At 46.1% G+C, this 57,671-nt stretch carries 47 protein-coding genes (1 of these 47 only partly in view); 33 read left to right on the forward strand and 14 right to left on the reverse strand.

Features of this window, described 5'->3' with window-relative positions:
- The 5 genes from ACJJI1_RS17495 to ACJJI1_RS17515 form a co-directional block, all read left to right on the forward strand.
- Nucleotides 1-628, forward strand: the 3' portion of a protein-coding gene (locus ACJJI1_RS17495; RefSeq protein WP_444932962.1) for a serine hydrolase domain-containing protein. 515 nt of this gene lie to the left of the window's left edge; only the last 628 of its 1,143 coding nucleotides appear in the window; its start codon lies beyond the left edge, outside the window; it ends in the stop codon at nucleotides 626-628.
- Entirely contained in the window at nucleotides 628-855 is a 228-nt protein-coding gene (locus ACJJI1_RS17500) for a SlyX family protein (RefSeq protein ID WP_444894132.1), read from the forward strand. The genes ACJJI1_RS17495 and ACJJI1_RS17500 overlap by 1 nt, the downstream gene beginning before the upstream one ends.
- Nucleotides 856-1,471: 616 nt before the next feature.
- On the forward strand, nucleotides 1,472-2,119 hold the full coding sequence (locus tag ACJJI1_RS17505) for a YiaD family glycine zipper/OmpA-like lipoprotein (RefSeq protein WP_413665482.1): 648 nt from the start codon (nucleotides 1,472-1,474) through the stop codon (nucleotides 2,117-2,119).
- 780 nt (nucleotides 2,120-2,899) lie between these two features.
- Entirely contained in the window at nucleotides 2,900-3,142 is a 243-nt protein-coding gene (locus ACJJI1_RS17510; protein WP_444957434.1) for a hypothetical protein, read from the forward strand.
- Nucleotides 3,143-4,622: 1,480 nt separating this feature from the next.
- Nucleotides 4,623-4,835: a hypothetical protein gene (locus tag ACJJI1_RS17515; protein ID WP_444957435.1), complete on the forward strand. Its 213-nt coding sequence runs from the start codon at nucleotides 4,623-4,625 to the stop codon at nucleotides 4,833-4,835.
- A 492-nt stretch (nucleotides 4,836-5,327) separates the two neighbouring features.
- Here the strand turns inward: ACJJI1_RS17515 and ACJJI1_RS17520 are convergent.
- Nucleotides 5,328-6,490, reverse strand: a protein-coding gene (locus ACJJI1_RS17520) for an IS3 family transposase (protein ID WP_444957436.1) whose coding sequence is annotated in 2 segments (ribosomal slippage) — nucleotides 5,328-6,223 and nucleotides 6,223-6,490 — 1,164 coding nt in all. Because the reading frame shifts where the segments join, the coding sequence is not laid out codon by codon here.
- Nucleotides 6,491-6,995: 505 nt separating this feature from the next.
- On the opposite strand from ACJJI1_RS17520, the gene ACJJI1_RS17525 reads away from it, so the two are divergent.
- The 11 genes from ACJJI1_RS17525 (at nucleotide 6,996) to gad (ending at nucleotide 23,569) form a co-directional block, all read left to right on the forward strand.
- A complete protein-coding gene (locus ACJJI1_RS17525; protein WP_444957437.1) occupies nucleotides 6,996-10,811 on the forward strand; it encodes an RHS repeat domain-containing protein in 3,816 nt (1,271 codons plus the stop codon).
- A gap of 10 nt (nucleotides 10,812-10,821) precedes the next feature.
- The gene (locus ACJJI1_RS17530) at nucleotides 10,822-12,084 is read left to right on the forward strand and encodes an RHS repeat-associated core domain-containing protein (RefSeq protein ID WP_444957438.1); all 1,263 of its coding nucleotides are present in this window, start codon (nucleotides 10,822-10,824) and stop codon (nucleotides 12,082-12,084) included.
- Nucleotides 12,084-13,097, forward strand: a complete 1,014-nt coding sequence (locus tag ACJJI1_RS17535; protein ID WP_444957439.1) for an imm11 family protein — start codon at nucleotides 12,084-12,086, stop codon at nucleotides 13,095-13,097. The genes ACJJI1_RS17530 and ACJJI1_RS17535 overlap by 1 nt, the downstream gene beginning before the upstream one ends.
- A 2,263-nt stretch (nucleotides 13,098-15,360) precedes the next feature.
- Nucleotides 15,361-16,374, forward strand: a complete 1,014-nt coding sequence (locus ACJJI1_RS17540) for a GlxA family transcriptional regulator (protein WP_444957440.1) — start codon at nucleotides 15,361-15,363, stop codon at nucleotides 16,372-16,374.
- 150 nt (nucleotides 16,375-16,524) lie between these two features.
- Nucleotides 16,525-17,610: a PQQ-dependent sugar dehydrogenase gene (locus tag ACJJI1_RS17545; RefSeq protein ID WP_444957441.1), complete on the forward strand. Its 1,086-nt coding sequence runs from the start codon at nucleotides 16,525-16,527 to the stop codon at nucleotides 17,608-17,610.
- A gap of 199 nt (nucleotides 17,611-17,809) precedes the next feature.
- Nucleotides 17,810-18,274: a netrin-like domain-containing protein gene (locus ACJJI1_RS17550; protein ID WP_444957442.1), complete on the forward strand. Its 465-nt coding sequence runs from the start codon at nucleotides 17,810-17,812 to the stop codon at nucleotides 18,272-18,274.
- Between the two features lie 309 nt (nucleotides 18,275-18,583).
- Nucleotides 18,584-19,150 (forward strand): hypothetical protein, encoded by a 567-nt coding sequence (locus ACJJI1_RS17555; protein ID WP_444897586.1) that lies wholly within the window; start codon nucleotides 18,584-18,586, stop codon nucleotides 19,148-19,150.
- Between the two features lie 81 nt (nucleotides 19,151-19,231).
- Entirely contained in the window at nucleotides 19,232-19,600 is a 369-nt protein-coding gene (locus ACJJI1_RS17560) for a SpoIIAA family protein (RefSeq protein WP_413665487.1), read from the forward strand.
- Between the two features lie 36 nt (nucleotides 19,601-19,636).
- On the forward strand, nucleotides 19,637-20,440 hold the full coding sequence (locus tag ACJJI1_RS17565) for a class I SAM-dependent methyltransferase (protein WP_444957443.1): 804 nt from the start codon (nucleotides 19,637-19,639) through the stop codon (nucleotides 20,438-20,440).
- A 220-nt stretch (nucleotides 20,441-20,660) separates the two neighbouring features.
- Nucleotides 20,661-22,181, forward strand: coding sequence for an amino acid permease (locus ACJJI1_RS17570; RefSeq protein ID WP_444897584.1), 1,521 nt, complete (start codon nucleotides 20,661-20,663; stop codon nucleotides 22,179-22,181).
- 14 nt (nucleotides 22,182-22,195) lie between these two features.
- A complete protein-coding gene (gad, locus tag ACJJI1_RS17575) occupies nucleotides 22,196-23,569 on the forward strand; it encodes a glutamate decarboxylase (RefSeq protein WP_444957444.1) in 1,374 nt (457 codons plus the stop codon).
- 53 nt (nucleotides 23,570-23,622) lie between these two features.
- Here gad and ACJJI1_RS17580 read toward each other — a convergent pair whose 3' ends face one another.
- Together ACJJI1_RS17580 and ACJJI1_RS17585 are read right to left on the reverse strand one after the other, a co-directional pair.
- Entirely contained in the window at nucleotides 23,623-25,191 is a 1,569-nt protein-coding gene (locus ACJJI1_RS17580; RefSeq protein WP_444957445.1) for a multicopper oxidase family protein, read from the reverse strand.
- Nucleotides 25,192-25,320: 129 nt separating this feature from the next.
- Complete coding sequence (locus tag ACJJI1_RS17585) at nucleotides 25,321-26,007, reverse strand: alpha/beta fold hydrolase (protein WP_444957446.1); 687 nt, start codon at nucleotides 26,005-26,007, stop codon at nucleotides 25,321-25,323.
- A gap of 369 nt (nucleotides 26,008-26,376) precedes the next feature.
- Here ACJJI1_RS17585 and ACJJI1_RS17590 point away from each other — a divergent pair, with 369 nt between their 5' ends.
- Nucleotides 26,377-28,341, forward strand: a complete 1,965-nt coding sequence (locus tag ACJJI1_RS17590) for an aconitate hydratase (protein WP_444957447.1) — start codon at nucleotides 26,377-26,379, stop codon at nucleotides 28,339-28,341.
- A 312-nt stretch (nucleotides 28,342-28,653) separates the two neighbouring features.
- On the opposite strand, the gene ACJJI1_RS17595 is transcribed toward ACJJI1_RS17590, so the two are convergent.
- Complete coding sequence (locus ACJJI1_RS17595) at nucleotides 28,654-29,667, reverse strand: ELM1/GtrOC1 family putative glycosyltransferase (protein ID WP_444957448.1); 1,014 nt, start codon at nucleotides 29,665-29,667, stop codon at nucleotides 28,654-28,656.
- A 648-nt stretch (nucleotides 29,668-30,315) separates the two neighbouring features.
- Between ACJJI1_RS17595 and ACJJI1_RS17600 the strand changes: the two genes are divergently transcribed.
- Nucleotides 30,316-31,065: a sporulation protein gene (locus ACJJI1_RS17600; RefSeq protein ID WP_444957449.1), complete on the forward strand. Its 750-nt coding sequence runs from the start codon at nucleotides 30,316-30,318 to the stop codon at nucleotides 31,063-31,065.
- Nucleotides 31,066-31,358: 293 nt separating this feature from the next.
- On the opposite strand, the gene ACJJI1_RS17605 is transcribed toward ACJJI1_RS17600, so the two are convergent.
- Nucleotides 31,359-31,718: a winged helix-turn-helix transcriptional regulator gene (locus ACJJI1_RS17605; RefSeq protein WP_444957450.1), complete on the reverse strand. Its 360-nt coding sequence runs from the start codon at nucleotides 31,716-31,718 to the stop codon at nucleotides 31,359-31,361.
- Between the two features lie 110 nt (nucleotides 31,719-31,828).
- Here ACJJI1_RS17605 and ACJJI1_RS17610 point away from each other — a divergent pair, with 110 nt between their 5' ends.
- On the forward strand, nucleotides 31,829-32,239 hold the full coding sequence (locus tag ACJJI1_RS17610) for a GFA family protein (RefSeq protein ID WP_413665497.1): 411 nt from the start codon (nucleotides 31,829-31,831) through the stop codon (nucleotides 32,237-32,239).
- A gap of 413 nt (nucleotides 32,240-32,652) precedes the next feature.
- Here ACJJI1_RS17610 and ACJJI1_RS17615 read toward each other — a convergent pair whose 3' ends face one another.
- On the reverse strand, nucleotides 32,653-32,982 hold the full coding sequence (locus tag ACJJI1_RS17615; protein ID WP_444957451.1) for a winged helix-turn-helix transcriptional regulator: 330 nt from the start codon (nucleotides 32,980-32,982) through the stop codon (nucleotides 32,653-32,655).
- A gap of 87 nt (nucleotides 32,983-33,069) precedes the next feature.
- On the opposite strand from ACJJI1_RS17615, the gene ACJJI1_RS17620 reads away from it, so the two are divergent.
- Together ACJJI1_RS17620 and ACJJI1_RS17625 are read left to right on the forward strand one after the other, a co-directional pair.
- Nucleotides 33,070-33,369 (forward strand): YciI family protein, encoded by a 300-nt coding sequence (locus ACJJI1_RS17620; protein ID WP_444957452.1) that lies wholly within the window; start codon nucleotides 33,070-33,072, stop codon nucleotides 33,367-33,369.
- 381 nt (nucleotides 33,370-33,750) lie between these two features.
- Nucleotides 33,751-34,044 (forward strand): YciI family protein, encoded by a 294-nt coding sequence (locus tag ACJJI1_RS17625; protein ID WP_444930831.1) that lies wholly within the window; start codon nucleotides 33,751-33,753, stop codon nucleotides 34,042-34,044.
- 54 nt (nucleotides 34,045-34,098) lie between these two features.
- Here the strand turns inward: ACJJI1_RS17625 and ACJJI1_RS17630 are convergent, their stop codons facing one another.
- On the reverse strand, nucleotides 34,099-34,833 hold the full coding sequence (locus ACJJI1_RS17630; RefSeq protein ID WP_444897575.1) for an SDR family oxidoreductase: 735 nt from the start codon (nucleotides 34,831-34,833) through the stop codon (nucleotides 34,099-34,101).
- A 108-nt stretch (nucleotides 34,834-34,941) separates the two neighbouring features.
- Between ACJJI1_RS17630 and ACJJI1_RS17635 the strand changes: the two genes are divergently transcribed.
- Nucleotides 34,942-35,544, forward strand: a complete 603-nt coding sequence (locus ACJJI1_RS17635) for a TetR/AcrR family transcriptional regulator (protein ID WP_413665502.1) — start codon at nucleotides 34,942-34,944, stop codon at nucleotides 35,542-35,544.
- 49 nt (nucleotides 35,545-35,593) lie between these two features.
- Here ACJJI1_RS17635 and ACJJI1_RS17640 read toward each other — a convergent pair whose 3' ends face one another.
- Both ACJJI1_RS17640 and ACJJI1_RS17645 read right to left on the reverse strand, forming a co-directional pair.
- Nucleotides 35,594-36,142, reverse strand: a complete 549-nt coding sequence (locus ACJJI1_RS17640) for a DUF934 domain-containing protein (RefSeq protein ID WP_444897573.1) — start codon at nucleotides 36,140-36,142, stop codon at nucleotides 35,594-35,596.
- On the reverse strand, nucleotides 36,126-37,787 hold the full coding sequence (locus ACJJI1_RS17645; RefSeq protein ID WP_444905527.1) for a nitrite/sulfite reductase: 1,662 nt from the start codon (nucleotides 37,785-37,787) through the stop codon (nucleotides 36,126-36,128). Before ACJJI1_RS17645 ends, ACJJI1_RS17640 begins: the two co-directional genes overlap by 17 nt.
- Before the next feature lie 430 nt (nucleotides 37,788-38,217).
- On the opposite strand from ACJJI1_RS17645, the gene ACJJI1_RS17650 reads away from it, so the two are divergent.
- The gene (locus ACJJI1_RS17650; protein ID WP_444912854.1) at nucleotides 38,218-39,030 is read left to right on the forward strand and encodes a carbon-nitrogen hydrolase family protein; all 813 of its coding nucleotides are present in this window, start codon (nucleotides 38,218-38,220) and stop codon (nucleotides 39,028-39,030) included.
- A 351-nt stretch (nucleotides 39,031-39,381) separates the two neighbouring features.
- Here ACJJI1_RS17650 and ACJJI1_RS17655 read toward each other — a convergent pair whose 3' ends face one another.
- Complete coding sequence (locus ACJJI1_RS17655) at nucleotides 39,382-39,600, reverse strand: DUF2970 domain-containing protein (protein WP_413665506.1); 219 nt, start codon at nucleotides 39,598-39,600, stop codon at nucleotides 39,382-39,384.
- Nucleotides 39,601-39,604: 4 nt separating this feature from the next.
- Nucleotides 39,605-43,300 carry a methionine synthase gene (gene metH / locus ACJJI1_RS17660; RefSeq protein ID WP_444957453.1) on the reverse strand — a complete coding sequence of 1,232 codons (3,696 nt, stop codon included), beginning with the start codon at nucleotides 43,298-43,300 and terminating at the stop codon, nucleotides 39,605-39,607.
- A gap of 220 nt (nucleotides 43,301-43,520) precedes the next feature.
- On the opposite strand from metH, the gene ACJJI1_RS17665 reads away from it, so the two are divergent.
- The 8 genes from ACJJI1_RS17665 (at nucleotide 43,521) to ACJJI1_RS17700 (ending at nucleotide 50,522) form a co-directional block, all read left to right on the forward strand.
- Nucleotides 43,521-44,111 carry a TetR/AcrR family transcriptional regulator gene (locus tag ACJJI1_RS17665; protein ID WP_444957454.1) on the forward strand — a complete coding sequence of 197 codons (591 nt, stop codon included), beginning with the start codon at nucleotides 43,521-43,523 and terminating at the stop codon, nucleotides 44,109-44,111.
- Between the two features lie 118 nt (nucleotides 44,112-44,229).
- Nucleotides 44,230-45,261 carry an NADPH-dependent curcumin/dihydrocurcumin reductase gene (curA, locus tag ACJJI1_RS17670; protein ID WP_444957455.1) on the forward strand — a complete coding sequence of 344 codons (1,032 nt, stop codon included), beginning with the start codon at nucleotides 44,230-44,232 and terminating at the stop codon, nucleotides 45,259-45,261.
- A gap of 33 nt (nucleotides 45,262-45,294) precedes the next feature.
- The gene (locus ACJJI1_RS17675) at nucleotides 45,295-45,975 is read left to right on the forward strand and encodes a type 1 glutamine amidotransferase domain-containing protein (protein ID WP_282933144.1); all 681 of its coding nucleotides are present in this window, start codon (nucleotides 45,295-45,297) and stop codon (nucleotides 45,973-45,975) included.
- 108 nt (nucleotides 45,976-46,083) lie between these two features.
- Nucleotides 46,084-46,674: a Fe-S biogenesis protein NfuA gene (gene nfuA / locus ACJJI1_RS17680; RefSeq protein ID WP_282933143.1), complete on the forward strand. Its 591-nt coding sequence runs from the start codon at nucleotides 46,084-46,086 to the stop codon at nucleotides 46,672-46,674.
- Between the two features lie 256 nt (nucleotides 46,675-46,930).
- Nucleotides 46,931-47,803 (forward strand): patatin-like phospholipase family protein, encoded by an 873-nt coding sequence (locus ACJJI1_RS17685; RefSeq protein ID WP_444897566.1) that lies wholly within the window; start codon nucleotides 46,931-46,933, stop codon nucleotides 47,801-47,803.
- A 316-nt stretch (nucleotides 47,804-48,119) separates the two neighbouring features.
- Complete coding sequence (locus ACJJI1_RS17690; protein ID WP_413665511.1) at nucleotides 48,120-48,989, forward strand: patatin-like phospholipase family protein; 870 nt, start codon at nucleotides 48,120-48,122, stop codon at nucleotides 48,987-48,989.
- A gap of 239 nt (nucleotides 48,990-49,228) precedes the next feature.
- Nucleotides 49,229-50,104, forward strand: coding sequence for a patatin-like phospholipase family protein (locus tag ACJJI1_RS17695; RefSeq protein WP_444897564.1), 876 nt, complete (start codon nucleotides 49,229-49,231; stop codon nucleotides 50,102-50,104).
- Complete coding sequence (locus ACJJI1_RS17700; RefSeq protein ID WP_413665513.1) at nucleotides 50,088-50,522, forward strand: nuclear transport factor 2 family protein; 435 nt, start codon at nucleotides 50,088-50,090, stop codon at nucleotides 50,520-50,522. Before ACJJI1_RS17695 ends, ACJJI1_RS17700 begins: the two co-directional genes overlap by 17 nt.
- Before the next feature lie 33 nt (nucleotides 50,523-50,555).
- On the opposite strand, the gene ACJJI1_RS17705 is transcribed toward ACJJI1_RS17700, so the two are convergent.
- Both ACJJI1_RS17705 and hrpB read right to left on the reverse strand, forming a co-directional pair.
- A complete protein-coding gene (locus ACJJI1_RS17705; RefSeq protein ID WP_444957456.1) occupies nucleotides 50,556-51,551 on the reverse strand; it encodes an endo alpha-1,4 polygalactosaminidase in 996 nt (331 codons plus the stop codon).
- 202 nt (nucleotides 51,552-51,753) lie between these two features.
- A complete protein-coding gene (gene hrpB, locus ACJJI1_RS17710) occupies nucleotides 51,754-54,318 on the reverse strand; it encodes an ATP-dependent helicase HrpB (protein ID WP_444957457.1) in 2,565 nt (854 codons plus the stop codon).
- Nucleotides 54,319-54,443: 125 nt separating this feature from the next.
- Here hrpB and ACJJI1_RS17715 point away from each other — a divergent pair, with 125 nt between their 5' ends.
- Complete coding sequence (locus ACJJI1_RS17715; protein WP_444957458.1) at nucleotides 54,444-54,908, forward strand: cupin domain-containing protein; 465 nt, start codon at nucleotides 54,444-54,446, stop codon at nucleotides 54,906-54,908.
- A 202-nt stretch (nucleotides 54,909-55,110) separates the two neighbouring features.
- On the forward strand, nucleotides 55,111-56,061 hold the full coding sequence (locus tag ACJJI1_RS17720) for a D-alanine--D-alanine ligase family protein (RefSeq protein WP_444957459.1): 951 nt from the start codon (nucleotides 55,111-55,113) through the stop codon (nucleotides 56,059-56,061).
- Nucleotides 56,062-56,213: 152 nt separating this feature from the next.
- Here the strand turns inward: ACJJI1_RS17720 and ACJJI1_RS17725 are convergent, their stop codons facing one another.
- Nucleotides 56,214-57,332, reverse strand: a complete 1,119-nt coding sequence (locus ACJJI1_RS17725; RefSeq protein WP_444957460.1) for a KamA family radical SAM protein — start codon at nucleotides 57,330-57,332, stop codon at nucleotides 56,214-56,216.
- Nucleotides 57,333-57,671: the final 339 nt, after the last annotated feature.

A 57,671-nucleotide genomic window follows, 5' to 3' on the forward strand; every position in this document is an offset into this window, starting at 1 on the left:
CGAAAAACCCTTGTTGGAACTTTATCGGGAATTGCTAGCCAAACCCCTCAATCTTGATGGGGGCTTTGGGGCAAACGGACACCTCTCGCAGAGAATTGCCGATGTCAGCCCGCTGAAACAACCCTTACCAGAGCTTCGAGAAAATGCCATTGGCCGCGCCATAAAAGAAGACCGCAAAGGGCCTGTTGCTATGGCATTTAGCAACCCGGTGAGCTTGATGATGGGTACCAATAGCTCCGAGTGGCGCGGTGCTTTAATTCCTGCAGCCAATGGCCACTTTAGTGCGAGAGACCTGGCAGCGGTTTACGGTGAACTCACCTGTGACGAGCCGACTATTTTGCCCAAGCGGTTGATAGATGAAGCGGCAAAGGAGCAGAGTCATGGCCGCGATAAAGTATTGCAGGCTGAGGTGAGTTTTGGTTGTGGTTTTATTCGCAGCAGTTCCGCTGCGGACTTGCGCTTTGGGGGTAGCCAGGGCTTTGGACATCCGGGAGCGGGTGGTAGTGTCGGCTTTGCTGATCCGGAAAGAGGGCTGGGTTTCGGATACGTGACAACTCGTTTGGGGCAGAGCTTATTTATGGATCGTCGAGCGGTCGGTCTGGTAGATGTTCTTTACGGGTTGTTGTGATGACTGAAGAAATAAAGGCTCTGGTAGAGCGGGTCGATGAACTGGAGAGCCGTTTGGCTTTCCAGGAGGACACTATAAGCCAATTAAATGATGTGATTGCTCGTCAGGATACGGATATTCGCACTCTACTCGCACATATGCGCGAGTTGGGCGAAAAGTATCGGACGATTGCTTTTGAGATGCAGGGGGCCGGCAAGCCGCTGGATGAAAAACCTCCGCATTACTAATTCAGTGGTTACAAAAGGGTTTTTATAGAAGTCCACAGGGGCTGGCATGAAAATCTTTTTTGTTACTAAGTGACAGACATAGAGGTATTCGCTGCCTCTTGGGGGTGACTTTAAAAACAAAAGCGTCTAAAAAAATTGCCTCAGTGGAGCGTGAGGCTATTGACAAACTTTTCCACATACGCAGTTGGTAAAATTTGCCATCAAACAAGAAGATATCCACCGCTATTTGACGTCAAGGCAGATTTCTAACTTGTTGTTTTTAAAAGGAAAACTGAAGAGTTTAAAAAATGTGCAAAACGCTGTAGGCGAGAGTTTACGCCGGCTGGCGCCATGGATAGCTTATTAGTGCACAGTTTTATCCACAGATTTTGTGGAAGACCGGGAAGCTGATCACTTCTTGCTCGCTACTTTGTCCGTCATTGGTACGTAGTTATGAATAGTTAGTACGTAATGGGGACTAGTCAGTAGAACTGACAATAAATTCGCTTTAGTCTATGGAAAATTTCATTGGGTTGGTTCAGCCGCCAGTCAGATAGTGTGTTGAACAATACAGAGATTGCACAAGACATGTGTAGCTCAATACCCGTTACTTAAAAATGCGTTAGGAGAGCCAATAATGAAATATTGGGTAGCAGCCCTGGCACTGGGTTCGATGGTTGGTTGTTCCACATTGGACCCTTACACAGGTGAAAGTAAGACCAGTAATGCCGCCAAGGGGGCTGGAATTGGAGCTGTAACTGGAGCGATCGTTGGTGTCGCTACTGCCAGTAAGAAAGACCGTGGTAAGGGAGCCTTGACTGGTGCCCTGGGTGGCGCGGCGATCGGTGGTGGCATTGGTTACTATATGGATCGTCAGGAAATGTTGTTGCGTCAGCGCCTGGAAGGTACCGGCGTACGTGTTGAGCGTGAAGGTGATAATATTCGCCTGATCATGCCTGGTAACATTACCTTCGGTACTAACCGCGCAGATATTCGTACAGACTTCTATGACACTCTGGAATCGGTCACTGTTGTATTGCAGGAGTTTGATAAAACTGCAATTCGAGTCAGCGGCCATACCGATAGCACTGGTTCAGATGTGTACAACCAGAGCTTGAGCGAACAGCGTGCTAATTCCGTTGCTGGCTTCTTCAGCGGTCAGGGCGTTTCTGCAGGTCGTGTACAGGCTGTAGGTTACGGTGAGCGTTATCCTATTGCCAGCAATGACTCTGAAGCTGGGCGTCAGGCGAATCGCCGAGTTGAGTTGGAACTACTGCCTTTATAACGATCAGGTCAGATAATTTCTACCTTTAGTCGTTCTTTTGTTGATAGTGCCCAGATTGTTCGGTTTGGGCACTACACCCCTTCATAAATTCCCTTTATCATTCTGCTCAACTTCTTAACTATTCCCTTAATCCGCTATTTGTTTGTCCAGACAAAGATTGTCCGATTAAAATTTCAAGCGGTACATGCGCCATCTCATTCCACCTACTCTGGTGAGTGGCTATGATACGCCCTCTATCAACTTCGAAGTGAAGCACCATGAATTAGCGGCAATGGTGTAGCCATGCCAGGGCTTAAAAGGAAAACTTTTAGATCAAGTTTGTCTATACTCGTAATCACAATCTATCCTAAAATTAGTTCCTTTACTGGTGCCATAAATATTTGAACAATTGTACGTCCTATAATCGAGACTTTGTTCCCCTAGGCATCAATTCTTCTGTGGTTGCCCTTTAGCATTTTACTACCAGCCTAATTACTTTCATAAACAAGTTGACGGTATCGTTCTATTGATGCTGATACATTACACAAAATTTAAGATTCGGCCAGCTTTTTATCTTTCCTGGTAGTTTAGGTGATGCGCTAGAACTATCGGCCTTCTTAAGACTACAGTGGCTGCTTTCCGAAGTGGATTTAATCCGGCAAGAAGAAACAGCAATAATTTAATTTTTAAATTTTTACAAATACGAATGAATCTAGTGAAGTGATTTCTCATGATATAATTTAAGCATAGATTAACACCGGAGTTCCCGGCTAGACAGCCCAAGTGTAAAGTCAAGCTCTAGTGGAAAAAGCAGCTTGTAAAGGCTTGAGGTTAGCTATTTTTCAAATCGAACAAATCAAAGCCATCTCTTCGAGCATCACTCAGAATGATATGAAGTCCCGAATAACTCCAAAGGTGCTATTCGAAAGTGCTGATGCTTATGATGACGGCTCGGCAGAAGAAAATGTTAATCGTGGCGAGAAGGGTCTTAGCTTGAGACCGACCAAGAAAAGAACTGGTAATCCCTGTCTCGAAATAGGATAAATTCTGTGCATGTTGCTACTAAAAGAACTTTGTTTATTACGAATATTATGAGGGCTTGATCTACCTATCCCGGTATCTGAAGTGATTGTCGAGTTACTATAGTAGTTTTTGCTATCTTAAAGGCTGCGCGGGCCAAATAGTTGACCGCTACGTCTCCCACCACGGGTAAGCTTCGCGAGCCTGTTTTAGCTCGCCCATGGTTGGCAAGTAAGATGATTTGCTGCTTATCTATCACCTATAAAACAGTTTGAGACCCATGCCGACTTCAACTTTTCCCTCAAGTCATGGGTCGTATTATTATCAATTGAGTCACTGCCTTACAGTCAAAGGTCAATTTGCTAGAAAATGATACAATTGGCTACAACACTGTGGCTATTGATATCAGATATCTTTAAAGTTTAATAAGCTTGGTCAGTCAGAAATCCGAAAACCTTGTACTTACTTTCTTTTTTAGGGCTCCGGAAAAGGGAGTCACCCTCTATGAAAATATAATGCCTTGGATTAAATTTTTAATGATGGATTTGTTAGCTTTAAAGGTATGCAGAACTGCTGCTTTATTTTGTGAATATTTTAAGACTGTAGTGTTAACTCAGATCACTACAATGTACGTGCTCAGCTATGACTCAAGCCGGTAGCAGGATTGACGCGAAAGAAATGTCTGGAAAAATGGGCAATGTACTCTTAAAAAGCGCTCTATTGGGTTGAGGGGAAGACTAAAGAGAATAAACCAACCAAATAGCAACAACAAGATTTGCGGCAAGAAGAAATCAGGCCGACCATACTTTCCTTTAAGTGCTGGCTAGATGAGTAGTATCCGAAATTGCAATCTAATTCTCAGTTGAGAAAGATAATTAATTTGTGTCTGAAAAATATGGGACGGCTAAATGTATTCCTTGTCGATGGTTGATTAAAAATCGAAAACACTATGACTGAACGGTAAATCAATTTCTTTAGAATGTGCGCAAAAACTTCACTTTTCCACTCTTCTTCAATAGCGTTGGAAAATTATTTCGAAAGTTAAGTTTATATGCGCAGCTAAGAATCATGGCCTTGCCCGCAAAGGTATTATTTGGAGGCACTAAAGCTGATTCCTTGCTACTACTCTGGAGTCTCTAGCTTGAAGAGGTTGACCTAGCAGTAGCCGGATGATCTTTGGTGGTTCCAGCAGGAGGGTTTAAATACAGTTATAATTGCCTATTGTTGACAAAGCTATTAAGCATTGCATGACTTTACATTAAACAAAGCATGCCACAAGAATAAGAGGTTGTTCTCTAGAGTATCCTTGAGCTTTGATTATATCAACTAGTGCAAATTGGTCATCGTACATTAAGTAGGTGCTTAACTATTTCCGGACAGAAAGATTAGTTTTTCTTCCGCTTTCTCGGGCGGTTTTCCGTCATTGTGTTGACGGAGCAGAAAGCATCAGATATTTACTGATGTTTTGTCTTGCCATTCTTGATGGATGTGCAATCGAGAGGTAATGTCTATTTACTTATCAGGCTCTGAAGCAGTCTTTCGATCGGTGCAATTTCCCACAGAATCCTACACTGGGTCATTCGCCAATACCGTATCCGTTAGTGGAACTAACTGGTTGCCTCAATCCGAGTGGAGCACAACTTCATCAGGCATTCATCGCTGCTCCCAGGCCATTTCCAGTGTTTCTATTGCCGATGCGGTATCTAGCACATCTTGAGCAAGCTCTGATATAGGTAATATTGCCGCGCCAGACTTGATTTGATTTCTATATATTAAACTGGTGGCTAAGATCATTTGGTATATCTAAGTGCTTCAGGATTGCTCATCCTGAACTGATGAGTGCAAGGTTACTTGTACAGCAAGCCAGCCATTTTCATTAGTCTTTGGGCTTTAAAGCGTTCGACTGATCCCCCCTGATCACCAAGCAAAGCTATGATTGTACGGTCTTCGGTAGAGCTACGACCGCACTTGGGAAGCTTAAAGGCTTTAGAATGAAGTTGAATTCTGAGTACATTAATAGAGTTCTTTTTCCTATATTCATAGTGGCTTGATCGAGGTATTCTAAACGAATATAGACTAGCTCCAAGATAACTGGTGTATCAAAGCGTACGATCCTTCTCGTTGGGCATTAAGATAGCGGATGCCTTTTTTGGTATCTCATTCTTTCGTTCTAGGCGATTGATCCTACCCATCAACAACGGACACACCACTAAGCGACTAGTTGTTCCTCAAACGCCTCAGGGCTGAGATAGCCATTGGCGCTGTGTAAGCGATTTCGATTGTAGTCTATCTCGATATACTCAAATACGGTTTCTCGCATGAGAGACTTTGTAGGAAAGCGGTTACCATGGATTGCTTCTACCTTAAGTGAGTGGAAGAACGTTTCTGCACAAGCGTTATCATAGCAATTACCTTTGGCGCTCATGCTGCACCGCAGATCATAAGCTGTAATTAAAGATTGATAATCTTTAGAGCAATACTGGCTTCCCCTATCAGTATGCACGATAACATTCGTAGGTTTCTTACGTCGCCATAAAGCCATTTGAAGGGCGTCACAGACCAATGTAGCTGTCATCGTTTCTGACATCGCCCAACCAATAACCAACCGACTATATAGGTCTATCACTACAGCCAGATATAACCAACCTTCTTCCGTTCGTAGGTAGGTAATATCCCCAGCCCATTTCTGATTCGGCGCTTCAGCATTGAAGTTCTGCTCGAGCAGATTTGAAGCTACTGGCAGACCATGTTTTGAATAGGTTGTGGCTTTATATCTCCTGCCTGCTTTAGCCCGTAGGCCCTGTCGACGCATGCTGGCAGCAACTGTTTTTTGATTATATTTACTCCCCTCACTGGCCAACTCCTTCGTCAGCCGAGGGGCGCCACTACGTTCTTTACTGGCTATAAAGCGCTGCTGCACCAAGCTATCGAGCTGCATTCGGTACTGCTGGTGCCTGGATTGGCCGGCTGAGCTTGACACCCAATCGTAAAATCCACTGCGAGATATGCCGAATACCCTGGCCATCGCTTTGATGCTGAATTCATGCCTGTCCTTTTGCATGAAGGCGTACCTCATTTCAGGCACTTTGCAAAGTACGCTGCGGCCTTTTTTAAGATCGCCAGCTCCTCTGCCTGCTCAGCCAGCTGCCGCTTAAGTCGAGCATTCTCTGTGGCCAGTTCTCTCTCGGCATCCCCTCGACCCTGATGTAACTTAGCCTTACTTCGCCATCCGTAAATCTGGGAAGGATGCACCCCAAGCTGTTTAGCAGCAACGCTTACCCCAACCTTGAGCGCCAGTGCTAGGGCATCCTTTCTATACTCCTCTGAGTATTGTTTACGAGTGGTTTTGGTTGGTTTATTTGATCTTGTCATAGAGCACCTCTGCTGCGTAGTTTATCGCTTAAGAGAGTGTCCGTCGTTGGTGGGTAGGATCACTTCAAGTTCCTATATTTTCTGTTGCTTATTGGTGGACGCTGTATTTATTGCAGACATCTCCCCGCCACGATCTGCACTCTGTTGCTCCATTCAGCGTTGGATAGCCACTGTACCAACTTCCAGCGATCGGACCGTTTCTGGGATTGATACAGTTACGTAGGCAGCACCTAACCTTAATTTGAGAGGAAGGGAACGATATTGTCTGTTTGTTGAACACCTCTGCAATCAGCGGCAACTTTACCTAGTAAATTGCTATTAGGGTTTAGTTGACCACTATAAAGATCGCCATTCAATAATATATAATCCATGGAACACTAGTCTTTACTGACACTTTTAGAAAAATTGAGGAAATTTTATGAGGTCAAACTTTCTATTTAGGTATGGTATATCTGCTCTCATGTTATGGCTAACCTTTTATAGCCTAAGTCTACAGGCCCAGCCTGTGGGAAGCTTGCAGCCAGTTTCTCTAGATGAGATTTTCATTCCTGATGAACCTAGTATGGATTCTGCGATATCTCCACTTGATGGAAGTGTAATCTTTGGCGAGAGATATGATCCTTTTACAGGGAGAATATCATTTATACAAACCGATATTGACATCCCTGGCAACTTTGATTTACCTGTGCGGATATCTAGAACAAAACTCCCAATACTTGATGGCGTTGCACCGTATGGAGGTGGTATTCAAGATGCTTCTTTCGTTGATTGGAGGTTAGATATACCTATATTAGCGGTAGCGAACTGGGAAAAGTTCTTTAAGTATCATGATTATCCTGTTGGTGTTTCTGAATATAATTTTTTAGGCAATTTCTGCAGCGAACAAAAAAGCGTTCCTTTCGGATATAATTTCCAAGGGACTATTCCATCTATCTATGTTAATGGTCAGCAGAAAGTTTTAAAAACAATATCTGAAGATAATAAAAGTTTATATCCAGATGGGGCAAACTTTGTTACCGATGATCACTGGGTGGCATTTTGTATTCCTATTGATAATAGCAATATGGGTATGAAAATTTTATCCCCTAACGGTGATACATATAATTTTGACACCCTCGCACCTAATTTTAAGTTTATATATGCATCTTCCATTGTTGATGCGCATGGGAATATAGTTGAATATAATAATATATACAAAAAGGCGGGTTCAATTTCTGCCAGTGATGGAAGAATAATTAATATTACTCGTGAAGCTGAGATGGGGCGTGTTACCAAGGTAAGTGCAAATGGTAAAACATGGAATTATGAATATGCAGGTTCTGATGGCGTTTTTATCCCTATAGGTCAGAAAAGATTAAAAAAAGTTATTCGTCCTGATGGTAAATATTATCAATTTCTTGATGAAGGGATTGATAGTATTGATTCAGCTAATGAACTCCCATATTACTGGTATAAAAATATTGGAAAAGAATTTTCTATTTCTTTGATTCATCCTGATGGAGCAAAAGTAGTTTATGAAATGTTTGTTGGGTTTATCAAGACGGATAATGGGGTTGGCGGCCTCGGAGATTATTCCCTTCCAGAAGATGATATAAAATGTTCTGGAACGATTGATTATCGATCTCCAACGTGTGGAATTGAATATTTTGCACAACTCAAGAAAAAAACTGTAGAGCTGGATTCTGGAGTTGAATACGAATGGGTGTATGACTATTTTAGAGACGATACCCATGATATTGTACAAAGTACAATACATGGCCCATCAAATGTTAAAAAATATGAATACTCTATTAATCAGCCGGGTGTAAACTGGGCTATCTCCCCTAAAGATGACAGTGAGTGGCCAAATTTAAACTCGGAATATCTATATGGCTCTTTAATTGAGGAAGGGATTTATAGCTTAGATGGTCAGGCTTTAATAACTAAAAAATATAGCTATTACTATCTACACAATAAAAACCTCCCCTGTGCCCTTTCTTACTACAAGTCTGCTGGAATTATACCAACAGAGCCTTATTCTCCATATTTGTGCGTGACTAATGTTACATTCAATGCACTTGGTGGGGCCAGGTATGATCTATACAAGTCAAACCTGAAGAAGATTGTCACTAATTTGGATGGGACTAATTATATTGAAGAATATTCTAATTATGATGACTATGGTAATTACAGTCTCGTGGAAAGTTATAATTCGTATCACTCTGATCGAATGTATAGAAAGTATAGTTTTCAAAAAAACCTCTTAGATGGAGCATACTTTGTCGGAGTTCTTCAGTCAGTATTCTTATCCCAAAATGGTTTAGAATGGAAGGAGTACTTAAGGTATATTTTTGATGACAAATATGAAATTCAAGACATATATCAATATGGAGGTTTAGTAAGCTCGATAACTGAGCGACATGATAATGGACTTGTTAAGAAAGTGGTGTACGGTGGTGACTCAGAAAGGTGGAGGGTTTTCAAAGATTTTTTTCGAGGGAAACCTAAAGTTTCTGAATTCCCTAATAGATACGATAGCGGTTCATCTAATTGGTATCAAGAGATAAATGGTAATGGAAATCTAAAAAGTACCACTGATGGAAATGGCAATAAAATTAGCTATGATTATGATCTCATGGATAGATTGTCATTGATAGATAAGCAGGCTTCATTTTGGGATGATGAAAGCGCTATTTACCGTTCATCCAAGGATGCTGACCCTATAGAAAAAGGCGTTTCCTTCGTCCAGGAGGTTTCTCGAGGTAGTTATAAAAGAGAAACATTTTATGATCAACTATACCGACCTGTCCTTATTCGCGAAATTGACACGACTGATGTAAGTGGAACTCAAAAATATGTTAGGAGGGAGTTTAATGCGGAAAACAAGGAGGTTTTTGTTTCGTATCCTTCTAAAGAATATGGTGAGCCAGACGGCGTTAAGTATTCATATGATGGATTGGGCCGGATGTTGAAGCGCATGAATACTGCAGATAGTTCAAAAATTACATATAGTTATGAGCCAAAAAATACTTTAATCCTAACCGATCAAAATGGAAATAAGACTAGCACTCAATTTTTGGCATATGGCACTCCTAATAGTTCTATCCCGTTGAATGTTAGCTCCCCTGAAAACTTAAAGACAAACTTTTCGTATAATCTATTTGGGAAAATTGAGTATATTGATCAGGGAGATAATCAAGAAGTGTACTTTTATGATGACCGACAAAGGCTGTGTAAGTCTTATCGGCCAGAGACAAATTGGAGTTATTTTTCATACAATGCTAATAATGAAGTAATAAGAGAGGCTCATGGTGTCGGAGTTGATTCATTATCATGTGATATTTCAGTTGCTCCTGATGAATTGGTGATAAAGCACAAGTATGATAATAGAGGAGATTTGTGGGTATCTGAGTTTGGGGATGGTACAAGTGATGTAGAATACATAAGGGATGATGTTGGAAATCTAACTAATTTAAAGTTCGATGATAGCAGTTGGGCGTACACTTATAACTCTATAAATAAACTAGAAAGTGAAACCTTAAAGGTTGACAATAAGGAGTATGTTCTGGATCCAGAATACGATTCTATGGGGTATATGATCAGCCTTGCTTATCCTTCGGGGCGAAAAGTTGATTTTACAAAAAATTCTTTTGGGCAAACTACGAGGATTGATAAATTAATCTCAAATGTGTCGTATTACCCTTCAGGCGGGCTGGATACGGTCACCTATGTGAATGGTTTGAAATATACTGCTTCACTAAATGAACTTCGTTTGCCATCAGATATTTATATTAACAATGTTTCCGGAGAGCTGGTTTCGGAATTGGCATTCGTTTGGGATAAAAATTCTAATATTAAGCTGATACAAGACTTGAAAAATTCAAAATATACTATCGACATGGTATATGATGGTTTAAATCGGCTTAGGGAGGCTAATGGATATTGGGGGGAAGGTTCAATTGAATATAGTACTGCAGGAAATATAACGTCTAAGTCATTTGGTGACCAGTCACTTAAATATTATTATGATTCGAAAAATAGGCTTGATAAGGTTTCTGGTTCGGAAGCATATAGTTTTAGTTATGACTCCAGGGGTAATGTAGAAAGTAATGGTAGACGCAAATTTATCTATAACTTATTTGATCAATTAGTAATATCTGATGATGTAGAGTTTTCTTATGATGGTCACGGAAGGCGCACAAAAAAAATAGCGAATGGGATGACTACGTTATCATTGTATGGTTTAGACGGTTTGTTATTTTATCAACAAAAACCCAACGGGGACGAGATAGACTATATATATTTGAATGGTCAGTTGATTTCAAGGATTGAGAGTCGCTAAGAGAAGAGTTATGAACTATATCAAGCAAGTTTCAGTGCGAACTTTTTGTATTTTTATTTTTTTTGCTTTCAGTTTATTTTGCGCGAAAATACTGGCAGCGGATGGAAGGCAGGTTTTTATCCCTATTTCGACAGGAGATATAACAACAATAATCCCTGTGCTACCATCACCGAGCATTTCAAGTATTGAGCAGGTGCCGCAGCATATAGGTAGTGATATTATCAATTTTAGTTGGTATCCAATTAAAAATGCAGCTTATTATCAAATTGAAATTTATGATGAAAATCAAACTCTAAGATTAATTTCAACAACAAATTTAAAGTACTCTCTTTCAGGGCTGCCTTTGGGAGAAGCTAATGTAAGCCTTTTGGCTTGTAATGTGAATGACCAATGCGGTTCTGCTGCTTACTTGGGGAGTTTTCTATCAAAGGAAAGAATAGTATACACGATACCAGATACCCTTGGGTCTCCAATATTGGAGGCGGATCAAGCAGGAAATGTTATACAAGAATTTCATTTTGATCCATTTGGTGCCACTGAGAGTGTAAAAGCTGAAGGTGTAGGTTTTACGGGGCACTTAAATGATACAGATTTAAACTTGGTCTATATGAAGGCCAGATATTACGATTCAAATTTAGGTCGGTTTTATTCTACAGATCCTGTCTCAGCTCAAGAATATCTGACTGATGGGAATTTACAGGGAGTTAACCGATATACTTATGCCAATAATAACCCTTACAAATATAGGGATCCTAATGGAGAGCTGGCGTTTCTAATACCAGTTATTGTCTTCGTGGCTAAAGAGGTGGCCGCAGAAGCTGCAAGTAGGGCAACTGGCGGGGCCACAGATTTTCTTTCTGTTAGGAGAATGGGGACTAAATTTGTTAAATATGGCGGAAAAATTGTAAAGAGTCACAGCGGATCCAGCCCTTCTAAAAGGTTGGGGAGAAGTTTGACTGAATTAGATGGCCCGAGACCACCTGGGGGGCATCAGGCCGCCCACATTATACCTACAGGTGGTTTTTCGAATAGAAGTAAACAAGTCCAAAATGCAATAATATTTGCACAGAAAAAATTTGATCAGCTTCTAGGGGAGGATTTTAGAGATACGGCGTTAAATGGCTTTTGGGCAAAGGCTGGCCACAATGGAACTCATTCCGATAAATTTTTTTTGGAGCTTCGCAGTTCATTATCGAATGTGAAAACTGAAGAGCAAATGGTCCAAGCTCTGCAAGAGTTAGCAAAAAAAATTGATGAAGGTAAATTTCAGTAATGAAGATTATTAAGGATATGGAGTTATTCTGTCTTAGAGTAATTGTGGATGACCCCCGGTTTGAAGGGTTTGGTTTAGAGAATATTGATGAGCCATCTGTACTGGGTCGTAACGACTTATTGGAGGATATAACTCCTGGGTATGAAGTCACTGCAAATGAAAGTGATTGGAACCCTGTCGTATTGAAGGATAAATGGTTGGCTCCAAAGGTTGAGGGGCGAGTAAGTTCTTTCCAGGACTACCCTGGGTTAGATTTTATCTATCCTGCATTTAGCGAGAGAGCATGCACGGTGTTACAAGATTTGCTTGAACCTTATGGAGAGCTACTACCTTTAGATGCAGTAAATGGTAAATATTATTTTTATAATATATTGTCGGTACAGGATGCTCTTAATAGGAATCTTTCTAGATGTAAATATTGGTGTGACCCACCGACATCAGCAATTGACATTGATTACTTTGCGTTCGATAAGGATAGGTTGTTAGATATTCCGATATTTAGAATTTATGATCTTCCTGAAATGGTGATCGTTTCAGGTAAGTTTGTAAATCGCGTTATGGAAAATGACTTAAAAGGGTTTAGTTTTACAAAAATATGGCCATTGAGTCCAAATATTGACTGGCATGATCAAAAACCCATGAATCTAAAAGGTTTAGAAAGTAATGAGCTTTTAAATCTGAAGCGGCAAACATTAATTGTTATGGTAACACTATCGGATGAGATGTTGGACATTGAGAAAAGCGAGATGGTCAGTGCTATCCAGGACGAAATAGATTCTCACTTAATGTTATTAGATGTGGAATCCAATTATTTTGGAAGCTTGGAAGGGGTTGATGTGATAAACTCCCAAGCTCGATTTTTCCTAAGTTGTCCTGATAGCGAAAAGCTGCTACGGAATTTGTTGCCTTTGTTGAAGATGGCTAAGTGGGGGGAGGTAGATGTGGTTTTGAGTCAGGGCTATATGCATGATTCAAATGCTCCTCAAAAACGATTGAGTATGAACGATCTTTAGCCTAATAGGGGTGGTCAATATTTCTTTTGGCTACCTTTTAATTGCTTGATTAAAAGATGCTTGCAGATAATTTTTTATTTCAACTATATTCCTTCGTATAATGAAGGGAATATAGCTTGAGTTTAGGAAGTTTTAATTTTTCTTTGAGGGAGAGTGCAGCTTGTTCTCATGGAAAAATTAGGTAGGTAGTAGTTCAGATTTGAACTGACAGTTACCGATTTTTCAAAAAGGTATTACTTAAGAAAAATTCAGCTTCTGAATTTTTCCTTGCAGGTGCTCCCTCCTTCAAATACTGCTATCGTTGTGTGGCCGCAATACTTCATTTCCTGGTAGGTGCGGTCATTATTATAATATTTGTGTCACTTGTATAGATCCTTTTTTGAATCTTCTAATGATCTATAGTTTAGAGGTAAGCTACTTTCAGAAGGTAGTTAAGTTATCTTCCATATTTATAGACGGTATTTCGTAATTGAATTGATGGGATGTTCCTAGCTGTTGTAAGTTGTCAGGTAATGTTTGATGTCTCGCCTGATTCTGTGATGGAGGTATAATCGATAGAGAGTACCTACTTACCTTTCAGGCGCAAAAATAGTCTTTCTATTGGTGCATATTACCCCTAAAACTTCCACATATGATTCACCCTCTGGGTTATTCGGTATTGTCACAGTCGTTAGATGAGTTGATGAGTAAGATACTGGCTGCCTTGACCTCAGTGGGGCATAACACTGTAGGGCTTTTCTCGTTGCTCCCAGTGCTTTTAGTGTTGGTGTGGCACTAGCTAACACAGCTTGAACCAGCTCAGATATAGGTATTATTCTGCGTCAAACTCGAATGGATATCTCTAGATTAAACCGGCGGCCAAATTTAATTGGTACATCTAGGTGCTTGACTGTTACTCTCTTATGCTTACTGTGGGTATAGTAAGCTCTTCTGAGATATTAGTATTCTAGACCTAAAGCGTCTTTCCCTACTTATAGAATAAACCTATGGTTGAGCTTCTTCCAGCAGAGCTTGGACTGCGTTCGAAGAACTCAATAACCTTGGTATGAAGCTATATTCTGACTCCATCGACAGAGTTGTTTTTTCCTATTTTCATAGGAAAATTATGGAGATATTACAAGTGCTTTGTGAGCCATTTTTTACGGACTTCTGTTCACTTGATCAGCCTGTCACTGCGTACGATGTAACTCGCCGGATATTATAAGAGCGGTGGCCTTTTTTAGTGTCTATTTCTCCCTTTTTAGGGGGACTGAGCTTCAAACTTCTATATTTTTTGTTACTCAGTGGTAAGTGCTTTGCTAGCAGGTGTTTATTGCACTTAGGTGCTTCATTTGAAGGCGAATAGCCGTAATACCTGCATTCAACAATCGTGTTGAATCGATGATTAAGTAGCACTGATCTATTATTAAGCGGGCAGCATATAATTTAAATTCAGATGAAAAGGATCGATGCTGTCTACTCATGGGGTACCTCTGTTTTGGTGGAAAATTTACCATCTTAATTGGTGTTCGATTGGAGTTTGCCGCACAAGCCTTGGCTCTCTCTCTTTAGGAGGAGTCTTTAGAATGTAAATTCCTCCAGTAAGAGTTGGGTTTTCACTTAATTATCTGGTAGATGTAGTGGCTACAACTAATTGTTGAACTTTTTATTGAGTAATTAGTGATATGGTTTAAGTGGTTGAAGTTGATGTTTTTAGGTGAGAATAGTTAATTTGTAATTTTTTAAATAATATTCCATAGCCTTATGCGGCTTTGATTCTTTATTCTTATTAAGTTTTTAGTTTGGATTTTTTGTAGGTTGAGGGGACTGAGGCCGATGTATGAGGCGATATGGAAAGGTGAAAGCAGTGTTGTGGGTCCTTAATTGGCATTTTATTTAGATGTGTCAAAAAAGCAGTCTTCAATCATTTGCTGGTGTGCGTGCAAAAGGCACCAAAATTTTTAGGGTGGAAAATACTATTTATCGTTGTACAAGCGAAATAATTATTGGTTCATCTGTACCAATTGAGGTTGTTAGTTTTATTGGTACAGCCTGTAAGTACAAGTGGGATGAAATTTGATCAGTTAAAAGGCCCTAAATTTTGGGTGACTGGTTATTCTTTAAGGTAATATCAATATTACTTTACAGAATATGCAAGGTTAGTACATCCTAACGCAAAGTCACTTAATTCCATCGAGTTATTTTGCCTTTTTACGCCAAGTTAGATTTGCGAGAAAACATAAAGAACCCTTCTGGGTTGATAAGTTAGTTGTAGGTGTTTGCCGTGAAAAGTAGTCTTCTATCGCCATACCAGGGCCTTACAGAAAGTAAAAAGAGAACGATATCGATCATTATTTGTTCTGGTGCCCAGTGCCTGGATATCACAGGTCCAGCTGAGGTGTTTACGTTTGCTAATAAACAAATGGCCGATTTTGGGTATGGCGAAGATCAGCTGTATAAAATTGAATTTTTGGCTGCAAGCAAGGAGCCGAGGCAAGTAACTACTGGCCTGAAAGTACATCCAGATAAATGTTTTTACGAGGCCGATTCCATCCATACTCTTTTAGTTGGAGGTGGTACTGCGAAAAGTTGCCTTGATTTAACGGATGACAGTCTGTTTCTTGAGTGGTTGAAAGTTAAGGCAAAGGAAGTTGAGAGGATAGGGGTTAGCGGAAGTGGCACATTGGTACTTGCTAAGGCTGGAGTTTTATCAGGGCATCGGGCTACAACCCATGAAAAATACATCGGTGATCTAAAAAAATATAAAGATATTGAAGTAGATGACAAAGCGATTTTTGTGAGAGATAAGAAAATCTACAGTTCTGTAGGGCGAAGTGCAGGGATAGACTTGGCCTTGGCTATGGTTGAGGAGGACTTCGGTCGAAAACTGGCCCTTTTAGTTGCTCGGGAAATGATTTTGTACCTGAAGCGTGATGGTGATCAGAGTCAGTACAGTAGTTATTTACAGGCACAATTAAAAAATAATAGGTTCTCCCCGTTGTTGGAATGGATAAACCTTAACTTAGAGCAGTCTCTCAGTGTTGATTTTTTAGCCAAAAAACAAGCAATGAGCCCCCGAAATTTTTCTCGCTGCTTCACAAGCGAGATAGGTGTAACTCCGGCTCGGTATTTGGAGCAGGTTAGAGTTGAGAAGGCCTGTCAGTTAATCTTGGAGGCAGGGATTAGTCAGGATGTAGTGGCAACCCAGTGTGGCTTTTCGTCGCAGGAACAAATGAGAAGGGCGTTTCTCCGGCAGAAAGGTATTCTTCCCAGTAAATATCGCAAACAGTTCGCTTGAAAATGCTGGATTTCGTTGATTTTCGGCTTATCTTCGATATGGGAGGCGGCTTTTCAGTGTTTAAGCATGAGTGCTCATGTATGTCTGAACCTCTGAGTTGATCAACATCTTCACTTTTAGTTAATATTTATATTTTGCAAGAATATAAATATGAAATACTTACTTTTGGCCAGTTTGCTATTTGCAGCTTCTGCAAGTGCTGAGATAGACCTTGATTACCTCAAGGTACCCGAGGGCTTTAAGCTCAGCTACTTTGCAGAAGATGTTGAGACGGCCCGTCAATTGGCACGTTCTGAGTCGGGTACAGTATTTTCTGGTTCTTTCAGCGCGAAAAAAGTTTATGCTTTCAAGGACACAGATAATGATGGTGTAGCTGATCAGCGTTGGCTATTGATGGATGATTTAAAAGCGCCGACAGGTATTGCCTATAAAAATGGCGATTTATATGTGGCTGATGTCAATAAGATTATTCGCTTTCCCCAGATTGATAAAAATCTTGACAAACCGAAGTCTGAGGTTGTTTACGATCAGTTTCCAGCGGACAGGCATCATGGTTGGAAGTTTTTGCGTTTTGATAGTGAAGGGCAGCTGATAGTGCCCGTCGGCGCACCTTGTAATATCTGTGATGCCAACGAAAATTACTCAAAAATATTTTCGCTGGACTTGCAATCTAAGAAAACAAAAGTGATTGCAAATGGGGTGAGAAACTCCGTTGGCTTTGATTTTCATCCGCAAACCAATGAATTGTGGTTTTCAGACAATGGTCGGGACATGATGGGTGATGATATCCCACCCTGTGAAATCAATAAGGTAAGCTTTGCAGGAGAGCATTTTGGCTATCCTTATTTCCACGGTGACGATATTGCTGATCCGGAATTTGGTCAGGGTAAGAAGGCCGCTGATTATTCCAAGCCGGTATTAAATTTAGATGCCCATGTGGCGCCTCTCGGAATTCACTTTTATCGCGGTGGGCAGTTTCCCAAGGAATACCAACAGAACTTGTTGGTTGCTGAGCACGGGTCCTGGAATCGAAGCAAAAAATCAGGTTACCGAGTAATGATGGCGACAGTTAAAGATGGTGAGGTCACGGATTACAAGCCACTGGTCACTGGTTTTATGCGGGATGAAACTACCTATGGGCGCCCTGTTGCATTTTTAGAAATGCCTGATGGTAGTGTGCTAATTTCTGACGATTTTGCCCATAAAATCTATCGCTTAACCTATACCGGTATTTAAATGGCCGATTTTATAGCTATCAGGGCTGCTCACTGAGTAGCCCGCTTAGTTATCCACTGTATTGATTTTCACGCTAGAGGAATTTCTGCCAAATTTCCTCACCTCTTAGCTATCCTTCAGACTCTGTAAAAAAGAATAAGCCGATCCTAATTACTTGTGCTATGTCTACTGCGATAAGAGCATAAGTAAGGAGAGGGTTGTGACGCAAAAAATATCTTGTGAGACATTTTCCAAAATCGTGAGTGTTATTTTATATCTCCTAGTGAGTAGCACGGCGCATGCGGCTGAGGACATAGCTTCGGCACCTACTGCTCATTTGGAATTACGTTTTGCCCAAGCTGAGGTTGTGGCGCAAGTAGAAATTATTGATGTCCACCGGGATGTGGATAGCGCACTGTCTGAAGATGGAGTTACAGCCATATCCGGCTATATCTATTCAGCAGTGCCAAGCCAGGTATGGAAAGGGCCTATGGGTGGAGAGATAACCTTCCGCCTTGGGTTTGAATCCTGTGATATAAAGTTGGAGCAGGGTGAAAACTATCTGATCTTCGCTAATTTGGATAGCTATGGAAGGTTACACCTGAAGAGCTGTGAAGCGGTTATTGCTGAGTCAGATGCCACCGCGATACTTGCCCAACTTAATGAGTTTATAAAACAGGGCTAGTAAGTTGTTTTCTTGCCGACCTGTTAGAACTAATGGTTTTAACTGAATCTTTCTTTACAGCAATCCAACCTGCTACGAAGTGGCTCTTCCCCTTGAAGAACCCCAAAGGCGGGTTATTCTTATCAGTATTGGCGCGACCTTCTTTTACAGGCGCTGCATCTCATTAAGTTGCGCACCGTTGTAAACAGGCTGGAGTGTCAGGGTTTGGGATTGTTATCGAGAAAGTACACCGACCAGCACTGTGTAACCGGCTCGATTTTAATGATTAATGTCTTCTTTTGAGTTTGCCTGGGGTCGAGAGGTCCAGATATGAAGAAGTTACTGATTCCCCTGATCATTTTATTACTGATCATCGGTTATTTTATGTCGCGCAGCGGCGAGCATAAGGCTAAAGAAGCCTATAACTCGATGGAGCAGGAGCAGAAGAGTGAACAGATGAGGGGATCCTCTACACCCTCTAGTGGAGGAAGTAGCGGTGGCTCAATGGCCCCAGCAGATACCTCGGATTCCCCTGATGGTATGGGCAATCCCGATTCCCAAATGCCCCAGGACTCTGACTCAACCGATCCCGCTCCTCCGGGGTCTTCAGATAACGGGAGCTCACCTGACGCTACTATGTCTGGGTCAGACAATATGGGTGCAGATGGCAACATGAGCCCGGATGCTAATGATTCTAGCGCCATGCCAGACGCGAGCAATAACTCGGGCGGCGACCTAAATCAGCAAGCGGATAAGGTCGTAGATGATGCTACGAAGGAAGCCAATGATGCTGTAGAGGGAGCGACTAACGATATGGATGCGTCTGCCGATGGCACTGAAACAGATACAGAGGCAGATACCGGTCAGGATGAGGGAATGGAAAGTAATGATAACTGATCAGTAGTAATGACTCAGCTACATCGAGCTAAGCGAAAAGCAGGGCCGCACAGAAGTGTGGCCCTGCCGCATTCTCAAAATATGATTGAGCATATCTGGCATCAGGGTGATCGAATACTCGAGGTTAGACCAGTTGGGAAGTTAACCGTTGAGGACTTCCAGTTGCTAGCCGCGCAAGTTGATCCGATCATCAGCAAGCGGGGACGTATAGAAGGGTTGCTAGTCAATGCGGGAGATTTCGCTGGCTGGGAGAGCTTCGTCGCAATGATCTCTCATTTTCGCTTTATTCGAGAGCATCAACGGCATATCCGCCGGATAGCCGTGGTTACCGATAATCCTATCCTCCGCTTTATGCCCAACCTTGCCTGTCACTTCATCAGTGCTGAGGTGCGTCCCTTTCCCGAAGAGGAGTCCGCTCAAGCTCTGGAATGGTTACAAAAACCGGGTTAGCATCGCCTCCCTTTTTCAATGTTACCTGGAGGGCAGGTGAGTCCATCGTTGGCTATTGTCGCTGCGGCGCCAGAATATGTTTCCGCAGCGGAAGAACTATCCGCTCAGTTAGATTACCCCCTCCTTGGAGCTATTTCTCCTGCTGATGTGGTCGACTTTCCCCAAGTGTTGTGTCTCGGAGAGCAACTGCAGTTATGTGCGACCGGGCGTAAAGCAGCCGGGCCAGTATGGGTGGATTTTGTTGCTGGAACACTTGCTCATCGCCGCAAGTATGGCGGAGGTAAAGCTCAACCAGTAGCAAAAGCTGTTGGTCTGCGTTCTGGCTTCCATCCCAAAGTCCTCGATGCCACCGCTGGTTTGGGTAGAGATGCATTTGTTCTGGCGGCGCTGGGATGTGAGGTGCAGATGCTGGAGCGCAACCCGGTTGTTTTCCAATTGCTGAAAGATGGAATACGCCGGCTGCGACAGGCGTCTATCGGGGATGCTGAGTTGGCTGCAATTTCTGAGCGAATGAGCTTGGTGGATTGCTGTACGGCGGCGTCAGAGTGGCTCGCGCTGCAATCGGAGGAATCCATCCCTGTTATTTATCTGGATCCAATGTTCCCTGCGCGGGGGAAAGCTGCCAAGGTCAAAAAGGAAATGGCTGCCTTCCATCATTTGGTTGGGATTGATGAGGATGCGGATAGCTTATTGAGCCCTGCCTTGGCGGCCTGCTACTACCGCACAGTAGTTAAGCGCCCTAAGCTTGCCCCCTATTTGGCTGATATGAAGCCCAGCCTTTCCTTGGAGGGGAAATCCGGACGCTTCGATATCTACACCAAACATGGGGTTCCAGGCTAACTGCCACATACCGCTGCCCTAGCCGATTTCTCCTTGGGTGAAAGATGGTGTGGGCACCGACTTGCTATGAATTCTATGTTTCCATAAGTCCGTTGCTAAAAGGGCGGCTCATGCCTTGGTAGCGGCACCTCTGTTATCCCATCTATCCCGCAGACTCCCACGATAGGCTTTGCTTCTTTGTACTGCCGCAAAAATATTGCACTCCAGGGAGGTCCCATCAGTGCGACCAAAAGGGAGCAGTGCATCGAGCACCCCGGATATCGCCAACAGAAAGATGTTTTCTGTGGCTGCTCTCGGGCTCCTAACTGCCGCAACGGTTGTTACCAGCTTGCGTACCCTGCCGATGATGGCGCAAGAAGAGCTGACGATGTTTTTCTATATCGGCTTTGCGGCATTGCTGTTCTTGATTCCTGCAGGGCTCGTCTCGGCAGAACTTGGCAGCGCCTTTTCAGAGCGCACTGGGGGTGTCTATACCTGGGTTGGTGAGGCTTTTACCCCGAAGGTGGGTTTTGTCGCTATATGGTTGCAGTGGATCGAGTGCATTGTTTGGTATCCCACGGAGTTGGGTTTTGCCGCTGCGGCGGTGGCTTACGCGGTGGGCGATAATACCATCGCCCAGAATACCTACTATATCGGTGGGTTTTGTATTCTTGCCTACTTACTTGCGACACTGATTGCCCTTACCGGAACCCGCTTTCTGGTAAAAGTGGCACAGTTTGGATTTCTGGTGGGTATCGTATTTCCCTGCTTGATTTTGATTATCCTGGCTGTTTGGTGGGTGGTGAGTGGTAATCCTATTGGCTGGGAGACCTTGACCGACCCGGAAGTAGCTGTGCGTCGGGATGGTTATGATCACCCGCGCTGGTTTCCCCATATTAACGGTTTGGGGGCTATTGCTTTTCTCGGGGGTATTTTACTTGCCTTTGCTGGGGTGGAGGCACAGGCCACGCATGTGTCGGAACTACGTGATACCCGTCGAGGATATCCAGCTGTAATTGCCATCGCCGCCGTTATTTCCATCCTGGTGTTCACCCTCGGCGCTCTCTCTATTGCTGCAATTTTGCCCTATAAAGAGATATCTGTAGAAACTGGCTTATTTACAGCTTACGAAAGAGCTTTTGGGCAGCTACTTGGGATTCAATGGCCCGTGCAAGCACTTTCCTGGCTAATTGGCTATGGTGCACTAAGTGGTGCCTTGGCATGGTTGGCTGGCCCCAGTCGAGGGCTACTGGCTACGGCCCAGGATGGGATGTTGCCGCCCTGGTTTCAGCGAGAAAATCGGGTAGGTGTACAAAAAAATATTCTCCTCGCACAGTTTGTAGTGGTAGCGGCAATCTCGTCCATTTACATTTTAATGGATAATGTATCTACAGCTTTTGTTTTAATTTCAGTGATGGCTATTAGCTTATATATCATTATGTACATAATGATGTTTGCTGCGGTTATTCGGTTACGGATCACACAACCAGACTTACCCAGAAGTTTTCGTATCCCCGGAGGGCTGCCAGGGGTTTGTATTGTTGCTGGAATAGGCTTAATTTCCGTTGTTTTTGCCTTGGTAGTTTCATTTTTCCCGCCAGAACAGCTCACGATAAAAAACCCTGTAACTTATGTTGCTCTCAATCTGGGTGGAATTGCTATAGCGATCACAGTTCCCTTGTTAATTTTCTATTTTCACAATCCCTCCTGGCGGGGGGAGGGTGGCCATCAACAGCAGTCATTTTCTGATATTGATGAGTGAGCCGGAGGTAGGTAGTGAAAGAGCAATCTCCATTTGACAGGTTCTTTGACGAATACAATGAAGATATTCCAGAAAAGCATTTTCCCCGGTGTAGTATTTCAGCAGAGGCTGCTGAGGCTATTGTAACCAGTGAAACCTGGGCTGACGCAAAGCCTGCGATGAACTTATCTTCGTTTGTCACAACTTTTACTGAGTCAGAAGCATTTGAGGTCGCTAAGAAACATTATCTGAAGAACTATATTGATCACGATATGTATCCACAGCTGTTTGCGATGGAAGCGCGAATGGTTCGCTGGTTACACAACCTCTGGAATGGACCTGAGGGAGTAGAGCCATACGGCGCAGCGACCATAGGCTCGTCAGAGGCCTGCATGTTGGCTGGTTTGGCGCACAAGTGGAATTGGCGTAAGAAGAGGCAGCAAGCCGGCAAAGACGGCTCAAAACCTAACCTGGTTACCGGAGCCAATGTGCAGATCGTTTGGGACAAATTTATGCGCTACTTTGATGTGGAGCCGCGCATAGCACCGTTAAAGCCTGGTCATTACCGCTTTACCAGTGAACATCTGGATGAATTGGTCGATGAGAATACCATCGCTGTTGTCGCTATCGCCGGGCAAACCTTTACCGGTGAGGATGATGCATTTAGGGCGATACAAAACTGGTTGGATAAGTATGAAGAGAGAACAGGAAACGACATTCCTATGCATATTGATGGGGCGTCGGGAGGATTTGTTAATCCATTTCTCTATCCGAATTACAAATGGGATTTTCGTTTGCCAAGAGTGAAATCTATCAATGCCTCCGGGCACAAGTTTGGCTTGGTGCCGCCGGGATTGGGGTGGATAATTTTTCGTGAAAGAGCAGTTTTTGATGAAGACTTGATGTTCTATGTTAATTACCTGGGTGGGGAGATGCCTACAGCCACATTGAACTTCAGCCGAAATGCATCGCCGGTTGCTTATCAGTATTACAACTTTATACGTCTAGGTTATGAGGGTTACAGGCAGATTATGCAGCACACCTTGGAAAATGCGCAGACTCTTCGTCAACTTCTGGTGGCCAGTGGGTACTTTGAAATAATGAATAAAACCCAGAGAATCCCGGTTGTTGCCATGACCCTGAATAAAAAATATAAGAATTTTAATGAATATGATATATCCAATAAAGTACGTGAGCGGGGATGGGTTCTTTCTGCCTATTCGATGCCGCCAAACGCTCAGTCTGTAAACTCTCTGAGAATTGTTGTTCGCCCTCATCTCAATCAGAATGCAATCAGTGGCCTTGCAAAGGATATTATCCATGCTTGCGATTGGCTGAGTAAGCATTGTGGTCATGCAACTCCGCCCAAGTTGCATGACCCGCAAAAAGTGGCCCCTAGTAAGTGTTAATTCCTACGGGACTTTAACGATCCTTGCATTCAATGACTGGGTAGATAAGTGGGCTATTTTGGAATCTCAGAGGCATCTTTGACAACCCTAACATGCTGCATCATGCCCCCATCCTCATGATAAAGTAAGTGGCAATGCAGAGGATACTTTCCGGTAAAATCCTTGAAACGAGTACGGAATTTGACATGTCCATGGGGCGGTACTTGAAAGGTGTCGCACCAAAACGGTAGTTTGAGTGTGTGGTGCATGGGGTCTTCTCCAACCACCTCGATAACATAATACGGATTAACATGAATATGGATTGGGTGGGGGAATTCACTTTCATTAACCAAGGTCCACTCCTCTACTGCATCAAGCTCTACGTAATGATTAACCACTTCACATCCTTCGAATGGTGAATGGTCAATACTGACATTCAGCCCGCGATAATATTTTTGGGGGTCATCAAGCGTGTTGGCCTGGAAAGTGAGTCGACGTGTATTGGTGATCTCATCATCTGTAATAGGTTTCAGTAAGTCCACTTTAAAACTGCTGGGGAAGGGTGGGGGCGCACATCGAGCGGGTGGTTTGCTGGGAGCATAGATTGCCGTTCCGATTTCCTCTCCCTGGGCAATAGCGATAACAAAAAGTGGACTGTTGTTATGGTACTTATAATGCGGCATTTGTTGGAACTCAATCGCATTATTGTAAATGTAAAAATGAGCTCCCGGAGTGGCGGCTTCACTGATTTTTAAGAAAAGGGAGGCTCGATTAGCGGGGCCCAGGCTTACTCCGTCTTGTAGGCGGTAGTCATCAGTAGGGTTTCCATCAAACCCGTAGATGTACATTTGCGCGAACCAAGGGCAATCGATGTCTATCGATGTGCGAGTGGTAGCATTGAGAAGTCTCAGATTGAGAAGCTCACCCACCGTTGCATGAATGATAGGGCAGTATTGTCCGTTAACGGTAATACAGTATTCACTATCTGGGAACTTAGCGACCTGGTGTTGATCCTCTACTTTTCCGTGCTCATCTACGGCAATATTCTGGAAGACAAGAATATGTTCCTTAACTCCCATTGCCTCAAGTTCATCGTCAAATTCATCCCTCACGATTAGGGCACCTGCCATCCCGCTGCCAACTTGTATAGCGACAGAGCCGTGTTTGTGGGGGTGGTACCAGTAGAGCCCCGGGGGGTGGTCCTTGGGGATGTCGTATTCGTAGGTATAACTTTCCCCTGGTTTGATCTTCATGCAGACATTGTCTGCCGGAGATTCTGGGGAGACGTGAAGCCCGTGAGTATGTAAGTTGTAGGTATTGAACTCATGGGGGAAGTTTATTGTAGCGGGTGTATTGAGGGGGTCTTCCTCTGGCAGCAGGTTGTTTGTCTGGACAGTAAGGTGGCTATCAGCGCGAATTTCAATGGTAGGGCCTGTCAGTGTGAAACCTGCTTCTTGAGTGATTGATGATGAAAATACACGGGTCCAGGTTGGTGTGTCATGGGTTTTGTAAAAACTGAAAATGTTATTCTTTTCGTACTGTACATCAAGTTTAAGTTCTAATTTTCTATTTTCTTTATCCATTGAGTAAGCGGGCGGATTTTTTATTGGTTCTAGAAAGGAAATATGTTCTCTATTGCTCACTGTTAACTCCGAGGATTTTGTGGGAAGCGAGATTAGTAAGGGGTACTTTATGAACGAATATCAGTTTAGATTCTAAGGTGAGATTATTTGTGGAATTGTTCGCCATATGATCGTTAATTGAGAGGTAAGTTAGGGTGGTAATAATCCTTCTGCAAAATTTATAATAACTCTCGCGACTTTGTTGGGGTGTGCCTGAGCAATAAAGTGCCCACCAGGAATATCAATTACATTGAGGTTGATGTAGATCGCAGATATATCGATGACAGCTTTTTTACTTACAAGTCGATCTCTATCCGGGCGGATATAGACGGCAGGGATTTCCAATCTTTGGGATGGTTGGGAAATCGAGGCGATATTGTGAAGCCTTTGCTTTAGTTTGCCTCTGTTGGTGTTTAGTAGGGCGTTATAGGTGCTGTCAATGAGTATGTCACTGCCTTTGCCATTGAAACCAAAAAAATTTAGTGTGATTTTGGTTAAAGATGGGCAGTCTATAAGCGAGATTGGAGCTAGTTGTGCTGCCTTGGATAGTAGCGAAGGAGAGCTTATAAAGCTAGCTATAAAGGTAATGCTTAAAATTTTCTCGGGAGCTAAGAGGGATAACTCATATGCAATTCGTCCTGAATAGGACTCAGCAATAATGTGAGTCTTCTCATTGAGAAAGCTCTTGGCGATTGATTGAGCTTGAGCCAGGTAACTATCCCCTGGGAGCTTGGAAAGGCAGATAGTTTCGGTTGTCCATTGTTTTGGCAGTGCCTTAATCAAACCTGAAAACAATGTTCCTGTTCCATCAAGTCCTGGTAGAAGTAAAACTTTCAATTCCGAATATCCTGTTGGGATTTCCTATTAATTGAATATTAACATGGTTATGCTGGGTATTTCTCTATATGAGACATTCCGCAAGGGTAATTCTTCTTGATGCTTGTACGGGACAAGCAATCTGGTAGTGCCGAAAGGTGAAGTTTTCTATCGTATGAGGCGGTTTGAGGTGCTGTGAAAGCTGTTGGGTGTGCATGTTTTAGATGAAAATAGTTTCTTTGATTTGGGCTTCTAAATATATTTAATTATTCTAATGGATAATTATTTATACTAATGCGTTATTTCTAGTTATATCGATAACGAAAACAGAATTGCTAGGCCAATAAGTTGTCTAGGTGGGTAAGTAATAGTGTTCGTTAGTGTAACTTAATGACAGGCCTAAACGTAACTAGAAAATTAATTGAAAATCATTTGGTCAAAGGGAATATGGCTCCCCAAAGTGTTATCGAGCTTAAAATTGACCAAGTCCTCAGTGAGGATGCTACCGGCACGTTAGTGATGTTGGAGCTTGAAGCTTTGGGGGCGAGGCAGGTGAAAGCAGAAATATGCGCTCAGTATGTGGATCACAATGTATTGAGGGCAGACCATAAGAATGGTGATGACCATGTGTTCCTGCAAAGTTCCTGCCGAAACTACGGGATATGGTACTCGCGACCAGGAAATGGTATTAGTCATCCTATCCATATGGCTTGTTTTGGTATCCCCGGTAAAACCCTTTTAGGTGGGGATAGCCACTCATGTGCTGCGGGCTCGTTAGGTATGTTAGGAATAGGAGCCGGAGGAATTGAGGTTGCGCTTGCAATGATGGGATTTCCGCTCTCTCTGGTAATGCCAACTATTTTGGGGGTGCGTTTAGAGGGGGAGCTACAGCCATGGGTAAGCGCTAAAGATGTTATTTTGGAACTTGTACGTAGATATACATTGAGAGGTTGCTGGAACAAGATCGTTGAATATCACGGCCCTGGATTGGCAAACCTTACAGCAATGGATCGTCACGTAATCGCCAATATGGGGCAGGAAATGGGGGCTGTAACAAGTGTCTTTCCTGCTGATGATCAAGTGAGGGTTTTCTTGCGGCAGCAGTCGCGCGAGAACGACTTTGTCGAGTTGCTTGCCGATAAGGATGCAACCTATGATGAGGTTGCAACTTTAGATCTATCGAAAATTGAACCAATGATCGCTTGCCCCTCGCGGCCGGATAAGGTTGTTAAAGTTCGTGAAGTTGAAGGTAGGCCAGTTTCTCAGAGCTATATCGGTTCTTCGGCTAACCCTGGGTTGCGTGATTTTTCTATTCCCGCCCGCATGATAAATGGTCTCTTTGTACCGCACGAGGTTTCTTTAGATATCAATCCCGCGTCGCGCCAACTACTTCATGAGCTGACTCATAATGGTGACCTTGAAAAACTACTTGGTGCAGGGGCTTATTTGCATGAAACCGGCTGTGGTGGCTGTATCGGTATGGGGCAAGCCCCAGCTAGCGGGCACAATAGTCTTAGAACTGTGCCGAGAAATTTCCCTGGGCGTTCGGGAACTAAAGAAGATAGATTCTATTTATGCAGCCCAGAGACTGCGACGGCCAGCGCCCTGAAAGGAAAAATAACTGACCCCAGAAATTTAGACATGGATTATCCGGTATTTGAAGAGCCTGAACATCTAATGGATATGCGATCACTATTGGAGCCACCGCAGGAAATACCAGTGAAAGTTGAGGTGAGAAAGGGCCCTAACATTAAGCCTTTGCCAGTTTTGGAAAAAATGTTAAGTGTGATCGAAGGCCCTGCGCTTTTAAAGCTGGAGGATAATGTTTCAACCGATGATATTATTCCCGGAGGTGCGGATGCTTTGCCTTATTGGTCAAATGTTCCAGAGTTAAGCCGCTTTGCTTTTTCAAGTGTAGATGAATCTTTTTATCAGCGGGCTTTGAGCACCAAGGAGGATATATTTCTTATTGCTGGCAACAGTTTAGGTCATGGGGCGAGCCGGGAGCATGCCTCAATTACATTGCGATACTTGGGAGTGCGCTGCGTCATAGCCAAAAGTGTAGCTGGACTCTATCGCAAAAATCTTATTGACCACGGAATTCTCATTTTAACATTTTGTAATCCAAGCGATTTTGACGCCTTTAGTAAAGATGATCAACTTCAATTTTATGACCTCTCAAGCTGTACAGGGGGTAACAAGATGCTAGAGCTGAGAAATGTGACAAAAGGTATTAAGGTTTGGTTGGAAAATGATCTTTCCCAAGAAGAAATTGAAATAATTAAATTTGGAGGCCGCATCAACTATATTAAGGGGTTGTTGAGAAGGTCTCTGGAAGATATGGGCTCATTTTAACAGTATACTGGATATTGTGGGGTTGGCTCTCCACGCAAAATACTTACTTGTATTTTTTAGAACGATATTTTTAATTGTGAGTTGGCAGTGAATGTATAGATTAAAGTTTAGGCTGGCTTTTGATGAAGTTCTACTCGCTTGGTGAGGCTGGAGAGGATATTATTTGCTGTTGGTAGTTTTCGCCACAGTAAGTGACTAGTTTGAATATGCAGGAACTCCTACTGTTAAAAGTTTGTCTTAGCTTTTATATCAATAGATCTTTGTCTTGAAGTCTCTATCGTTATGATGGTCAATTTAAGGGGTTGAGATCGCTCACTTACCATTGCTACTGGTGTCAAGCGCAGAGATGATTTCATCGTATCTTGCTTTAGAATGGTATCCATAATTTAAGTTGAAATCTTTTGATAGAGAATCATTAAAGGTCTTGGCCAGTTCGAAAATCTCCATCCTCTTTATATAAGTTTCACTGTAAAGTTTATTAATGAGAGTTTTGTGGACTCCGTAGATGTTATTCTCTTGGGGGACTAAAGTATATATGGGTTTAGATAGGGCAAGGGCCTCAGAAATCATTGATGAACTGTCTTCGGTTATAAAGACAGTTTCACTTGCGCCGAGTATTTCTTCGAGGCTGGCGTTGGGGGCCTCATAATCTAGCAAGTTAAAGCATGTATCAAATGGCATGTTGCTTTCAATTAGCTCAGCCACATATTTAGGGGTTCTTCTTGAGGTGCTAATTAGCCATGAAATGTTTTGAGAAGTCGCTATTTTTTTTAGCTCTTCTATCAAGTCTATATAATCTTTCCGCGTGTATTTATAGCCGCTTCCATTGCCTCCGATAAGTAAAGTGTAAAAGGGTTTGTGGTGTTTCTTCTTTAAGTTGTCGCCCAATGCATTGCATAAATTTACATCTATGCGGCTAAACGGAAGGTATTGCCTTGATTTTTTAATATCCTCTTTGGTAGATAGGGTTAGAGAGAAATCGGTTTTCCTGAAGCTGTAAATATTTCCTATGGCAATATTCATGCATTGTATTTTTTGGGTTAGTGCAACGTTCGCAGCGACGCTATTCCCACCAAAGGAAATAATTAGATCTGGTTTTCTTTTGAAGGAGGGGTTTCTGTGAAAGAGCATGATAAATTTGTGTGCGTTTATGGCGAGATGTCGAGTCAATAGTCTTATTGGTTTGTTTAGGGCCTTTAAAACTGGTTTACTGGTGGTGATTTCATAAGAGTATTTGCCCTTGGAGTGGCGGGAGAGTAGCTGGTATAGCCCCAGCGAAGGACTGAGATGGCCCGGTTTTCCATCGTAAATAATTAAAATGTGCATAACCTTGCTTAATGGTTTGAGAGATGTTTCTAGGGGGTTCTAAGTGAATAGGAGTACCCTAGATTGATTATTCTCAATTTTCTGTAGATGGAGTTTCTATACGTAGTGGCTGAGATGGAGAGTCTCAATTTGCAGATTTAAACTTACAATCTACCTTTGGTTTGTTATCGACTTCTGATGCTGCAGATAGTGGTCTAGCCCTTGCAGTATGATGTAGGTGTGAGAAGGTGTAATTTTGAAATTATTTCTGATCATATTTTTACTTCTTCGGTATAAATAGGGCTCAGATACTATGGTACTGCTGGAATTTTCTTAACAACAGTTAGGATTTTGCCGATATTCCAACGAAAAATGACACATTTAGAAAAAGTAAGTGGCCTTATTCAAGCATTGAATTTTTTACTGTTGGGGGAAATATGTAATAAAAATGTCTCTTTTTAATCAGGCAAGCTCTCCCTGAACCTGGTAGAGGTAGGTATAGGTGTTATCAATTATTTATGTAGAAGTTCAAGACATAAATGAACTTATTGGGCCTGGTATTACCTAAATTGGATTTATGTTAATGTTGGACTCTATTTATTGGGCTAAGAAATAGGTTGAAGTCCATATTTTAAGGCCAGGTTGTTTGGTTAGGTGAGTACCCCAAGTATGTCTATGTTTCAAAAACTCAAAGCGTCAATAGGTATTGGTGCAGCTAAAGTTGATACAGTTCTACAAAACTCTGAGCAAGTTCAGGGTGGAATCATTGAAGGGGCTATCCATATCATTGGTGGTGATATCGACCAGCAGGTGGATGCTATAAGTTTAAAGCTCTGCACCGAGATCAAAGTGGAGACCGATGAAGGTGTAAGCCATGAGCGTTTTGTACTGAATGAATTACAGGTACAGGACCCTTTCACTATTGGCGCTGGAGAGAGCCGGGAAGTTCCTTTTCAGTTGGCGTTGCATGAAGAGACGCCAGTTACTGTTTTAAACACCCGTAGAAATAAAAGCTATGTGTGGCTGGAAACTTCCCTGGATATTGATTTTGCGCTGGATCCGAAAGACAGGGATCCTTTGCGGATAAGACCTTTACCCGTTGTAGAGAAGGTACTTTCCATGATCGAGGAAAGTGGCTTTAAAATGGTAAAAGCGGATGTTGAAAAGGGGCATTTGCGTGGAAGCAATTTTGTCTCCCGGTCTGGTTGCTACCAGGAGATAGAGTTTAAGAGTAGTGGCTTATTGACGTCAAAAGAGATTGAACTCTCCTTTATCGTTGATGGTGAACAGGTGCACTGTTTGGCTGAAATTGATCGCAGATTTGGTCTGCGGGGCGATGAATATCATTCGTTTTCATTAGCACATGATGCGAGTGATAATGAGGTTGTCGCAGCGGTTCAGTCTATTTTGTCTCTATAGTTGAGCTGATCCATAGAGTCTGGCGGCACTGAGCTGCCGGGCCCTTAGGGGCAAAAGTGTTCCAGTAACACAGTATATTCTTAGTATCAACTGCCGCCAGGTTCGTTAGTGATTCAGGAGGGTTTCTTAATGAGATTGGGGGGGCATAACAGGCAGAGTCAATATCATAAGCTTCTGGCCATTTATGGAGAGCAATTTCGGAGTAAAAATGCATAAAAGTTGCTGTTATTGCTAAATTTTCAGCTTAGCTTTGTCCTGCGGAATTGTTGCGCTTCTGGCCCCGAATCAAAGGGTTAGGTTCCCATAAACCACTTCGGGGGAATCCATGAGCCTTCAAAATATGTATTTCCCCATTTGGCGATTGCCTGAAGAATCGGTAAGACATCCTTGCCTTTCTGTGTTAGCAGGTACTTATATCGCTTTGGCTTTGATTGATATTGTACCCTCACCAACATTCCCTCTGCTTCTAGCATTTTTAATCTTTCTGCGAGTCTGTTGGTTGGTATTTTCTCTGGTGAGTCAGCTAGCTCGCTATAGGTCTCTTTACCACACAGTAAGTCTCTTAGAATAACTAATGTCCATTTATCGCCGAATACGTCCAGTCCGTTCACGATAGGGCATCCCGAACGTAAAAATTGATTATCAGGACTCATGCTCACACTCTTACTGCCAGAAAATGAAATACTAGCCTAGTTACTTGCGAAGTTGAAGTTATTGATTTAGGCTAAGGTTACTTCAACTTCGTAAGTAACAGGGGAAATTTATGTCCAAAATATCTGGAGAATGCCTGTGCGGTTATATTAGTTATTCTTGCTCTGAAGAGCCGGTAATGGCGGGTCATTGCCAATGTACAGATTGTCAGAAAATTAGTGGGGCTGGACACATCGCTAACATTGCTATTCCTCGCGGAAGCTTAGCCATTAGCGGCGATCTTGCATTTCATGAGAAGCAGACAGATAGCGGCAATACAGTAAGGAGAGGTTTTTGCCCTCGCTGCGGTTCGCATATTTATGCGGAAAATAGCGGTATGCCGCAGTTTGAATTTATCCGCGCTGGAAGTCTTCATGACCTGGAGCAATTCAACCCGACAATGGTGGTATATGCTGGTAGTGGTGCATCTTGGGACTATATGGACCCGAAATTACAAAAATTTGAAAAAATGCCAGAAATGTGACCTTAACAATCAAAAGTAGGGGATGCAGCGCACAGCTGTTTTTGGGTTAAGGAAACTTCTGAAAATCACATTTCTCTCAATTTATCTCCCTGCAATCCCCATGACTCGCTACTTACGGGCACAAAAAGGTAACTCATAAGGGTGCCCTTAAGAGCAGTGGTTTGTTGACTTCTAAAGAGATTGAACCCTCATTTACCCTTGATGGTGAGCAGGTGCATTGTTTGGCAGAATTATTCGTAGATTTGATTTGCGCGGCGATAAATATTATTCGTTTTCGCTAGCGCATGATGCGAGTGATAATGAGACTGCCCCATCGATTCAGTCCATTTTTTCGCGATAGTTGACCTGCCTCCAAGAACCCAGCGGCATCTAGGCTGCAAGGCTCTTGGGTTTTGGCTTTTACAGAGTGTCTATTAGGCCTTGAGGGATTCCTCCCAGTTATTAGCCCATTCCCTCAGAGGATCAAGGGTTTCCATTAGCGAAACACCTAGATCTGTCAGTTGATATCCATTCGTACACTTATTAATCAATTTAGCTTCGCTCAACTGTTTGACTCTTGTATTTAGTACCGAAGGGGACATGGCATCACACTGGGCTTGGAGTTCCCTGAAGCTCCGGGGTTTGTTCCTCAGTTCCCACAGTATTCTCATATTCCATTTTCGCCCGAGCAGATCGAATACAGCCATGATGGCTATGCCGCTAGTCGAGCCTCTGACAGTTTTTTTCGGTAGAGGAGTTGCCATAGTTCTTGCGCTTCTAAATTAGTAGCGTTACAGTTGCTACGAAATCAGTAGCAATCTTATAGTGTTTTTAGAGAAGAGGGAATGGGTGTGTTTTTAGTGGATATGCATTTTAAGGATATGAAAAAGCTAACCCCAGAACTGACTGCGGAGCATAGGCTTTATCTGGAAGGAGAGTATAAGTCTGGAAGTTTGCTCTTTGGAGGAAGGAAAAATTCCAGGACTGGAGGGGTTATTGTTTCTCGCCACAACAGTGAAGAAGCATTGCAGAGAGTGCTGGATGAGGACCCTTTTATAAAAAGTGGAGTGGCAGTTTATTCGCTAACCGAATTTGAGCCTGTTATGGCCTCTGAACAGTTTTTACACCTTCTAAAGATGAGTTCGCATTAACAGTCTTAAGAGTGAGCTCAAAGAGGGAGTGCCATCTCATTAATCCCCAAATGTTTTGAGTGGAGTTTGGTATGTGGCTTTGAGGGGGATACCATAGCCTGGAAGGCAGATGAAGCTCTTCAGGCCACATGTAACTTGATTAATCTGAAGTATCTTCTAGTTAACACTATTGCCTAAAGAAAGGTACTTGATGGCACCATTAAATTAAATGATGCCCGATCATCAATTTCCGATGGTTTCCATTTAAACTACTGCTTGGGGATTATCCTCTATCGCCAAGGTGGAAAGATTTGCTATCTATTAGATTGGTGGAGGCTATTTCTGCAAGCTTAAAGTGGTGTAAACAGCTGATATATGGCCCCTAAGGAGGGGGGAGACGTTATGTTTTTAGTGAACTTGAATTTCCCGGATCTAGAAAAACTGACCCCAGAGTTAATGGCGGAGCATGTGAGCTACCTGGAGGGACACTATAAATCGGGAGACCTGCTTTTTGGGGGAGCGAAAGAGCCTAGAACTGGCGCGATAATTATTTCACGTCATCCCTCTGAGGAAGTGCTGCGAAAGGTTCTGGAAGAAGACCCTTTCACAAAACATGGGGCGTCGACTTTTACGATCACTGAGTTTGTACCCGTTATGGCTTCAGAGGAATTCTCCAGCCTCTTGAAAGAACCCTAGATCGGGTTCCTTCGAGGCTTGTGTTACTTCTTACTCAGACAATCTTCGGTCGTGTTATTCGCTAAGGTCTGCGGTGATCACCGAATCAGAGAAGCTCTGATAAGCGGCTTCAAAAGTCTGCGACATGGCATCCGGGAAGAGGTGAAAATCCCCATTTTTTAGCGCGCCAACAATTTCCTCAGCCACTGCACTGGGGGATTCTCCGTCCTCCAGCCCAGCCTGTTTGGCCATATCTGTTTTGATGGGGCCGGGGTGAACACTCAATACTTGTACGCCTCGCTCCTGAAGCGTTTCTCGAAGTGCCTGGGTAATTGCGTAGCTGGCGGCTTTGGATGCGGAGTAGGTGCTAACGTGTGGGAAGGTACGCAAGGATACTACCGAATTCATTTGTACCAGGGCGCCTTTGCTCTTTTCCAAATGGGGGGTGAATGCTTTGGCTACACGAACAAGCCCAAAGGTATTCACTTCCAGTTCCTGCTTAAGAGAGTCCTCTACATGGTCGCTAAGCGGGTCTGCGGGCGCAAGTACCCCGGCATTGTTCACCAGAATATCCAATTCCTGAATCGCCTTTGCCGCCGCCCCTACACTTTGGGCTTTTGCCACATCGAGTTCCAATGTGATTACTTTGTCGCCATATTTTTCTGTCAGCTCTGTCGTTGTCTCTGGGTTGCGAACGGCCAGATAGACTTTTTTTGCGCCACCGTCAAGAAAGCGCTCGACAATTGCCTTGCCAATTCCGCGGTTTGCTCCAGTTACAAGGGCAGTTTTTCCTTCGATTGAAATGCTCAATTCTGTTCTCCTGTGAAGGGTTGATCAATATTGTACCGATCGGTAAGGTTTGAGCTAAGTCTTACCGATCGGTACAATATTGTCAAAACAATTTTTGGGAGATTGCCAATGGCGGGTCGCAAGCCGGAGTTTGATAAGGCGCATGCGCTGGAATCAGCAACGAAAGTCTTTTGGAAAAAGGGCTATGTGGGCGCCTCAATGGCCGACCTGACCAAGGCTATGGGGATTAATAAGCCAAGTCTGTATTCTTCTTTTGGCAATAAAGAGAAACTGTTTGTTCTTTCATTGGGGCAGTACCTGGATAGATATGCCAAAGATCGTATGCAGTTCCTGACGGAAGAGGGAGTGCCGTTGCGGCAGCGATTGCATAGTTATTTGCTGGCTACCGTTAAAGGACAGGCCGGGGAGGGAACCCCGAGGGGTTGTTATCTGGCGTTTGGATTATCGGAAACTGCCGGTGATGCTTTGCCTTCTGATGCCATTGACGCTTTAAAAGCTGCTGACGCAGAAGCGGTAAAGCAACTGGTTGACTTGTTTCGTTTTGATAAAGAGTCCCAGGCTATAGGGCTGGATCGGCGTGCCGAGGAGTGCGCTATGTACCTGATTACCTTGTTGCATGGCACAGCATCGGTATTGCGATCCGGGCGGGAACTCAAGGAGGTGGAACCCTCTTTGGAGTTTGCACTTAATGGATTGGGGTTGGAGGCGTGATGGAAGTGGAAATTTAGACCTCTGAGTATTCAGAGGTCTAAATTGAGCTTTAGAAGCGGCGACGGAACATGGGCAGCGGTTGGTCTACCCCTGTTTGGTAGCTATCGCCAAAATCGCTCATCGAGTCTTTAAGGCTTGCCAGAGGCTGCTCGCCTTCAAATGCGTAGGCATTGAAGCCGCAGCGTTGTAAATAGGTCAGCTGGTCTCGCATAAACCCGCCTACTGCGCGTAACTCTCCGGTAAAGCTGTAGCGCTCGCGCAGCATACGGCCTGCGGTAAAGCCTCGACCGTCGGCAAATGCCGGGAAGTGCACGGCAATTACCGGCAATTTGGGAGCTTCTTCCGCAATTTGCTCGGCACCTTCTTCACTGTCCAGCCAAACACCGACTTCGTCACTGCGGGATGACAGCGCATCGCGATGCGCCAGCCACTGTCGCAGTGGCAGGATAATTTTGCCGGAGGGCAGGGTGCTTGGGTCCAACTCCTCTCCCGCTTCCAGTTGGGGTACCAGCTGCCATTCGTTGGTCTTTACTTCACCATCGATGATCAGTTCTGCGGGGTTGCCCGGCTGTGGGCCCAGTTTAGCTGGCTTTGGCATAAACTCTCTCCTTGAAGGGCTGAAGGCCGATGCGGTTGTAGGTGTCGATAAAGGGCTCTTCCGTTTGGCGTTGCTCGACATAGAGGTCGAGGATTTTGCTGATCACGTCTGGCACTTCAGCGCGGGAGAAACTGGGGCCCAATACCTTGGCCAGGCTGGCCTCGTTGGATGCACTGCCGCCCAGCTGAATCTGGTAGAACTCTTCCCCTTTTTTGTCGACGCCGAGGATGCCGATATGTCCCACGTGGTGGTGGCCACAGGCATTCATACAGCCAGATATATTGAGGTTGAGATCACCCAGGTCGTACAGGTAGTCCATATCGTCAAAGCGACGCTGGATGGCTTCGGCTACCGGGATGGACTTGGCATTGGCAAGTGAGCAGTAGTCACCGCCGGGGCAGCAAATCATATCGGTCAGGGTGCCGATATTCGGTGTGGCGAAACCGTGCTTGCGGGCCTGTTGCCAGAGTTCAAACAGTTTGTCCTGTTCGACGTCTGCGAGTACCACATTCTGGTCGTGAGTTACCCGAGCTTCACCAAAGCTAAAAGTATCGGCGAGATCGGCAATAGCCTCTAATTGGGCATCGGTTACATCACCTGGGGGGACACCAGTGGGTTTGGTGGACAACTTAATCGCGCGATAACCGGGTACCCGGTGCGGGTAGGTGTTGCGTTCAAGCCAGCGGGCAAAGGCTTTGTCGCTGTCAGCTTGTTGTTGCAGTGCAGCTTCAGCAGCTGATCCGTCAAACTCGCGATATTCCGGGGCTGTGAAGAAGGATTTAGCCCAATCCAATGCTTCCTGGGTTAACTTTTCAGCGCCGTCTTTAATATGTTGCCACTCTTCTTCCACGCGGCGGCCGAACTCTTCCGGGCCGAGGGCCTTGACCAGAATTTTAATGCGCGCTTTGTACTTGTTGTCGCGACGACCCAGCTGGTTGTAAACGCGGACAATCGCTTCAAGGTAAGAGAGCAGGTCTTCTTCCGGCAGGAAGTCGCGGATGGTCTCGGCAATAACCGGTGTGCGGCCCTGACCGCCACCTACCAATACCTGGAAGCCAATCTCTTCACCGCGCTTGACGATCTGCACACCGATATCGTGTACGCGGATGGCCGCGCGGTCCTGCTCTGAACCACTGACGGCAATCTTGAACTTGCGCGGCAAGAAAGCGAATTCCGGATGGAATGTAGACCACTGGCGAATCAACTCGCAGTAGGGGCGCGGGTCGGCAATCTCGTCGAGTGCAATGCCGGCGTAGGGGTCCGAGGTGGTATTTCGGATACAGTTACCGCTGGTTTGTACCGCGTGCATTTCCACTTCCGCCAGCTCATCGAGAATAGCGGGTACATCTTCCAGCTGCGGCCAGTTGTACTGGAGGTTCTGGCGCGTAGTGAAGTGGGCGTAGCCTTTATCGTAGTCGCGGCTTACGCGAGCGAGGCGGCGTAACTGGGCACTGTTGAGCAGGCCGTAGGGAACGGCAATGCGCAACATGGGGGCCAGTCGCTGAATATAGAGGCCATTTTGCAGGCGCAGCGGCAGGAATTGCTCCTCGCTCAACTCGCCGGCAAGGTAACGTTCCGTTTGGCCGCGGAACTGGGCTACGCGATCGTTGATGATGGCGCGGTCCCGGTCGTCGTATCGATACATAACAGCTTGATTCCATTGCCTTTGTGCGCTGATGGTGGAGAAAGGGGCGGGCCCCGGACGATTCTCCGCTGGCGCATAACATACCAGCGCTCTTATGCAATAAATAACAATATTTTCCGCTATATCTGTAACCAACAGTTATAAGAGAGATTTATCAGCATAGTGCTTGTCTGTTGTTGCAGATTCGAGGAGCGTTGCAGTAATGGCTATCTATGCCGTCCTGTCTGTTTTTTAGCCGCAACTTACCTGTTGAGTGTAGCGACTCCACTTCGGGGCCCTGGCAAATCGACGCTAATTCGGTTAGCTGTGAATTGATACCGCCTCTCAGTTTACTTGCGGTGATATAAAGGGCGAATCGCCAGTCACATATGAGGCTGGCCAGTGGGTAAGTCAGTAAGTGAACTCCTAAAAAATATAAGAGGTAAGCGGGATGGCTAAAGATATCCTTGCGGCGATGATTGAGTTTGATGACTCATCAAAGTTTACTGGTGTGAGTAACAGTAATTTTGATGTGTTTGAGGGGGCGTTGGCTCGCGCTAAAGCCATGATGCAAGAGTACTCCGACGATAAATATATCAAGATGTTGGTTGCTCCGGAGTATTACTTTTCAGGGTATGCCTCTAAAGCAAAAACTAATCACATCGACTCTTTAAGCAAGGGCTCCAAGAGTGACATTTATTCCGGCCTGCGCAGAGCTTCCCGTCAGTACCCGAACATTCTGATTGTTGCAGGGACTATTGCTTACACAAAAGGTGGTGGATGTTTTTCTTCAGCATCTTACTTGAGCATTGCTCCTATCCTGGCCGGTGGCAATTTCCTGCTGAAGAAGTATAAAGTTGGCAATGATAAGTATCAGACGGATGACGCTTTCTCGACCAAGGCAAGTGACAGTACTTTTTCGTACAAGGGCTTAACTTTTGGCATTGATATTTGTTTGGATCATAACAATAGGATTCTAAAAAACTCGCTGGGTGGTAAAACTGTCGATGTACATATTCTGATTTCCGATGGCTCAAGCCCGAGTCCAGGTTCTCTGGCGACGAACAAGAGTGGTGGTGGAGCCGTGGTGTTTTGCAATATGACGAGTGTTAACAAGGGCAAAGGTGTTAATGGAATTATGTCAGTTTCCCCAAATAAATGGGGCAATCTGAATGTCGATGTTAACAGCCGTACACAGGTTGCTAAGACTGGCCAGGCTCTTACCGGAGGGTTTCATATCGCTCTCTATTCCGGGCAGGCGTAGAGTGGCAGTTGGGTCGGTAAGGTTGTTTGCCGGCCCCGCCTTGCAACTGATGACTTGATTTGCTCTACTTGGGTTGCCGCATCCAGCGGCCCAACTACTTTAAATAACAATAAAGAACGATCGGAGAGATTCGATGAATGATGAAGTAGCTGTAGTTTCTGAAGACGATAATGTAGTGGATGCAATTGCTGCTGTAGCACTGGTCGCAATTTTCGTAGCCACCTGTGTTTTTTGGGTGGCCACGCGCTAGCCCGCTGCTGGCCCGGAGTTGTGTAGTCCCGGGCATTAGCGATAGACATTTAGCTCGGCTTATTTGTATAGCTGCTAGCTGATGGAAAGCACTCTGCGCTCTTAGCCCATATTGCCGAGTACTATTTTCACAATAAGAGCCAATCCGATTACAAATACGGCGGTAAAAACAACGCCGGCAATAACGTACGTCATAATACTGCCACTTTGAAAATCCCTTTCGCGGTTTTTATCACTCTGCACGCCAATCGCGGCGGCCAGGGTACTGACTACCACCTGGCCGAAATTGGGCTTTTTCGCTTTCTTATTATTATCTTCCACAGGCTCACTCCTCGAGGTTGGGACGTAGCCAGCGCTCCAATTCCGGTTCGCTGACCCCTTTTCGTTTAGCCAGGCTTTGCAACTGATCCCTGCCGATCTTGCCCACATTGAAGTACTTTGCCTGGGGGTGGGCGAAGTACCAACCGCTCACCGCAGCTGCGGGCATCATGGCAAAGTGCTCGGTAAGGCTGACGCCTGCATTTTGCTCCGCTTGTAGCAATTTGAACAGGGTAGCTTTTTCCGAATGATCGGGACAGGCTGGATAGCCCGGGGCTGGGCGGATGCCCTGGTAGGCTTCCTTGATCAGCTCCTCATTGCTGAGGGTTTCGTCTTCGGCATAGCCCCAATATTCTTTTCGCACCAAGCGGTGCAGTGTCTCAGCAAAGGACTCTGCCATACGGTCTGCCAGGGCCTTTACCATAATGGCGTTGTAATCGTCGTGCTTGGCTTCGTAGGTGTCTGCTAACTCGTCTGCGCCGATGCCAGTGGTAACCGCGAAGCCGCCCACATAGTCTATTTGGCCGGACTCAAGCGGCGCGACGAAATCTGCCAGGGAGCGGCAAAGGCCATCACCACCGCGTTTCTGTACCTGCTGGCGCATATGGTGAAGGCGAGCCAGCTCCTCACTGCGGCTTTCATCCTTGTAGACGATGATATCGTCGCCGACGCTATTGGCTGGCCATAGGCCGAATACGGCCCGTGCGCGCAATAGCTTTTTATCGATAATCTCTTTCAACATGCGCTGGGCGTTGTCGTAGAGATCGGTTGCGGCTTCTCCCACAATTTCGTCTTCAAGGATTGCCGGGAATTTACCCGCCAAATCCCAGGAAATAAAGAAAGGCGTCCAGTCCATAGTGTCGAGCAGTTTCTCCAGAGGGAAATCGTCGATCACGGTAAGGCCCAGCTTGTTGGGTCGTGCTGGCTGGTAGTTTTTCCAATCAAATTCCGGGGCAGTATCCCGCGCTTCCTCGTAGGTTAAGCGGGTGTCATTGCGCTTGCGGTTGGCGGTGCGGGTGCGCACCTTGTCATACTCTGCCTGGATTTTTTCCACAAAGGCTGGGCGCAGCTCATTGGAAATCAGGCTGCTGGCCACGCCTACGGCGCGGGATGCATCGGCTACATACACCACCTGGTTGCGGTGGAATTGGGGATCAATTTTTACGGCGGTATGGGCTTTGGAGGTGGTGGCTCCGCCGATCAATAATGGGATATCAAACCCCTGGCGCTCCATCTCGGCGGCTACGTGAACCATTTCATCCAGGGAGGGGGTGATCAGGCCGGACAGGCCGATAATGTCACACTCCTTTTCCTTTGCAGTTTGCAAAATGGTTTCCGCTGGCACCATCACGCCGAGGTCGATTACTTCATAGTTGTTGCAGGCCAGCACCACACCCACAATATTTTTGCCGATATCGTGCACATCCCCTTTAACAGTGGCCATCAGGATACGGCCGTTGGAGCGGCTGTCTTCGGTTTTTTCCGCTTCAATATAGGGTTGCAGGTAGGCTACCGCCTGTTTCATAACCCGGGCGGATTTCACTACCTGGGGCAAGAACATTTTCCCTTCGCCAAACAGGTCGCCGACAATATTCATACCGTCCATCAGTGGACCTTCGATCACATCCAGTGGGCGTGAGGAACTTGCGCGGGCCTCTTCGGTATCTTCCTCGATATAGTTGTTAATGCCTTTCACAAGGGAGTGTGCCAAGCGTTCCTTCACGGGCAATTTGCGCCAGCTCAGGTCCTCTTTGCGCGCCGCACCACCGCCATCCCCTTGGTATTTGGGGGCAATGTCCAACAGGGCTTCGGTGGCATCCGGGCTGCGGTTGAGGATCACATCCTCAACTTTTTCCCGCAGCTCCTCTGGGAGTTCGTCGTAAACCGCCAGCTGCCCGGCGTTTACGATACCCATATTCAGGCCGGCTTTAATAGCGTGAAACAGGAATACTGAATGAATGGCTTCACGTACCGGATTGTTGCCCCGGAAAGAGAAGGAAACGTTGGAGACGCCGCCACTGATCTGGGCACCGGGGAGATTTGCGCGAATCCAGCGGCACGCCTCGATAAAGTCCACTGCGTAATTATTGTGCTCCTCAATACCGGTGGCGACAGCAAAAATATTCGGGTCGAAAATAATATCGGTGGGATCGAAGCCGACTTCATCGACTAGCACATCGTAGCTGCGCTTACAGATCTCAATTTTGCGCTCGAAAGTATCCGCCTGGCCATCTTCATCAAAAGCCATCACCACCACAGCTGCACCGTAGCGCAGGCACAGTTGAGCCTTTTCGATAAACTCCTCTTTGCCTTCCTTGAGGCTGATGGAGTTCACAATGGGCTTGCCCTGGATGCATTGCAGGCCGGCCTCGATCACCTCCCACTTGGAGGAGTCCACCATAAATGGCACCTTGGCGATATCCGGTTCGGTAGCGGCAAGGTTGAGGAAGCGGCGCATAGCGGCGAGTGCATCCAGCATCGCCTCATCCATATTGAAGTCGATTACCTGCGCCCCATCCTCTACCTGGGCGGCAGCCACTTGCAGGGCGGTGTCGTAGTCCTCTTCAAGGATCAGGCGCTTAAATCGGGCGGAGCCAGTGACGTTGCAACGCTCGCCCACATTGACGAATAAGGCGTTTTCATCGGCGACAAATGGCTCCAGTCCGGACAGGCGCAGAGCAGGTTTTATTTCCGGCTGCTGTCGTGGGGGTATATCGGCCACTGCGTCGGCAATTGCACGAATATGATCGGGGGTGGTGCCACAACAGCCGCCGAGGATATTAATAAATCCGCTGCGGGCAAATTCCGCTACGATTGCGGCGGTCTGCTCAGGGGTTTCGTCGTATTCGCCAAACTCATTGGGCAATCCCGCGTTGGGGTGGGCGGAGACATTAGAGGTACAGGCGCCCGATAAGGCTTCCACATAAGGGCGCAATTCGGTGGCGCCCAGGGCACAGTTGAGCCCCACAGAAATTGGCTTTGCGTGGGCAACGGAATTGTAAAAAGCTTCGGTCGTCTGGCCGGAAAGGGTGCGGCCAGAGGCATCGGTAATGGTGCCGGAAATCATAATTGGCAGTTCGAAACCCAGCTCCTCAAAGAGCTGCTGCATGGCATAGATAGCGGCCTTGGCATTGAGGGTGTCAAAAATGGTTTCGATTAAGATCAGGTCGCTGCCGCCTTCGACCAAAGCACGGCCCGCTTCTACATAGTTTTCTACCAGTTCATCGAAAGTGACATTGCGTGCCCCTGGATCATTGACGTCTGGTGAAATACTGGCGGTGCGGGAAGTGGGGCCGATGACCCCGGCTACCCAGCGCGGGCGCTCTGGGGTAGAGAGTGCATCTGCTGCACGGCGCGCGATCTCTGCGGAGGCCCGGTTGATCTCTACCACCAGGTGTTCCATATCGTAATCAGATTGGGACAGCTGGGTCGCGTTAAAAGTATTGGTTTCGATAATGTCCGCGCCCGCCTCAAGGTACTCCCTGTGAATCTTTTCGATCAGCTCCGGGCGGGTCAGGCTGAGCAGGTCGTTATTGCCTTTCAAATCGCGTGGGAAGTCGGCGAAGCGCTCACCCCGGTAATCGGCCTCTTCCAGCTTCTCCCTCTGGATCATCGTCCCCATAGCGCCATCCAGGATCAGGATGCGCTGCGCAAGCGCGGCATTAATTTGCTCGAGACGTTGGTCGCGGGACTGCTGGGACATTTACCAATCCTTATGTTGTCGATCTTTTGCCGATGGTGGGAATGGCGCCAATCTTAGCACAGTCACGCCCACTCACTGGCTGCGACTTACGCCTTTTTGGTTGATCCACCACAATAACAGAGCAGTTTTGATTAAAGTTGAGCAATTTATAGATACTTCACAGCGCCTAATCACTATAAATCCCTAGACGACCGGTCTAGTTTTGCGTAGAGTGCTAGGCATGAAAAGCAGCTATGAAGATACTCGCCAACATTTGTTGGATACCGGTTATACCGTGATGGCCGTAAAAGGTTTCTCCGGTGTGGGTTTGAGTGAAATTCTCAAAACCGCCGGTGTGCCAAAGGGATCCTTTTATCACTACTTTAAGTCCAAGGAGCAATTTGGCGAGGCTCTGCTGGAAGATTATTTTCGCAGCTACCTGGAACAGATGGACGTTGGCTTTTCCTCCCGGGATCAATCTGCCGCCGATAATTTATTGGCCTATTTTGATGCTTGGCAGAAGAGTAGTGGGGAGCGTTACGATGCACACCGCTGCCTGGTGGTTAAGCTTAGCGCTGAGGTGGCAGACCTGTCTGAATCGATGCGGATTATCCTCAGAGATGGGACTGAGCATATTATTCAGAAGCTCCAGAATTGTATCGAGTTGGCAGGGGAAGACGGTTCTCTGCCTAGCACCCTCAATGCCCGTGCCACCGCAGCTTCCCTGTACCAGCTGTGGCTGGGAGCCAGCCTGTTGGCCAAGCTGAACCGCAGCGATACGCCAATGGCAGAGGCGATGCTGGCGACCCAGGAAATACTGGGAAAACACTGAGTTTTTAACTGAGCCCGCGAGGGAAAACCGTTGCGGGTATTTTTATGGCGCCTTTCTAGACGACCGGTCTAATTTGGCGACTTTGACTTCCATTTTACGAAGTTATGGAGAATAGAGAATGCAATCGAGCGATATAAACCGCCGCCTGGTATTGGCATCCCGCCCCGAAGGTGCCCCGACGACAGATAACTTCCGCCTGGAGCATGCCCCTGTGGTCAAGCCGGAGGTCGGCGAGGTGCTGTTGCGCACAGTATTCCTATCGCTCGATCCCTATATGAGGGGGCGAATGAGTGATGCGAAGTCCTATGCAGAGCCTGTTTCTCTGGGAGAGACCATGGTTGGAGGGACGGTGAGCCGTGTGGTTGAGTCCCGATTGGATGGCTTCGAGGAGGGGGATTGGATACTCGGCTATAGCGGCTGGCAGGATTACGCCATTTCTGATGGTACCGGGTTGATTAACTTGGGTAAAAATCCGGATTATCCCTCCTTCTCCCTGGGAGTGCTGGGTATGCCGGGAATCACCGCCTACTTTGGCTTGCTGGAAATTGGGGAGCCAAAAGAAGGGGAGACTCTGGTGGTTGCAGCTGCTACCGGTCCTGTGGGTGCAACGGTAGGACAAATCGGCAAGTTGCAAGGGTGCCGGGTAATCGGTGTTGCTGGAGGTGAGGAAAAGTGCCGCTATGCGGTAGAGGAGTTAGGCTTCGACCTGTGCCTGGATCACCGCGCTGAAGATTTTACCGAGCAATTGGCTGCGGCTTGCCCTGAGGGTATCGATATCTATTTTGAAAGCGTTGGTGGCAAGGTCTTTGATGCGGTGCAACCGCTATTAAATGATTTTGCGCGGATTCCTGTATGTGGGCTTATCTCTCAGTACAACGCAACCTCATTGCCGCAAGGCCCGGATCGCACCAGTTTGTTAATGCGGGATGTACTGACCAAACGCTTGAAAATCCAAGGCTTTATTATTTTCGATTACTACGAACGTTTTCATGAAGCGGTACGTACATTAAGCCAGTGGGTTGCGGAAGGCAGTATTAAATATCTTGAGGATATGGTCGAAGGGTTGGAAGAAACACCCAATGCATTTATCGGGCTTCTGGAAGGAAAGAACTTCGGCAAGTTAGTTGTGCGCATAGGAAATGATGATTGAAGCAAAGCTGACAAAGTTTATAAGGACAGAAATATGAAAATACTGATGGTTCTGACTTCCCACGATGAACTGGGGAATACCGGTAAGAAAACGGGGTTTTGGCTGGAGGAGTTTGCCGCACCTTACTACACCTTCAAGGACGCCGGTGCTGAAGTGACCCTGGCCTCTCCAAAAGGCGGGCAGCCGCCTCTCGATCCTAAGAGTGATGAGCCAGATTTTCAGACGGAGGCGACTCATCGCTTTCAGGCTGACGCCGATGCTCAGCAGGTTCTGGCCAATACCCACAAATTGGCTGATATGAATGAGTCTGATTTTGATGCAGTCTTTTATCCCGGTGGCCATGGTCCCTTGTGGGATCTTGCGGAAGACCCGGTCTCAATTGCACTGATTGAGAACTTTTTTGCCGCAGACAAGCCGATCGGTGCTGTGTGCCATGCTCCGGGCATTTTCCGTCATACACGCCGTCAGGATGGCGCTTACCTGGTGTCGGGAAAAGGTGTGACCGGGTTTGCCAACTCGGAAGAGGCTGCGGTTGAACTGGTGGATGTCGTGCCTTTCCTGGTTGAGGATATGCTCAAGGGAAATGGTGGAAACTACTCCAAAAGTGGTGATTGGGCACCCTATGTAGTGGTAGACGGCAAACTGGTAACTGGTCAAAATCCGGCCTCTTCAGAGGAAACCGCCCAGACTCTTATGGGATTTATCCCCACCTAGGAGAGTGGTGAGGCCGGTCGGTCGAAAGGGTTCCAACTGACCGGTTTCCCTTGAGTCTTTCTGAGAGTAGAATACCCGACAAAGAAGCTTGGTTATTTGAGAGCCTATATGTCTGATTTGAATGTCACTATTACTGAACCCGCTCAGGAATACCTGAAAGAGCTGTTGGCCAAACAGGACTGTGAGGGAATTGCCATTCGCATGTTTGTTTCCAGTCCCGGCACGCCTAACGCCGAGACCTGTATCGCCTACTGCCGCCCGGGAGAGGAGGAAGAAGGTGATGTGATGTTGGAAATGAACGGTCTCAAAGCTTACTTCGAAGGGCGCAGCGTTCCCTATCTGGATGATGCTCGGGTCGATTACTCTTCGGACAAGATGGGCGGGCAGTTGACGATTCGCGCGCCCAACTCCCGTATGCCGAAAATTACTGACGACAGCCCTATCCAGGATCGTATTAACTATGTTTTGTACAACGAGGTTAATCCGGGCCTGGCAGCTCACGGTGGCCAGGTAAGCCTGGTAGAAGTGACCGAGGATATGTTTGCTGTGTTGAAGTTTGGTGGCGGCTGTCAGGGTTGTGGCATGGTTGATATGACCTTAAAGGAAGGCGTGGAAAAGACTCTCAAAGAGAAAATCCCCGAATTAGCAGGCGTGAAAGATATTACTGACCACACCGACAAGTCCCAGGCTTACTACTGAGTTCCTGAGACCATTCTGAGTCGGCCAAGTGGCTCAAAAGAAAAAGGCGAACCTTGTGTTCGCCTTTTTTATTGCAGTGAACCTCTCAGGTTAGATCCCGCGTAAGCCTCCCTACGAACTACTCCCACACTGTATATATTTGAAATATTCCTCGGTGCTTTTGAGGCGCTGGGGCAATGTAAAGTGCCGGTGCAGCGATCCAGTGATTGGTCATGCTAGTGATTGCTTGTGCGCCAACTCCAGGGAAGAACAATCTATGTTTGACCAAGTGGTGTTTGCCGGTGGCGGCGTGCGCTGTACCTGGCAGATCGGCTTTTGGGAGTCGGTTGCAAAGGAAATTGATCTGGCACCTCGGGTGGTCAGTGCAGTATCCGCTGGCTCCCTGGTTGCCAGCCTGGTTCTGATGGACAGGTCACTCGACGGGGTGGATTACTTCGTTTCGGCATTTAAGTCCAATGGGAAAAATATCCATTGGGGCAATATGTTTCGCAAGGACCCAGTATTCCCGCACTATACAATTTATCGGCGAGCATTAAGCGACTTATTTTCTGGAGGCTTTGATCAACTTAGGGAAGCCGCAGACCTACGTATAGGAGTCAGTACTTCGCCGAAATGGCTGCCTGGTCCAATCGCATTAATGATTGGAGCTGCGATTGATTACTCTGATACTTATATTTTCCCGAACCTTCACCCCACTACTGCACTTAAATTGGGCTTCCGCCAATCTTTTTATAAAGTTCGTCACTGTTCAGATCCGTCCCAGTTAGAGAAGCTGGTTATTACTTCATCCTGCACGCCACCTCTGACACCGCGTCTGAAGCAGGGCGGTGCAGAGGTATTGGATGGAGGGGTTGTAGATAGTGTGCCTATTGGTGGGCTGGATACTGGTGAAGGACGGGTGCTTATTTTGCTAACCCGACGTTTCCCGCAGCTGCCGGACCGTTTTACGGTACAAAAATTTAACCAGGAATGGACATATGTTCAGCCCTCTGGACATGTTCCACTTAATGTTTGGGATTTTGCCAGTCCGGAAGAGGTGAAAGATACTTTCCGTATGGGGATTGCAGATGGCCGTGCATTTTTAGCGGCACTGAGTGGCGAAGGGCGGTTAATTGAGAGTCCTCCCTGATGTGACTGGGGATATCTTGAATTACTGATTGGAAGGTTACGATCTTAAAGTTACTCATAGGTTTGCACTGAGTGTTGAGATAAAGACACCTTTAGTCTCAATGCCTAGTTGGTTTGAAAAGTGAAGCCTTTTTTATATCTATTTGTATCAAGGTGGTTGGCAGGTTCGCTGATTGTGATGCGTAATAGTTGGGAGAGAGCCATTAACTGTGATCTCGCTTTAACGCTTGGTGGCGATAGAGACAAAAACTCCTGCCTAAAATTAAAATCAAAAATACCCGTATTTATTTCGATAGCCTTTTTTAGAGGGTGTCGTCATGTTTGATCAAATGGTTTTTGGTGGCGGAGGAAGCCGTTGCACTTGGCAGCTTGGTTTTTTGTTATCCTTAAGTCGCGAATTACCGATCCGGCCAAAAGTTGTTTGTGCTGCATCCGGAGGCAGCATGGTAGCGGCACTCATGCTTACGGATCGCTGCCGTGAGGGTGTTAATTACTTTCACTCTGTTTGCAAAAAAAATGAAAGGAATTTCTACTGGAATAATTCATTCCGCAAAGAACCAATTTTTCCGCACTTTGAGATCTATCGCAAAGGGGTACATGAATTTTTTCACGATAGTCTTGAGCCTCTGCGTCAATCTGCAGACCTCAGAATTGCAGTGACTTACCCCCCGGAATGGTTGCCTGTGCCTCTCGCTCTAACACTGGGGCTGGCAATTTTCTACTCTAACAAACACATCTTTCACGACTTGCATCCAAATACAGCGTTACATCTTGGGTTCCGCCAAATGTTTCACCCCGTGAGTAAATGCAAAGATGGGACAGATCTTGAGCAGCTTATTTTGAGTTCCTGCTGTGCCCCCCCCATATCCCCAAGGTTGTCGCTTGATGGTGCAGAGGTGCTGGATGGAGCTCTGGTAGGTAATGCTCCGGTCGCCGGCTTGGATGCTAGCAAAGGGCGGGTTCTGATTTTGGATACAGGGAGCTTTCCACACCTACCGAACAGTTTCAGTGTGCAAAGGGGGGATCAGGTGTGGACTTATGTTCAGCCTTCCAGTCCGTTGCCCATCGGGATGTGGAATTTTGCTGACCCCAGTGCGATGAGGCACACCTTGAAAATTGGGGTTGCAGACGGTTATGCCTTTCTTGATGCGCTTGTGTCCGGTAAGGAACGCCTGGTGGAAATTTGAGTATTCAGTGAGTTCAGGATCAAGACGATCAGTTGCACAATGCTTGTGATTCGATTAGCTTATGCAATTAGTTGCATATTGTTGTCGTCATCAATATGTCATCATGAAGGCTGAAACTAATTGGTCAAAAGTGTTGGCGGTAACGCAAAGAGCGGCCTGAAACTGCACTTGAGAGGATGTAAAACACAGAATGGACTCAGGAAGTTCCAGTCGGAAGGCTGCTGCAGGGAAGCGCGATCATGTTTGACCAAGTTGTTTTTGCCGGTGGTGGTGGGCGGTGTACCTGGCAGATTGGCTTTTGGGAGTCCATAGCCAACGAAATTAGTCTTTCTCCGAAGGTGGTTACTGCGGTTTCGGCAGGGGGCCTAATGTCGAGCCTGGTGCTGATGGGTAAGACGGAGGAGGCTCGAGAGCATTTCTGGACTGCGTTCGAGACTAATGAAAAAAATGCTTATTGGGGAAACCTTTTTGGTAAAGAACCTGTGTTCCCCCAATATGGAATCTACCGCAATGCGATGTTAGAGCTGTTTCGCGATGGACTGGAGACCCTTCAGCAGGGCGCAGAGTTGCGAATTGCGGTTGTTCACCCACCAAAAGGCCTATCTGGGGGTTTGGCTTTTGGAGTGGGGGCCATGGCCTACTATGCCGATAAGCATTTTTTACGCAGCCTTCACCCCAAGATCGCCCAGCGCTTAGGTTTTAAGCAGCAATTTTATCGAGCCCGGGATTGTTCCAGTATTGAGGAGTTGGTGGACCTGATTTTGTGCTCCTCCTGTACGCCGCCATTCACCCCAAGACTTAAGTTGCGGGGGCGAACAGCACTCGATGGTGGGGTGGTAGATAACATCCCTGTGGCAGGGCTGGATAATGGAAAGGGAAGGGTGCTGGTGTTGTTGACCCGTCGTTACGATCAGTTCCCGGACATATTTACACAGCGCAAAGGCGATCAGGATTGGACTTATGTCCAGCCCTCGAAACCGCCATTCATCAGTGTTTGGGATTACACAAATCCTGAGCTAGCCCAAAAAACTTACGAGTTGGGGTGTGCTGATGGGAGAGAATTTTTACAAAAACAAGTGAGTGAAGAGGAAGTCTCCAATGAACAATTCCAATAATAAAATAGCGGAATCTATTGCCCTATGGCACGAGATGGTCGCTGCGCGAGATCTGAGTCGCTTACCAGCGATCGTTGCAGAAGATGCTGTTTTTCGTTCACCGGCATTTTTTAAGCCCTACCACAGCTCCGCTGCTGTGTGCCTGATTCTCAATACGGTGATGCAGGTTTTTGAGAGTTTTGAATACGACCGTGAATTTACTACCGAATCGGGACACGATCTGGCTCTTGAATTCGCAGCCTCCATCGGTGATAAGAGCCTGAAGGGATTGGATATTATCCGCTTTAATGATGAAGGTAAGATTATTGAGTTTGAGGTGATGATACGCCCGCTCAATGCCCTGCAAAAACTGGCAGAGGAAATGTCCGGGCGACTTTCCCAGTATGTGACTCAATATAAGGAAACTCAGCAGGCCTGATGCCTGCTGAGTGAAAGCGTTGGGGCCTAATGATTACTCATCGTCGGAATCGAAGTATTCAAATGCATCGATCCCATCCATATAGGCCCCATCGAATCCTGCATCAACGATCATATAAATATAAGAATCATCGTTGCCGAAGATAATTTTCTGCCAGCCCTCCTGCCAGTACTTCACATAGTAATTGCCTGACTCACCGGGTACTTCTCCCAATAGCCATTCGGGAGGAGTGTTGTACCAATAGGATTTCCAGTAATAACGATCGTCTTGTGCTTCGCCGACATTGACATAGGCCAGCACTAAGCGGCGCCCACCATTTTCTTTTACCCTGAGCTGCTCAATTTGTTCTTCTGTGTAAGGTTCACCGTCAAAGAAAAAGTCGATTATCAATATGTCGTAATCGGTTTCACTCAGTTTATCGATGAAATCTTGAGGCGTAGAGTAGTTGCTGGTATTGGTGATATTGATAAAGTTTTTGGCTTCCTCAAGGTCATCAATGTCCAGAGAGTTAACATTGAAGGGCTCATCGGGATATAGCGGTACATCGTTCAGGAGTTCGCTATCTGCGGCAAAAGAAATATACCCAGCTTCTTCGTTATTCTCATATGACTCTTGAATATCCCGCTCAATATTGGTGAAGTCCGTGATTAGGATTGTATCCCCTTCATCTTTCGCCAAGTCCAGGTAAGTTTGGAGGCGCTTGGTTTCTGACTCGCTGGTGGGCTCGTTGACAACACCATTTGCGCCAAAGAAGAGGGCCTCCTGTGCAATGCCGTCTGTGGCATCCAGGTAGGCTTCATCGACTGGACCAGTGGTAGTGGTTGTCGTAGTAATCAACTCAACCCCATTCTGGGGTACGATGAGAAAGTGACGGTTGATGCCCTTGGCGTAGGCGCTGATATCCTCTACCAGGTAACGCATTTCCTTATCGTACTTGATAGTTGACTGATTCAAATCATCGGGAAGATCATCGAGGCTACAGCCAAATATCAGTAATGGGCTGAGAGCTGCTAAGAGTATTCGGCGCAAAATACATCTCCATTGCTATGAGTTAGAGTTTGTTCTGGTTTTGGGGCGTCGCTGCGGGCCAAAATAATTCAGACTATCTCTATTGGCGCGAGTTCCTATCCCTTGCGGCAGCTTATGCTATCCGGTTGTTGCTGAATGTTAACTTAACCGCCGCCCAGAAAGTAATTTTGCTGCCTCAGAGGCAGTGAATCTAAAAAAAGAACTACCGTCCCATATCCATTCTCTTCTTCGTTTTAGTAGTAGCCTCAGCCGTCAGGGGATCATCGGGCCAATAGTGTTTCTGGTATTTGATACGCAGCTCCTTCTTTACCTCTTGGTAAGTATTGGCCCAGAAATTCACCAGGTCACGGGTAATTTGAACGGGGCGCCGTGCCGGAGAGAGCAAATGAATCATCAATGGATAGCGGTTTTTTAGAATTGTTGGAGTTTGTGCCAATCCAAATAGCTCCTGCAGGCGCACAGCCAAAACAGGTGGGGTTTCTCCGTAGTCGATTCTTATCCGGGAGCCACTGGGAACCAGGTAGTGACTGGGGGCCAAGTCATCGAGTTTTTGTTGCAGGTCCCACTCAAGCTGTCCGCGCAAGATGCTTTGCAAGTCAAGCTGCCCTAGCTGCTCAAGTTTGCTGAACCCCTGCAAATGAGGTAACAGCCAATCCTCCATGGTCTCCAATAGAGCCTCATCACTCCAGTTTGGTACTCGAGTGTCGCCGAGAAAATCCCCGGACACTTCACTTTGGCGCAAAAATTCCACTCGAAAACGTAACTGGTTAGCTTCTGTGTTCCAGGGGAGGGAGGAGAGACCTTTCTTTCGTACGGCTTCTAATAATGCGCGACTGAGGGTCTCCGGTGGAATATCTGCTGCAGGCCGCTGGTGTAAAACCAGCGCCCCCAATTGCGTTTGCTGTAGGGCGACAGCGCGGCCGGTAGTCTCGTCCCAGCGAACTGAAATCTCTTCTTTGATCTGGGCGGCGAAATGCGACTTTAAAGCGGGCAGGGAAATCTCTGCTGCCAGCTGGATACTTGCATCTCGGCCCTGGCCATCCAGTTCGGCAATGACCAGGTATTCGCTTAAAGCTAGGGCGTCATCATGGGAGAAATGTGCGCCTCGGCCACTGGAGAGTAGAAACCGGCGGCCGGTATCACTGCGCGATTTCGCAATACGGTCTGGGTAGGCGAGTCCAAGCAGGGCACCAGTTTCATCGGAGTGATCGATACTCTGTGGTGCAGGACTTGAACTTGACTCAAATTTCTTTAATTGAGAGAGCCAGGTTTTAGACTGCTGGCGTACTCTGTGAGCAGTACCGCGATCTACCCGCCGATCGTTGCCTTGGGACTGCAGAGCCTGAATCCGTTTGCTAATGTCCCTATCCCATCGGGCTTCGCCACGAAAAATATCCCGTTCAGATAGTAGCGCTGCTAGCAGGCAGGCCTGTTCCTGCAATCCCCAGCTGACACTGGCAACTAACATATGTGCGAGGCGAGGGTGGGCGCCAAAAGCCAGCATGGTATTCCCGTGAGGGGTAATACGCAGTTTGTCATCCAGTGCCCCCAGTTGCTGCAAGAGCTGTTGGGCCTGGGCCATAGGTCCTGGGGGTGGTGTGTCGAGCCAGTTGAGCTCGCTGACATCGGTAACCCCCCATTTGGCTAATTCAAGTGCCAGGGGAGCCAGATCACTGCGGGTGATTTCCGCTGTATTTTTGGCGCTCAATGACCGCTGCCGGCCCTCACTCCAGAGTCGCAGACAGTAGCCGGCGCTGAGACGCCCGGCGCGCCCTGTGCGCTGGGTAGCTGAGGCCTGGGAAATCGAGCTTGTCACCAAACGATTCATGCCACAGTTGGGATTAAATCGCGATTCGCGCATTAATCCTGAATCGATAACTATTCGGATGCCCTCAATAGTCAGGCTCGTCTCGGCCACATTTGTAGCCAGTACGATTTTTCTCGTGCCTGGTGCCGCTGGTGCTATCGCCTGACCCTGCTGCTCACGGCTCAGATCCCCAAAAAGCGGTGCAATAATAATGCGGCCCTTTTCGGTTTCCTCAGATAGTCGCTCCTCCAATAAGCTCTCAACCTGTTTGATTTCGGCGACACCAGGAAGGAATGCGAGAACACTACCTTCTTGTTTACCTAAGGATGCGACAACTTTACTTGCCATCAAAGCCGGGATTTGTCGTTTGTCCTCGGGCTCTTCTCGTTGGTTCAAGTACTCAATATTGACGGGATAGCTGCGTCCTTCACTGGATATGATGGGTGCGTTATTTAGTAGTGAGGAGATGCCGCTGGTATCCAGGGTGGCAGACATCACCAGAATCTTGAGATCCTCGCGAAGATACTCCTGGGACTGAAGACATAAGGCGAGGGAGAGGTCGGCTTGCAGACTGCGTTCATGAAATTCATCGAATATGACCAGAGCGCTGGATGCCAATTCAGGGTCAGCCTGTAAGAGGCGCGTGAGAATTCCCTCGGTTACAACCAGGATGCGAGTCTTCTTGCTTGACTTCCGCTCGCCCCGGACCTGAAATCCAACGGTATCACCAACTTTCTCTCCCAGCTGGTTAGCCATGCGCGCCGCTGCCGTTCTAGCGGCCAAACGTCGCGGCTCCAGCATAATAATATTCTTTCCGCTCAACCAAGGCTCATCTATTAATGCCAGTGGTACGGCGGTTGTTTTACCCGCTCCAGGGGGCGCCTGGAGCACGACATTACTATGCCCTCTCAAGGCCTGGAGCAGTTCGGGGAGGATACTTTGAATAGGTAACTCAGACATGGGCGCGATTATAGTGATTTCGCAACATCGGTGATACCAGCACTGTCTAGTAAGCTGGCTAGCTGCTGGCTGAACTATATTCTCCCGTAACTAGATGGTTGCTTCCCAGGAGAAAGGAGAGTGCGATGAGTGTGAATGTCCGGCGAGTTGTTACAGGGCACGACCCAGAGGGAAAGCCAGTAGTGCTCATAGATGATCAGGGTTTGCATACCAGTAGTTGGCGGCCTCATATGGTTCAGCAGCAGTTATGGACTACCCAGGACTTGCCCGTAGAGCTTTGTGAAGATGGTAGAGACAACGGCGGGAGAAAATTTGATGGAACTACGATTCCGGGAGGCTCGGTTTTTAAGGTCGTAGAATTTGGGCCGGGAGTTACGCCACGATCTCACCAAACTGACAGCATTGATTATGCGGTGGTGATGTCTGGGAATATCGATATGGAAATGGGAGATGAGGTTGTTGTTAAGCTGTCTGCGGGAGATGCACTTGTCCAGCGGGGAACAGTTCATAATTGGGTCAATCGAGGTGAAGAACCTTGCGTGATAGCTTTTGTGCTAATTAGCTCTACGGGTAATACGGCATTTGGTTAGTTGTCTTTAATAATGGTCACTTCGCAAGTACTTTCGACTTCAACCCTATCCAAAACTCAGGACTAATGAAGGTTATTAACTTCTTTTTTACGTGCAGTTTTCCGGGTAGAGGCTGGGGGGGCGTTAAAGTGAAAACCAGTTGCGTAGCTAATATTCCAGTCCGGCATTCGATAGGTTGTGTAGTGGCAGCGGAGCATGATTGATGCGTATCGGTATAGTCTACGACCTTCGTGATGATTATCTCGGGATGGGGTTTAGTGAAGAGGACGTCGCTGAACTTGATCACCTGGAGACGATAGATGCGATTCACGATGCGCTTACCTGCGCAGGCCACCATATCGAACGGGTCGGCAATATTCACAGGTTGGCGCAGCAACTGGTTGAGGGTAACACCTGGGATCTGGTGTTCAATGTTGCTGAGGGGATGTACGGAACTGGGCGTGAAGCACAGGTTCCCGCTTTGTTGGATGCCTGGAAGATACCGTACACATTTTCTGATCCATTTGCTAACACAGTGACTCTTAATAAGGAGATGACCAAACGCATATTGAGGGATATGGGTATACCAACGGCAGAGTTTGCAGTTGTTCGAAGCATTACAGATGTCAATCGAATAGAGCTTGAATATCCCTTGATGACAAAGCCGCTCAGGGAGGGAACCAGTAAGGGGGTATCGCCTGAGTCCAAAGTTATGGACAAGGCAGCTTTGAAAAACCGCTGTGAATACCTTTTGAATCGGTTTATTCAGCCAGTACTGGTTGAAACATTCCTACCCGGCCGAGAGTTTACTGTGGGCTTTTTGGGGACGGGTGCAACTGCCGAGTGCATTGGCGTGATGGAAAAGTTATTGGGCGATGAACCTGTGTATTACAAGTATGATGGAGCTTTCCCCGGCCGGCTGGTTGACGATGGTCAGGCGCTAAAGGTCCGAGCAATTGCCCAGAAGACTTGGGAAGTACTTGAGTGTCGTGATGGTGGTCGAGTTGATATTCGCTTTGATGCACAGGGGGCCCCCATGGTTATGGAGGTCAATGTCCTACCCGGTTTGCGGCCTGAAGTTTCTGAACTGCCCGTGATGTGTGAATTGGCGGGTATTCAGTATGGGGCCATGATCAACCGCATTGTGGAATCAGCTATTAGCAGTCATTTATAGTTACCCTGGATCCTGCAAAACTCTACGATATATTGCGGTGCATACTATCGTTGACAAGCGCTTGGTATTTTGGATATCTCAGAAACATCCAAAAGGCATCAGCGCAATAAATTTGTCACTTATGATGAGCTTCTCTGGTAGTTAGCACTTTGTTACTCCAGATAAATACCCGTTTGCCCTCTGAAATTTCGAATGTGCCATTCGCCTTCGATATCGCCTTGTTTTACATATTCGTAGGGCATGACCGGGTTTTTGCCCAGCTCAGTAGTAAGTACATATTGAGGGACCGCAAAACCCGTGATGTGCCCCTGCAATGACTCATAAATCGCCTGTCCTTCTTTCAAGCTTGTCATAAAGTGAGAGACACCGACCACATTATCGCAGTGATAGAGGTAGTAGGGCCTGACTCGTATTTTTACCAGAGCGAGCATCAATTGGCGCATAACATCCGGTGAATTGTTCACGCCTTTTAAAAGCACTGTTTGATTTCCTACCGGAATGCCTGCCCTCAACAAGCGGTCGCATGCAGCGGCGGCTTCTTCTGTGACTTCTTTGGGGTGATTAAAGTGTGTGTTCAGCCACACTGGATGAAATGATGCGAGCATTTCGCACAATTCGTCGGTGATACGTTGGGGGGCCAGTACGGGAAAGCGTGAGCCAATACGAATAATTTCCACATGATCTATTGCCCTCAGTTTCTCCAATAGTTTGGCCAAGCGGTCGTTGGAATACATCAGTGGGTCGCCGCCGGTGAGTAATACATCGCGAATCTGTGGATGTGATTCTATGTAAGCAATATCCTCATCCCAGCTGGTTGCTTCGCCTTGTTCGAAATAACTTTCCGGGCCCACCGTTGTGGTATGAAATTTCCTTGTGCAATGACGACAATAAACAGGGCAAACAGACGTTACCAGAAAGATGACGCGATCCGGGTACTTATGTACAACGCGGTTGGTTTTACGAAAGTACTGATCACCTACAGGGTCAACGTCTGCACTGTCGGGTACGATGGTTTCCTCTAGTGAGGGAACTGCCTGCAATCTGATTGGGCAATTAGGGTCGTCAGGGTCCATTAAAGAGGCGTAGTAGGGGGTAACACTCCACCGATAAATTCCCTTGAGCTGTTCGATAGCGTCGGATTCAGAAGTAGAAACATTGATCCATCGCTTCAGGCCATCCAATGTACTGATGCGATTGCGCATCTGCCAACGCCAATCAGACCAGACCCCGTCAGAGTTTTCCGTTACGGAACGGACTATAATATTGCGCATAAGTATTGCCGCTTTGTTGTGCATTCATTTGTTGCTGATGGTCTGCCTCGATATCCGAGATTGCCTGTAAGGGGCTTGAACATGGATTGACTGTGAAGCAATCATTATGTGTAATGAAATCTGTGGAAGGATTTTATGTTCGTAATGCCTCAAATCTCTGTAGGACTTTCTGCGATATTTTGAACAGCCAACTTCTGAGCAACCAATTCCAGTGCATTTTGAGACCATACTACTTAGTTTCTTCAATACCCTTGTGAAGTAGGGGGGGCGTATTTTATCTACCGCCTTTCTAATAAAAATAGAAGATACGATTCTCAGCTGGTAGGTGCTAAGAATACT

This window comes from Microbulbifer maximicatervae (SeqCode) (assembly GCF_052467065.1).

What these genes read in the sequence shown, in the direction of transcription:
- ACJJI1_RS17635 (WP_413665502.1), top strand. Translation starts at nt 34,942, where the DNA reads ATGGCGGGTCGCAAGCCGGAGTTTGATAAGGCGCATGCGCTGGAATCA.
- ACJJI1_RS17535 (WP_444957439.1), top strand. Translation starts at nt 12,084, where the DNA reads ATGAAGATTATTAAGGATATGGAGTTATTCTGTCTTAGAGTAATTGTG.
- metH (WP_444957453.1), bottom strand. Translation starts at nt 43,300, where the DNA reads ATGTCCCAGCAGTCCCGCGACCAACGTCTCGAGCAAATTAATGCCGCG.
- ACJJI1_RS17720 (WP_444957459.1), top strand. Translation starts at nt 55,111, where the DNA reads ATGCGTATCGGTATAGTCTACGACCTTCGTGATGATTATCTCGGGATG.
- ACJJI1_RS17615 (WP_444957451.1), bottom strand. Translation starts at nt 32,982, where the DNA reads ATGGCAACTCCTCTACCGAAAAAAACTGTCAGAGGCTCGACTAGCGGC.
- ACJJI1_RS17685 (WP_444897566.1), top strand. Translation starts at nt 46,931, where the DNA reads ATGTTTGACCAAGTGGTGTTTGCCGGTGGCGGCGTGCGCTGTACCTGG.
- ACJJI1_RS17590 (WP_444957447.1), top strand. Translation starts at nt 26,377, where the DNA reads ATGACAGGCCTAAACGTAACTAGAAAATTAATTGAAAATCATTTGGTC.
- ACJJI1_RS17595 (WP_444957448.1), bottom strand. Translation starts at nt 29,667, where the DNA reads ATGCACATTTTAATTATTTACGATGGAAAACCGGGCCATCTCAGTCCT.
- ACJJI1_RS17555 (WP_444897586.1), top strand. Translation starts at nt 18,584, where the DNA reads ATGAAGAAGTTACTGATTCCCCTGATCATTTTATTACTGATCATCGGT.
- ACJJI1_RS17530 (WP_444957438.1), top strand. Translation starts at nt 10,822, where the DNA reads ATGAACTATATCAAGCAAGTTTCAGTGCGAACTTTTTGTATTTTTATT.
- ACJJI1_RS17600 (WP_444957449.1), top strand. Translation starts at nt 30,316, where the DNA reads ATGTCTATGTTTCAAAAACTCAAAGCGTCAATAGGTATTGGTGCAGCT.
- ACJJI1_RS17675 (WP_282933144.1), top strand. Translation starts at nt 45,295, where the DNA reads ATGAAAATACTGATGGTTCTGACTTCCCACGATGAACTGGGGAATACC.
- ACJJI1_RS17645 (WP_444905527.1), bottom strand. Translation starts at nt 37,787, where the DNA reads ATGTATCGATACGACGACCGGGACCGCGCCATCATCAACGATCGCGTA.
- nfuA (WP_282933143.1), top strand. Translation starts at nt 46,084, where the DNA reads ATGTCTGATTTGAATGTCACTATTACTGAACCCGCTCAGGAATACCTG.
- ACJJI1_RS17700 (WP_413665513.1), top strand. Translation starts at nt 50,088, where the DNA reads ATGAACAATTCCAATAATAAAATAGCGGAATCTATTGCCCTATGGCAC.
- ACJJI1_RS17690 (WP_413665511.1), top strand. Translation starts at nt 48,120, where the DNA reads ATGTTTGATCAAATGGTTTTTGGTGGCGGAGGAAGCCGTTGCACTTGG.
- ACJJI1_RS17605 (WP_444957450.1), bottom strand. Translation starts at nt 31,718, where the DNA reads ATGAGTCCTGATAATCAATTTTTACGTTCGGGATGCCCTATCGTGAAC.
- ACJJI1_RS17500 (WP_444894132.1), top strand. Translation starts at nt 628, where the DNA reads ATGACTGAAGAAATAAAGGCTCTGGTAGAGCGGGTCGATGAACTGGAG.
- ACJJI1_RS17560 (WP_413665487.1), top strand. Translation starts at nt 19,232, where the DNA reads ATGATTGAGCATATCTGGCATCAGGGTGATCGAATACTCGAGGTTAGA.
- ACJJI1_RS17650 (WP_444912854.1), top strand. Translation starts at nt 38,218, where the DNA reads ATGGCTAAAGATATCCTTGCGGCGATGATTGAGTTTGATGACTCATCA.
- ACJJI1_RS17695 (WP_444897564.1), top strand. Translation starts at nt 49,229, where the DNA reads ATGTTTGACCAAGTTGTTTTTGCCGGTGGTGGTGGGCGGTGTACCTGG.
- curA (WP_444957455.1), top strand. Translation starts at nt 44,230, where the DNA reads ATGCAATCGAGCGATATAAACCGCCGCCTGGTATTGGCATCCCGCCCC.
- ACJJI1_RS17640 (WP_444897573.1), bottom strand. Translation starts at nt 36,142, where the DNA reads ATGCCAAAGCCAGCTAAACTGGGCCCACAGCCGGGCAACCCCGCAGAA.
- ACJJI1_RS17545 (WP_444957441.1), top strand. Translation starts at nt 16,525, where the DNA reads ATGAAATACTTACTTTTGGCCAGTTTGCTATTTGCAGCTTCTGCAAGT.
- ACJJI1_RS17725 (WP_444957460.1), bottom strand. Translation starts at nt 57,332, where the DNA reads ATGCGCAATATTATAGTCCGTTCCGTAACGGAAAACTCTGACGGGGTC.
- ACJJI1_RS17715 (WP_444957458.1), top strand. Translation starts at nt 54,444, where the DNA reads ATGAGTGTGAATGTCCGGCGAGTTGTTACAGGGCACGACCCAGAGGGA.
- ACJJI1_RS17515 (WP_444957435.1), top strand. Translation starts at nt 4,623, where the DNA reads ATGTCTATTTACTTATCAGGCTCTGAAGCAGTCTTTCGATCGGTGCAA.
- ACJJI1_RS17625 (WP_444930831.1), top strand. Translation starts at nt 33,751, where the DNA reads ATGTTTTTAGTGAACTTGAATTTCCCGGATCTAGAAAAACTGACCCCA.
- ACJJI1_RS17665 (WP_444957454.1), top strand. Translation starts at nt 43,521, where the DNA reads ATGAAAAGCAGCTATGAAGATACTCGCCAACATTTGTTGGATACCGGT.
- hrpB (WP_444957457.1), bottom strand. Translation starts at nt 54,318, where the DNA reads ATGTCTGAGTTACCTATTCAAAGTATCCTCCCCGAACTGCTCCAGGCC.
- ACJJI1_RS17505 (WP_413665482.1), top strand. Translation starts at nt 1,472, where the DNA reads ATGAAATATTGGGTAGCAGCCCTGGCACTGGGTTCGATGGTTGGTTGT.
- ACJJI1_RS17610 (WP_413665497.1), top strand. Translation starts at nt 31,829, where the DNA reads ATGTCCAAAATATCTGGAGAATGCCTGTGCGGTTATATTAGTTATTCT.